The sequence below is a fragment of the Liquorilactobacillus sucicola DSM 21376 = JCM 15457 genome (assembly GCF_000612445.1).
Lineage (GTDB): Bacteria > Bacillota > Bacilli > Lactobacillales > Lactobacillaceae > Liquorilactobacillus > Liquorilactobacillus sucicola.
The window spans coordinates 230,687-288,357 of record NZ_BALC01000001.1; the positions used below are offsets into that span (position 1 = coordinate 230,687).

The following is a 57,671-nucleotide window of genomic DNA, read 5'->3' on the forward strand; positions in this document are numbered from 1 at the left end:
AGATCTGCTCGTAGAATTAATTTTCTTTTTGAGTACAGCATTAGATTTCCGCTTATTATGTTTTTGTTTAGCAACATTAGCAAACTTGGTTTTATTTGCAGAACTGCTCCCAGTACTTGCGGCACTATGATTGCCACAAGCACCTAGCAGAATAGAAGATGCTGTTATTAAACCAAGAAAAAAAGCTTTTTTCATTTAAAAATCCTCCTTGAGTGATGTTGAAATTAAGATATATTAAAAAATACTATATTGTAAAAAATATAATACAGTTTGTGGTTTCGCAATTTAATATAAAAATTCCTGCGGGATAAAAAGTAATTATTACTATTTACAAATTAAAAAAAGAGACTATAATATAACTTGTGGTCTTGGGCTTGGGGACATCTCACAGCTCATAATTACTCCAGGTGACTCATTATCACATTAATTCATTGCAGAGGTTGGGCTAAAAGCTAAATTTTAGCCCAACTTTTTCTATTATTTCAATATAAATGTGTTTCATAGGTCAAAAGCCTCCATTTACCGCTCATGGCACAGTGAAGCACCTGCTATGTCAGTAATTTCGTGTTAGTATTTATATTTACTGCTTTTACACTGCCGAGAATTTAGAAGGTACGACTTGAAGCCTTGAAAATCCACGACCCCAAGTTCGGTCTTGGATAGCTGGAAAAGAACTCCAACTTAACCCAAACACCACTAAGCTTTTCTAGGAACGCCCTCACGTCTAAATGTGTGTAAGCAAACCTGTACTTGTTTTTTTGAGAAGGATTATTTCAGAAAGAGGACGTAGCCCCTCTGAGTTGTGCAATAGGTATGTATAAGCAAGAGATGATTGCTTGAAACCCGATTTATAGCTGTAATACTTGTCCAATTTGTGAAATGGGTGAGTTAATGAAGACGCTTATCGTATTTTAAGGTTAAACGCTGCAGCGTTCGGACAGTGATAGGAGAGTGATGGTCATAAAGAGTTTTATTGATATGGTGAAAAACAGTTTCATCTTTTAAGCTTGTTAATAGATCACAACCGCTAGGTGTTAGTTCACCAATTGAATAATCGACATCACCATTTAAAAGATACTCATTTTCGACTTTGATAAGATTACTTTCATACAACGCCTGAATAGTTTCTGAAATCACTTCCTTAGAATATTTTCCATCAAGTTTAAGATTTCGGCTATTAATATAATGTCCAAAGGGTTTCGCGGCAACAACAAGTAAGATGTCTCGCAAGCAAGCAACATTTAATTCCATGATTAACGCACCTCCCTTTTATATAAATATATAACGAAGTGCACAGTTAGCAAAATATTTAACACTTTTTTATCCATTTTTTTGAGTTAGGTGTTTTTTTGTTTGATATTGGTAAAAAATTTTATTTTTATAACGAAACGAATGAGCAAAACCTTGAACCTAAAAATAGTTAAATTAATCTGAAGTGTTTAAATTATAAAAAAATTTTAAAAGTTGTTGGATTGAAGTCTTTATTTTTAACAAAAACGAGTATATTTGGTAGCATAGTCACTGCTTAAGGATTGTTAATCCTTAAGCAGTATTCAACTGATAGGGGAGGTGGGTCAAAAGACATTTTTGATTCACCTCCTTTTTTAACGCTTTTTATGGAAGTAATGTCTGTTAAAAGACATTTTGTTAATGTTCAGTAAATATTGACCCTAGACCAAACTATGTAGTTAGGGTTCAAGAAAGATTAGTATATCTTTTTGAATGTTAAGAACATTGACAACGAGACCCAAAAAGTGAAGAGTGAGAGAATTCTTGGAGGCCGTGAACTTTATCAAATCATATGCGAAAAGACAGGGGCGAAAAAATGGTGGCCGGCCGATACACATGCTGAGTGGCTTTTTACAGTAGTAAAACCTAAAATATACGTGAAACCTTAAAATGGTTTGTCAATGTAGGTAGGGATACATAAAAATTGCCGCACTCCATTCTGCAGAGCTGCGGCAATTTTTACTGATTATTTAGGATTGAAAAAGTAAAGCGTTTTTGGTGCGTATTTTACTTATGAAGAAGCACAAGGATTTCAGCGCTTGATTGACGAATTTGGAAAAAAGAATCTCAAGAATAGAGTAATTTTTAAGCATAGATTTTTGGGAAAACATGTTGTTTAAGATATAAATAGCACGATTACTATCGATTTGTGTACAGAATAATTTAAATATTCTGTCTGAACATGAACCTAAACCAAAGCACTAAAAACATTGAGATGCTAAGTAATGATAGTAGTGCTGCGGCTTTAAAAGCAGTAGGGACCTGGTAATGAATGGCAACGCTGTTGATATTGGATGGTACGGAAAAAGCAACAGTGCCACGTCGTGAAGTATGACTCGGAAGTTCTACATTTTGGGCCGTTACTACCAAGTTGCCATAATCAAGAAAAGGAACATCTATTTTTTCTTCGTGGTTTGTTGCAGGAAAGTTATAGATAATTCCATCTGGCACTGGTGTTCGCTCCTTAAAAAAATATTTCCGCCCGTTGATTGTTCCTTGATGGCCCTCGATTTGATGCAGATAAGGGTTACTTCTAACAGGCTCATAATCCATATATTTGGTGTGGAGAGTAAGATCTGTGAGTTGATCTTTCGGATATCTTAATGGAGTCTGAGCAGTATAGTTGTAATTGGTAAAAATAGTCACAATGATCATTAGAGCCAAGCAGAATATCTGAAGTTGCCGTTTTTTTAGAAGTGTAAGCCAATCACCTAGACATCCTGCCATAAAAAGATTGACAAAAATAAGTAGACGCCAAGGATGTTGTAGTATTTTGAGTGCAGAATGGTCAAATAGTTGCCATGGGAAAAGAAAAGTACAAAGGAAAAAAGCAATCATTCCACAAACATACATGATTTTTCCAATCTTGCTCAGACTTTTAATGAAGATGGTCCCGATTATAATGGCAGCTAGTATAATAACTCCTAAATTGACCCCATGTGTAGCACTTTTAGGATTGATAACGTTACCTGCACTTAAAGCGATGGCTGCAAACCCTGTCATAGCTTGTTTGCTGAGTGATCCTAGTTTAGGGGAAGTCACACTTATCTTAGCAGCGGTTGTAATCAGCGGCACCAATAGAAAAAGAGTACTTCCTAAAACAACTATGAACACCTTCAGTAAAGCTTTCCAACGCTGTGACCGATGATTCAAGCTAAACGCGCTGCATAAAATGATCAGCAGTGACAAAAAAGCAATAACAACGGTAGATAGAATGTGGCTATAGGCGATTATGATTGCAGACAAGGCAAGCCAATACCAGCGCTGCCAGTCGCCTAGGAGCACTTCATACAATCCAACAGCAAAAAGAGGTAGGCTCATCATAACAAGACATTCACCGAGATCGAAACGAACAACTAAGTTGAAGATAAAGTAACCGCTTAGGCTATATACAATCGCAAAAATAACAGGTCTGCTTAAAGAATTATCATGGTAGGCTATTTCAGAAAAGCGTGCCATTGCAATATGTGCGCAGGTAAAACTTGTAAATAGCAGTATTGTTAAACCTAGATAGACGCTTAAAATCAGATCGGGAATCAAAAGATGCAAAATAGCAAAGGGTAGAAGTGTTAGATAAGGATAAAATGTATTGACTGCCAGACCAATTTGAGAAAAGGCAGTGGTGTTAATAAAAGTAACTGGATGCAGCTGCCGCAAAGTGGCAGTAAGATCTGTTATTCGATTTAAATGGAAGCTTTGATCCCAACCGCCAAAAAATCCGGGAGTTGTGAGTAGTGGGAGCATGATTACGAAACTGAGCAACAGATAAAAAAGGAACAATTTGAAACAGCGAAATTCTCCTTTTTTGAATAATTGTACAAGCATAGTAAACTCCTTTCATAAAAGATCATCTGGTGACTGGAGCAGAATAATTAAAATCAATTCGATGAACATTACGCGTGAAATCAGTGAACAATTGATCGTTTTCGCGGACTTGGTGCTTAACTGATTTTTTCAATTGGTCAAGGTTAGTTATTTTTTTAGATGGGATGCTAGGATTAGCTCTAAAGTTTTCTTGATAGTTGTTTTCGCCAGTGTTCAGCATGAATTGTTCAAATTTATTATTGATCCGTTGCGTTGTAATTACATTTTTGCGCAGAAAATGCCAACGGTCCTCAATTTCCTGTGGGAAGGCTTGTGCGACTAGCTGCAATAAGCGGTTACCCTCACCGCTTTTTAAGTTACCACCGTTAGGATAATTGTGTTGAACTTGTTTTGCAGAAGGATAAAGAAGTTTCCCATTTTCATAAAGACCCCATGTTGCATCCAAGTCATAGGCAACTGGATACCAGTGTTGCTTGTCATCTGTCAGATAGATCATATTACGTCCCGCACCATCCTGATCATGTGTCAAATTAATAAAAATGTAGTAATTGATCAGCATAGGAACGTTCAAGTAATGATGAGCGTTTTCCCTAAAACTGCTGACGGAAGAATCTGAGACAAAACTGACAAAACGATTAACACTCGCTTGTTGTTGGGATGACAAATTGGTGGGGGACAAGGTCTCCCAGTTTTTTTCGTCAAAAATTGGTTTTGACTGATAAAAAAGCGTGTTGCGGTTGTATCCATTAGAACGCACGGCAATGTTTGACGGATCCTTTTTGTCAAGGCCCCAGAGCTTACGTCCCTTATGTGTAGTTAAGGTATACAAGCCGTGATATTCATCATTGATCTTAAGTGTGACTGGGAATCCTTGGATAGCACCATAGTTGTTTTTACTTTGTAACTGATCTGGATGGTGTGGTTCAGTTTTGACGAAATCGGACCAAAGGGCGGAACTGATAATATTGCGTGCACTGGTCGCATCGGTATAATTTGCTTTTAGAACATATTTTGAACTTTTTCTCCAACCATGGTGCAATTTTACGTCCAGCTTATGTTTGCATTTATGCCCAGAATAAAGTGTAATATCATAGTTTTTTTCTGGAAATTTCAAGCTATGCTGTCCTTGAAGTCGGATCTTAGCATAGGCTTTGATTTTCTTTCCATTTGCTGTTTTTAAACGGAATTTGATAACTTTTTTTTGATGTGGTTTAAGCTTAGCCAAGGAACCTTTAAGTTTAACTGCCGGTAAATCAACATTGCTAGAAGCTGATTGTGGTAATTGGCGATTTTGGTGGGTGTATAGCAAACCACCAATTACTAAAAGTGCAAGTGAAGCAAGAATAAAAATAAGCCAATACAGTTTGTTTTTATTTTTCATAGCAGAATAACCTCATTTTGAAATTTTTAGAGTGAAACATGCCGATCAAGATTGTCACTAGTTAAAATAATTTCTAAATTATCGTTGAGTTGACGGAGCTGATCAAGGAATTCTTTTTCGTCAGCTTCTTTTTTTAATTCAATACGGTAACGTGCTTCAAATAATGTTCCTAGATTAACAGTTTTGACAGTTTCAAGTTGGGTATTCTGGGTGTATTTTGCAAAAACATTAGCAAATATGTGCTGATAATCTAGTGTTTCTGGAAATGTGATTTTCAATAATCTCATGTTCTGTTTAGCACTACCGAAATCTATGAAAGTATATAGTAGCATGCTGATAGAAACGACAAAAGTGAAAAAAGCTGCGTAAAGCAAGTAACCGCGTCCGGTTGCTAAGCCGACTGTCATTGCAAAGAAAATAGTTGCCATTTCGCGCGCGTTTCCTGGAGCAGATCTGAAACGAACAAGACTGAACGCACCAGCTACGGTAATTCCAGCTCCAAGGTTTCCATGAACAATCATAATTACCGACTGAACCATTGTTGGAAGTAAGGCGACTGCAAAAATAAAGTTCTTGGAATAGTCGTTTTTATACATGTGAACAATAGCAATCAAAAGTCCTAGAAGAAGAGTCACAATCATAGTGACGACGACTTGCTGGAAAGTTACTAAGTGATGTTTTGTTCCTAAATAGCTAATGAGCATATTGAAATTCCTCCTTAAGTAAGCCATATTTATAGGCCATTCCATATTTCGAAAAGGGGCGTGGACGCAGACCGAGTTCTGAAAATATTTTACTCCAAGAATAAGGTATTGCTTGCAGTACTTTTATTTCCATAACAACGGTGCCTGGTTCAAGTAGCAAATGTTGTTGTTTAGCAGCAGTCACTTTCTGCCAGCGGATGTTTTCATCGAAAGTCACACGAATGGAGTGATCTAGTACACCATAACAAGCAGTCCGTTCGTAACTGATTTCGGTTTGATTGACTAAAGGCCAGTGATCAACAAAAGTCGTTATTTCTGAAAAACCAGACTGATTTTGGCAAAACTGCGGTAAATGTTGCTGTTGTTCCATATAACTGAGTGCAGATAGTTTAGAACTGCTGATACGTCTTTTATAAGTTATGCCACTCAGCTTTTTTTTGAGCTCAAGGTAGGCAGGTGATGTCAATGTTGTTTGACCATAAGTACGCAAACGCAATTTTTCACGAAAACTTTGTTTTGTCAGCTGTTTGCGAGCAAAAAAATAGTCTTGGGTGTCGTAGTAGATGGAACGGATAGTTTGACTGCCGTATTGATCGACTTGCAATGTCGGTCGCAGTTTTTCTTTAAGAAGCTGGTATTGAAACGGTGTCAGAAGATATTTCTGCTCAACGCGTTTAAAAGTTGCCTGGAATGCTCTGCTTTTAGGTAAAGCATTAGATGTAGTCAATTTAATTCTCCCCCTAAATCTAAGTTATGATTTCAATGATTATTAATAGGAATACCGCTGCTCATAGAACAAGGTAGCTATATAAAGCAGCAAGCCAATACCTGAAAGAAAGATTCCACTAATGAAACCAGGTGAGCGGTAGTTTAGTTCAACGTAATTTTTTCCTTTAGCGATCGGCATGACAATAAATCCCCCCAATCCTTTTTGAATTTTAACTGACCGGTGATTGACGTAAGCATGCCAGCCTTTTTCGTATGGAATAGAGAGTAAAAGGCTTTTCTTGCCGGCAGTGCCTGTAACCTTGCCAGATAAAGCATGACTACTAATTTTTTGAAGATGAAAATGCTGCTCATACATTTGGTTCATCGCTTTATCGAATTGAATAGTGTTCAAAACACGTAACTGCTGTGCATTGTCCCAATGTAAGGAATTTGTTGCGACAGAAAGATGAACTATTTGATTCTTATGAAAATTACCAAGTGAACAAATCATGCGTTGACCTCGATTATCAACAGGTGGTTTCTTGGAACTTTTGTTAACTTGAAGAGTATTTAGGTCAGCGGCTGCATCTTGTGAGTAATAATATAAGGGGCCATCCGCCGTTGTCTTCAGTGTGAGTTCATGGCGGTACTTTCCCGCAGAGCTTTTGACCCCATCATGAATTTTTAGTAATTTAACGTGCTTAAAGTAAGGTTCAGATGAAGGTGCAAAATTCTGCAAGATTCTCTCTTGATTCTTTAAAGCTTGGTATTGTGGTAACTTCAGCTTTAAAATACCTGCTGGAACAGCAGCTCCAACACCAAAGAACGTCGGATTTACTTTTAGTTGAGAACTGGTGTTGCTTAGTTTTAGTTCGTTCTGAATACTTAACAGACTGCGTGTTAATTCTGTTCCGCCAACAAAACTTATCCGGCGAGGATTGACACTCAGGTAGCCTAAAGCTTCCAAAGTCTGTCTTTCTTCCTTATTTAATGTTGAACTGTAGAAGCTAATCCCATAGTAATGAAAGAGTAATGCGTCATTATAGTAGTTATATTTTTCATGATAGGCATTCCTAAAAGAGGTATCTCTAACTACTGTTCGACCATAGGAACGTGCACAATTATTATGTTTTAAGTTTGCAAGTTGATGCTGTTTAGCGCAATAATTCGAAACATAGTTATGCTGGTTGCCAAAGGGAGTTCCCACCATACTTAAAGTGAAATTAAGCATAAGTTCAATGCAGGTTAGACCGATTAGCAAGGTGTCCGCTTTTTTCAGAGGTAATTTGAACAGAAAAAACCAGCTGAGAATGTAGAAACCTATACTTAATGAGAAATACAACCAATTTTTACCTGTCAGAATACTTGCATGTGCCAGAATCTTTGAAAATCGTTCATTCAGAATACTCTTCCAGATAAAACCAATGAATAACCCTGTAAGAGGGATGCAAAGAGTTATTCGTTTTTGAAAAACTGTCAGCGAATTACGTGGCACATACTGTACTGAGCGATAGGCAATATAAACGGCAAAGAATGTAAAGAACAAAGCATTACGGAACGGAAAACCAGCAGGATGCTGAAATAAGTGCCATATCGTATTGAAACAATTGACCCACATTCCTAGAAACAAAGTAAGCAATACAGCCGCTGTCCGCTTCTTGTCGGCGATATCCACACGCTTATTAAGAAAAAAAGCGATAATCAGCAAGAAAATACAACTTCCGCTAAAGAGTGCAGGTCCATGGCTTAAGCGTGAGCTGTAATTATTTGCCCCTAAACCTAACTGATTCAGGCTTTCAGGTCCAAAGGTCGGCATCAAATTATAATTAGACCATTTAAAAATTGCTTTATCGGTTGCCAGCATTCCCAGAATTGATGGCAATAAGATGAACATACTTGAAAGAGCTGCTAAAAGGGAAGTCAGAATAAAATGCAATATAAGCTTTTTTTGACGTTTGAGAAAACTGCTACTGCCCTCACTGGTGCAATATTGAAATGAAAGCTGATATACAAAATAAATTACAGCAAAAAGGCAGGCCATGTAGCCCAAGTAGTAATTAGTAATGATTATTGCCAATAAAGAAATGAAGTACAGCTTAGAGGTATGTCTCTGGATCAAACGATCAAGCCCAGCGCAGACTAGCGGCAATAAAAGAAGTGCATCAAGCCACATAAGCGTGTAGTATACCGAAGCTACCCAACTTGAAAGTGCATAGGCAGTTGAGAAAAGCAGAAGTGGTGGATTTTTTTTATATTGCAGAGGTGAAGCAGAAAGAAAATAAGCCATCGTCAGCCCGCTTAAACTGATTTTTAGAACTATGAGCCAAGCAATTGCAGTTGGCATTTGCGAAGGCGGGAAAAAAACAACTAGTATGTTAAGTGGGCTCATCAAATAGTAAGCATACGTAGGCAATGTGTTGCTGCCTAAGCCTAAACTATAAGAATATTGACTGAAGTTATGCTGTAGAATATCGTGCCGCAAACTTGTTAGAAAAACGTTATACTGTGTTCCAACATCGCTAAAAAGCAGATTACGGTTGCCGAAAGGTGTCAGCTGCTGGTCTATAAAGAGAACCAGCATAATTGCAAATGGAATAAAAAATGCTAAGAGCAGTAATTGTTGTTGTCTATGTGAACGAAAATAACTTGGCATAACGATTTAAGTGCTCCTCAAAAAAATTTATGGTAGCTTGGTCTGCAAGATGCTTACCGACAAGAATAGTTTTAAAAGTTTGCAAGACCAAAACTATCAGCAAAATAAAAGAACAGTACTAGCATACACGCTTGCTCCAACTAAAGCAAGTAAGCACTTGAGTGCTATATGTCGAATATAAAGACTATTTCTGGCTACAATACAACAGGTGTCAGTTTCTGAGCATGGGGATAGGCACTTAAATGCTGAAGATGGGCTGTTGAAAGTATTCTTGTATGTAATCTCAAGTCTAGAAACGAAAAGTTGTCCAAGCAACATAAACACGTCAATTCAACAAAAAAGGAACTGGTTCAAAATTAGATATATCTCAAAAGTTGAATTTTGGGGATATTTCTAATTTGAACCAGCTCCTTCCTACGTTTAGTCAAGCCCCTAATCTCTTATTTTTTGAATCTTTGAACTAATGATTGAGGGTTGATTTAATTTATTTGAAGGTTGTAGCTTTTATTATCCTGTATAAGCGTGTTCTGTAGGTTAAAGGTTTGCAAGGCACTTTACTTATGTCACATTATTATTTGAAAATCATGATTTTTTTAGTTGAATTGATAGTTTTGCAACAGCCCAATTTTGCGTTTTAGTTTTAAAAGTTTGTAGACAGAATCATTGATTTGTTTTTCTTTGATATCACCTTTATAGACAGCTTGTTCAATGGCAGGGATTCCTTGTTCATAGTTATTGCTTAGTAATGCATCGTTTCCGGCCTTGACAGCAAGAACATCTGGGATTACGTGATGTTCTTGGCTGTATTTGGTAATTGCCCCCATCCCTAAGTCATCTGTGATGATAACGCCTTTGAAGTTAAGTTTTTTGCGCAAAAGGCGATGAACTTTTGGAGATAGCGAAGCAGGCAGTTGGTCATCGATTCTTTGCATAACGATGTGGGCAATCAGAACGGTGTCAGCCTTACTTTTGATGCCGGATTTAAAGGGAAGAAAGTCGTTTTTTTGGAAATCCTTCAGTGAACGATCTGTACTGCCAAACCCAGTATGGGTGTCAGCAGCAGCACCATAGCCGGGAAAATGTTTCAGACTGGCGACAACATGTTGCCTTTGAATAGCTGGGACAACTTTTGAGATATATTTCGCGGTCGTTTGATAGTTTTGCCCAAGTGTCCGAGCATAAATAAAACTTTGCGGATCATTTGAAACATCGGCGACAGGTGCAAAATTCCAGTTAATACCAAGACTATGCAAAATTTTAGCTGTTTCTGTAGCTTCAGTAATAGTTCCAGCAAGGCCTTTCTTGTTGTATATTTCTTGTGGCGCGGGAAAAACGCGATTCTGAGTCAGTTGTGGATCAGTACTAAGCCGCGAAACTTCTCCACCTTCTTGATCGGTCGCAATAAATAATGGGATTTTGGCGGATGTTTGGAAAGAAGCAAGTTTTTCTTTGAATTGTTCAACATTTTGGTTTTGAAAATCGCTTCCGAAGAGTACGATTCCGCCTAAATGATAGTTGCTGACAGCTGCTTGAGTTTTAGCAGGCTCTGCGGGACTGGGGGTTATATACATTTGACCAATTTTTTCAGTGAGTGGCATTTTTTTAACCATTTGCTTGAGTTGAGTATCAGTAGGATTAATTGTTTTTGCACACACTTGGATAGAGAATGTCATTTCTAGCAGCATTGCTAGGGTTAGCACACATAGAAATATTTTTTTCATTGCAGGTTTTACCTCTTTTGTTAAATCATTTATAGTACAAGTTCCATTATATATTTTTTTAACCAAGACTGATAGGTGGATAAACATAACACTGGTCAAAACAATGTGCAGGTTTTAAACTGACAAAAAGCTTCTGTAGACTCCTTTTTGATAATTAACACTATAATAGTAGTGTAGTGACTTTCCTAAAATTACATAAAGCTCTAAAAATTTCTAGAGGGACTGCGAGTAATTGGCTAGATACTATTAGAATAAATTCATGCAGAAAGATGGTGATCATTGTTTGCTATAAGGGCCTTATGGATGAAGTGACAGGTGAGTTAACGCTGCCGCAATTTTAAGAAGCAAGTCACAAAAATTATGAGGTGAGAGAATTTATGCAGGAACACAGGTTAACGAGAATAGGAGACTCATTTTTAAAATATGCATCTTCTGTGATTGCATTAGGTGGATTTCTTTTCGGGTACGACACGGGTGTAATCAACGGAGCACTCTCTTTTTTGAGTCAGCCGGATCAATTGAATTTGAGTTCAGCACAGCAAGGAATAGTTTCGAGCTCTCTAATTATCGGTTGCTGTATCGGTGCTCTGTTGAGCGGCCGGTTAGCGGATAGAATCGGTAGAAAAGCTACCTTGCAATGGGTAGCGATTATTTTCACTATAGCGACACTTGGCTGCTCCTTTGCTTTAACAAGCGGCATGCTAATAGTTTTCAGGGCTGTTTTAGGAGTGTCAGTTGGTTGTGCTTCTGACCTAGCACCAATGTATTTAGCTGAGATTTCTCCCAGCGAATGGCGCTCACAGAATGTTAATAAAAATGCTGTGGCAATTGTTATCGGGCAATTGAGTGCATTTGCAATTAATGCCGTTTTAGGAAATATCTGGGAAGATTGGGGACCGATTTGGCGTGTGATGATGGGTGTGGCTGCTTTGCCAGCATTCTTGCTATGGCTATTGTCTTTCGATTTGCCCCAAAGTCCGAAGTGGCAATTGTTAAATAATTCATTAACACAAGCAAAGAAAAATTTTAGAAAATTAGGATTTCCTAAGGTTGATATTCAAAAGAACTTGATTCGTGCAAAAGAAATGGTCAAGACTGAACAAGACAACTTGAATATCAAAGAAATCTTCAGTAACAAAGGCTTAGTATACCTTTTGCTTGCTGGTATTACTATCGGGTTTATTCAACAACTTTCTGGCGTCAACGCATTATGTATTATGGGACTGTGTTACTGGAAAAAGTAGGTATGAGCAGAGGAATGTCACTCTATAGTAATATTCTTGTTGGAGTAATATCAACAGTAGCGACGCTTTTAGGAACGCGATTAATAGTTAAGCATAACCACCAGCGAATGCTAGGAGTAGGCTTGCTAGGCAATGCTGTTTGTTTGGGATTGCTGACAGTTGTTTTGCAAGGCAACTTTTTTTCAAACACAGGAACAAATATTGCTGTTTTACTGCTGCTAGCTTTCTTCTTAGCAGTTCAACAAGGAATTGTAAGTCCTGTAACGTGGCTGCTTCTATCTGAAATCTTCCCGCAACAAATCAAAGCTCGTTTTATGGCTATTTCAACGACAGTCATTTGGCTGACCAATTTTACGATTAGTCTACTCTGTCCGATTTTGTTAGGAAGTTTTGGAACGGCTAATTTGTTTCTGACTTTCACTTGCAGCAATATTTTTTGTGTTTGTTTGACATTCCTTATTTTGAAGCCGCACTGGCTGAAAATATCTTTTAAGCGGGTAAAATAGTGTAAAGTTAAATGTTAAGATACCGCATTAAGCAAATTAAGTCCTGCACATAGTGTATACTAAGAAAAGAGCAAAGTTGAGGGGGTTTTATATTTGAAAACAGTTGTTGTCACAGGGGCAGCTTCAGGCATGGGGCTTAGTACCTCCAAGTTGTTTTTGGAGAAGGGCTGGCAGGTTATCCTAGCCGATTTTAATCAGGCGGCCGGTGAAAAGATTGCTTTTGATTTGAGTAAACATTATTCAAATGAACGAGTACTTTTTCATAAAACTAATGTTGCAGAAGCAGCCTCTGTCAAATCTTTAAGAGAAGCTGCCAAGGAAAAATTTGGCACTGTTGATACAGTTGTGAATAATGCTGGTATATTCACCAAAGGAGCGTTGCACGAGGTTTCAGAAAAAGCTTGGGACCGTATTATGGCAGTTGACGTAAAATCCATTTTTTTAATGACAAAATATTTTGTGCCAGACATGATTGCACAGAAATACGGCACGATTGTTAATACAGCTTCCATCTCCGGTTTGACCGGTGATTATAATATGGCAGCATACAATGCCGCTAAGGGTGCGGTTGTTAACTTAGTGCGCGCAATGGCATTGGATTATGGCAAGTACAATATTCGCGTAAATAACGTTGCACCAGGGCCAACTAATACCCCAATGTTTCAAGCTAATCCCCAGTCTGTCATTGATAAATTCAAAAAGGCTAGTCCGCTTGGAAGGCTAGTCGAACCAGATGAAATTGCGGAGACGATTTATTTTTTGGCATCTGAAAATTCTCGTTCGATTACAGGTCAAAACATTTCAGTTTCAACTGGTTATGAAATATATAGTGGGCAACCAGTACAGTAAATTTTAAATGAAGTGATGTGCTGATTATCGGTTGGTACAAAAGTGTGCAGGGTAAGTATGTTAATAGTTGAAGTAAAAAAAGAGGCTGAGTCAATATAATTTTTGACTCAGTCTCTTTCTTGCCCACTAATAATTATTTTACAAGTTTGACAGGAGTGAAACCGTGTAACTAGGGGATGTTACGGGGATTGAAGGATTGTCATCTTGTAAAATAATTAAAACATAGTTTAACGTCATTGCGGACAAGTTAGGAAAGACTTGCAATACTTTATTCATTTTTTGTAATTAATTATGTGCGGTATAGTTTTTTAATAGCATTTCTTAGTCGGTGGGTTTAGGCCCAAACTTTTTATAAGTTTTACACCCGACAACAACCAGATGAGCGGCAATTGCGGCTAAGCCGAGCAGAATCAAAGATAAAATTAATCTGTTATTGCTGGGACCACCATATAGAAGGTTAAAATCAGCTTGAATAGTATAGAAGCACGGGGACACTTTGCTCATAATTTTAAAGAAATTTGGAAGAATTATTTGTGGAATCAGTCCTGCACCGGAAACTACTTGAATCAACATAAAAGGCATGTTAATTAAAATGCCTAGTTGCCCTAGAATGAGGGTGAAAATAAAGTTAACATTTAGTGCAGTAAATAGCTCAACACCATGAACAACCCAGAGGTGTAAGAAAGCTTGTGTATCAAACCCATTCAGGTGTTTAGCTAAACTGAGTACGATTGGTGGCGCAATAACGGCAAGCAAAATGATTGATACCTCTGAAAGTGCGTAAGATTTCCATTTGCCGATAGTCCTTATAAACTCGTTATAAGTCATATAGAGAATCATGCTCCAATCATTGAGCCAATGTAAAAGGCTATTGAAAGGAAGAAGGGCGCCATGCTGTGATTCATACCAGTTGGAACTTTATTGACTTTTTTAATCTTGTAACCAACAGTATTACCGACTTTTTTATACATGCTTGCAGCCGATTTCATAACGGCTTCGCTTTGCTGTTGAGCTTTTCCCTGAATTGCTGCGGAAGCAGCAGGATTGCTTTTTGACTTCTTGCTCAGCTTGTTTTTGCAGAGTCAACAATTGACTCTTAGTAAATAATGCTTGCCCAGAGGCCAAGTTCACTTTATTTTTGATAGATGCACCAACGAGGTTAGCTGTACTTTCCATTGCAGTAACAGCTGTTGCGGGATTTGATTCGTTTATCCAAAACTTTAAATTCGTGTCTTGCCGCTGCTTGACAATATCAGAATGAAAATTTTGGGGTATTTGGATAATCATATAGACATCCCTATTTTTTAGTTTTCTCTGTGCTTGCTTTATACTATATTGCGTTCTGATATGATGAAAGGGCAAATCACTTTTTAGCTGTTTTTTTAGACTGCGGCTTTGAGTGTCCTCATTGACAATTGCGACAGGTAGATCCTTAACCTTATGTGGAATTGCTTTGTAGCCTGAAAAATATGTTCCAATCATTACTAATCCATAAAACAAAATCATAATCAAAGCTCCAAGTGTACCTTTACTTAGCAAAAATTTGCGTGCATTCATTCATTATTCCTCCCTGTTTGCTATGGAGATAAGATAACACTTTCGTTCATTGCATGCAAGTGTTCGCTTGCAATTGTTTTAGAAAAATCTATGTTTTTAAGAAAACATCATCGAATATGACATTTAAGCTAAACAGATTTAAAAAAATACCGACTGACAGAAGTTATTAGGCATGCGGCCTAATTTCTGTCAGTCGGTATAAAAATCGAATAGAGTTTATCTAGGAATAAAACCTCGTCCACGATGAGACGGGAAAGAGTTGTATAATACCTCACTGGACGCATAACATTGTTTAGTTCCTTTTTAAGTAAACGCGTGTTTCATAAGGTTGGAGGACGTTCTCGCTACTGTTATTATAGTTTGAGAGTAGTAATTCATCATATTCAGCTTGATTGTAATCACGCTTGATCTTATGATTAGTAAAATTACTTATGACTAGTAAAGTCTGACCTTTATAATGGCGACGATATGAGAAAGCTTCCTCGTCTTCTGGATCAAGTTCTTCATAAGAGCCGTAAACGATTATATCGTTTTGATGACGAAGTTTAAGCAGCTTTTGATAATAATAGAAAACGGAATTAGGATCCTGCAACTCATCTTTAGCGTTGATTTCGGGATAGTTGCTATTCAAAGCGAACCAAGGTTTTCCAGATGTAAAACCCGCGTTATTTGAATTATCCCACTGCATAGGAGTTCGTGCATTATCGCGTGACATGTGTGCGAGATAACGCAGCATAGTCGCTTGGTCGACAATTTTTTCTTTTTCTACTAGTTCTGTGTATGCATTAATGGACTCAACATCCTCATACTGGGACAATTTTTTATAATGCGCATTAGTCATGCCAAGTTCTTCACCTTCATAGATATAAGGAGTTCCTTGCAGCATGTGCAAAGTTGTTCCTAACATTTTCGCAGCTTTTTCGCGGTACTTAGGATCATCTGTCGCAAAACGCGAAACGGCACGCGGCTGGTCATGATTATTCCAATACAAGCTGTTCCAAGCCTTGCCATCCAGTGCTTTTTGCCAGCGAGACAAAGCGTGTTTCAGTTCAACTAACTTAATAGGTTGGTCGTTCCATTTATTTAAGCGTTTGTCAGGATTGGGTGACAGACTGACATGCTCGAATTGAAAAACCATGTTTAATTCATGAGAATCTAAGCCAGTATAGTCAACGACATCTTCTGGAGTTGATCCCGGCATTTCACCAACAGTCATCACATCGTATTGAGAAAGAACTTTTTTATTCATTTCTTTAAGAAATTCATTCAAACGATGGCCATCTGCAACAACAGATTGAACATCACCGTAAGCTGCGTTATCAGGGGTGGGTGCATCAGGCAGGCCTGAGGGCTTGGAAATCAAATTGATTACATCCATTCTAAAACCATCGACCCCTTTATCCAACCAAAAGCGCATAATATCCCAAACAGATTCACGGACCGCAGGATTTTCCCAGTTTAAGTCGGGTTGACCTTCTTCGAATAAATGCAAATAGTATTGCTGAGTTCTATCATCATATTTCCAAGCCGGACCACTGAAGTAAGAGCCCCAGTTATTTGGTTCTTTTCCATCTTTAGGATCTCGCCAGATGTAATAGTCACGGTATTTATTATCTTTTGATTTACGGCTTTCTTTAAACCATTCAGCTTGATCTGAGGTGTGATTAACAACCAAATCCATTAGAATTTTTAATCCCTTGCTGTGTGCTTCCTCTAAAAGTTTGGTGAAAGAATGCATTGTCCCATAAACTGGATTTATTTTTCGATAATTACTGATATCATAACCATTATCCTTATCTGGTGATTCATAGATCGGATTTAACCAAATCACATCGGCTCCAAGTTTTTTGATATAGGACAGGCGCGACCTTAGACCATCCAAGTCGCCGATCCCATCACCATTGCTGTCCTGATAACTGCGAGGATAAACTTGATAAACGACGGCATGCTGCCACCAATTATTAGTTGCCATAATACAAGACCTCCATTGTGTATAGTATTGTTTCTAATGCAATTGGAGTAAGATAATTTACCCAGATATTGCAAACGTTTACTGTGATAATATAACACCTTTAGCAAACGTTTGCAATAATGCTGTTTAAATTTGAGTACAGCAAAAAAACTCTTTAAAAAGAGCCTAGCAGTTAAAATTAATTTTGAAAAAGGGCAGTACAAAAACCACCAAAAGAGAGCACTGCTATAAGCCAGCTCACTTTTGGTGGTTTTTAATTGCTGCAATTTTCCGACTAAACAAATTTTAAACTATAAACGTATTTGAATGCTTAAGAATCTTCTGAATCCATTTTTTGATTGAGTTCAAGCAAATTGGCGTTTAAAGTCATATGTTGTTTTATTAATTGGTCAATCGGGAGTTCTGTTAATTGACTGAATAAATGCTGTACATAACCGACTTTTTCTCTAATTTCTTCAAGCGTTTTAAGTGAAGCTTTATTTAAGGAAATTACTAAACAACGACTATCTTTAGCCGATCTTTCCTTAATCAGCCATTTCTTAGCGACTAACTTTTTAATAACAGGGGTCAAGGTATTGTTAGCTAAGTCTAGTTTCAAACAAATAGTTGTCAAGGTGGTTTGTTTTTCATTTTTTACAGCAAGTAGAACCATATATTGCAGGTAGGTCAGGTCATATTGCTGAAGTAGCTGACTGTATAAACGATGAAAATAGCGATTAGTAGTGTAGACTGAAAAGCATAGTTCATCGTAGGGTTCATGTGCAGATGTGCTCATAACAAAAAAACTCCTTTTTAAAGCATAAATCGTGTACGATATATGATAACACATAATTATATATGGTCAAGATAATTATCATTTTAATCTTTATTTTAATAAAAAATAATTGCTATTTTGATTTAATTAGAAAAATGAGAAGGGTTATTTAGGCTAAAAAACAAGTTAGTAAACTAAAAAGAAGGGGAGTAAGTCAATGCTCAGTAGACCGTGAGGGTTAGGTAGGTGCGGATTATGAAGACACTCAAGCTCTGATTAGAAGCAACTTACAAGTTGATAGTAAAACTGATAATTGAAATACGTTAATATGCATTCTGCAAGATAAAAATAAGGGGAGCTGAGTCAAAAGTTAGATTTTAACCTAGCTTCCCTATTGTTACGACTGCATGTTCCATAAGTCAAAATTCTCCGTCTAACTTGGGTTGCTCATAGCGAAGTACTTGCTACATTCGCAATTTCGCTTTGGCACTCAAAATTTACCGACTTACATTACACGCACTGATGATTGATCGGAAGAAACTTAGGGTAAGATAAGAGGTTCCCTCGCACTCACATAATCATAGATATGTTGTAGTTTGCTGATGTAGCTTGCAGTATCGAATTTGACTGCAGTTTTTTTGATTTGCCTTCGATCAAGTTCATTACGTAAATAGTAAACTTTTGAGCAAGCTTCGACAAAAGCATCTTCATCATTCATCGGAGTCAAAATACCATTTTGAGCATTAATAATATCTGCTGGGCCAGTTGGACAATTTGTCGAAACAACCGGTAGACCGTGAGCAATAGATTCAATTACGACCATGGGGAATCCCTCATAGGTCGAACACAACAATAGACAGTCCGCTCTGGTTATTTGACTCCACGGATCAGGTATCCAACCTTGCCACTTAATATTCTGGGCGATATTTAATTGTTTAGCCAGCTGTTGTGCGCTTTTTAGATCTTTACCCTGTCCAAAAATATCAATATGCCACTTGAAGGGAAGTTTAGCTAAGACGTGTAGCAGCATACGAACATTTTTTTGATCATCCAACAGGATACGGCCAATAAAAACAGCGTGGAAAGGCGAGCCGGGTTTAGGTGAGGCAACTATTTTAGGTGACGTAGTTTGGACGGGATTGAAAACCAAAAAAACATTCTCCGGGGTGACACCAAAATCAATTAACTGTTGTTTGATACCGGAGCTGATCGCCAAATGATAATCAGCATAGTGAATGTTTTCTTTAAGAAAATTTTTTGAATCGACAATCGAAGTATGACCCCAAGAAATAATTTTAAAATGGCAGTGATAATGTTGTCTGATGTTAGCGACCATTTTGTTGGCTTTCCCTTCCAGACAAAGAACAATATCAGGCTTTTGGGCTAAAATATGCCGCATTACGAAATTGTGCCTTTCTTTTTCCGAGGTGTGAGGGCAAATCTTAACAGAAAAACCGGTTTGCCGTGTAAACCATTGCAACCATTCAGGTTTTCCGCTTGCAGGTACCAGTACTTGATAATTGTTCTTCAAATCATGATTTACCAGTTCTGCAATTACACGTTCAGTTCCCCCATGTCCTTCTAAATATTGTGTTACTAATGTTATTTTCATCGTGAGTCATCCTTCAAATATGAACCTAACATTAAAAACAATGATGATGTAATTTATGCGGGTTGTTTAGCTCATAAAAGTCTAAAACAACTATTTATAATGTAAATCACACCTAGAGTATAGTACAAATCTAATTATATGTTAATTATACTGTTATGAGTTTGGCTTTAAAGCAGTGAATATGATAGAAGCTAGCATTAAAAAGTTGAATAATTAATGAAATTATTGGGAGGTAGACGGTTGTTTTAAAGGCAGCTGTCGCCACAAAGTTAACCTAGTTTGAATATTTGGTTAACAAATAATATAATAATATAACGAAGAGTGGATACTAACAAGCATGGGGTGAAACCAGTGAGTGAATATTTTAATTTTGAAACAATAGCCGTGAAATACGCTGATAAAACAGCGTTTAGGGATGGAAAGGAAAAAATAACCTACCGTGAATTAGCGAAAAGAGCACGGATTAAAGCACTAGAGGCACACTGGTCTTGCCCTTATATTGTTTTAAAAGCCCGACAAGAAGCGGATTTTATCGAACAATTTCTGGCGGTTCATTATGCGCATCGAGTTCCGATCGTTGTTAACGATTTTATGTTGCAGCGTTTGCAGGAAGTTCTCAAGCACTTGAAAGGAAAGTGGCAGTTTGTCGATGAAGAAAAAGAACCGGTTATGCAGGAAGAGCCAAATGACCTGTTGTTTTTGGGATTGACATCTGGAACCACAGGAACACCAAAGGTATATTGCCGTAATTGGTCTTCGTGGCGCAGCGGTTTTGATATCTGCGATACCTGCTTTGAACTGCAGAAATGTGAGAATATTGCCACACCCAGTCCATTTGCCACTTCGTTAGGATTACATACGTTGATGTTGAGCCTGTATTTGGGTAAAACAATATGTCTTGTGAAGGATCAAAAATGCTTGGTTCAAAATGAAAAAGCAGTAGTATTCGCAGTACCATCTTTTTTAGAGCAAAAAAGTACCTTAATCAACTGGAAAAATGTTGTAAAGCTTGTACTGTGCGGCGGAAGTTTACAACAGCATTTGTTAAAAAAGTTGTGCGTGCAAGCTCCTGAAACGGATATTTTTGAAATATACGGAACATCAGAAACAAGCTTGATTTCTTGGCATAAACTTAATCGGGGGAAGGCGGCTGACTGTGTGGGCAAACCTTTTCCAAAAGTGGAGCTTATACCTAGTAAGAATTCACTGATAACGGTTAAAAGCCCTTATCTATTTTCAGGTTATTTGGGTAGCAATTCTAAAAAGACTGTTGTTACTAGTGATGTCGGTGAAGTGAAAGATGGCAAGATATTTATCTATTCTCGTCAAAGTGAGGTAATAGATCATGGAGGCAACAAAATCTTTCCTAGCGAAATCGAAGAACAATTAACGCGCTTTGCATCTGCAGCTGTTGCTTTTGGAGTTCCAGATAAGGTATATGGCGAGCGCGTTGTTGCTCTAGTTGTTTGTAAGACTGCACATGCAGAATTTGAAAGAAAAGTGGGTCGCTGTCTTGAAAGATTCAAGTGTCCGCAAGAATATATTTACGTGTCGCAGATTCCTGTGGAACCAAATCAAAAAATTTCGCGCTTGCGGCTTGTAAAAAGGTACGAAAGAGGGGACTTTGATGATATTCGATAAAAAAGTAAGTCTTGTCGATGCTAAAAGACTGCCCATTGGAAAAGTTAATGGTATTTTGCGATCTGCTGCACCCGAAGAGCTGTATGCGGAATTGATTGCTAATCAATTTGAAAAACTATCATCAGTTCGGATTGATGATGGCGAGCAAGTTTTCTTAGGCAATGTGATGAATCTTGGGGGGAATCTTGCCAGACGTTGCATGTTAGCTGCCGGAATCAAACCATCTATTCCAGCCCAGACAATCGACTGTCAATGCGCTTCAGGGCTAGCAGCAGTGATCGATGGGGCTGCCGCGATCCTAGCTGGAAATGCAACAACAGTTTTTACTGGCGGAATAGAAAGTAATTCACAGGCTAACTTGATAGTTGATCGAGTAACGAAGATTCCTAAAATGCGTTATCCGATGACCGCAGGGGATTTTGTAGACCAAGATGTTGGAGTTCTGGCAGACCAAATGGCAGAGCGATTTGGTCTAAGTCGCCAAGAAGTGGATGAATTTGCATTTAAAAGTCAAAAAAAAGCGTCTGTGGCATTTTCGCAGGGATTGTTAAAACAAGAAATAATTCCATACCATGGAGTAACACAGGACGAATGTCCACGGTTTGATACAAATATGGGAAAATTGTCTAAGTTAAAACCAGCCTTTACGAGTTCAGGGATCTGTACAGCGGGAAATAGCTGTCCGATCAATGATGGGGCCTCTTCTGTTATTTTGAGAAAGTTTCGTAAAAATGATAATGCAGCGGGATATTTGCTGGGTTCGCAGTTAGTTGGCTGCCAGCCAGAAGAATTTGTTTTGGGACCAATTTATGCGACTAGAAAACTGTTACAGCGTTTCAACCTGACACTTGAACAGGTTGATGCTGTTGAAATGAATGAAGCCTTCGCAGTACAGGCACTCATTTGTCAGAGAAAACTGAAGATTCCAGATGAAAAACTGAATATTTTGGGGGGCGCACTTGCCTATGGTCATCCATATGGTGCGACAGGTGGGATTCTTATAACGCATTTGTTGAATGTTTTGAATAGATTTGAACGACCAGCGATCGGTATCGTTACACTTTGTGTTGCGGGTGGCTTAGGGGTTAGCATGCTAATAGGCAACAATGTCTGGAGTGAAAAATGAAAATTAAGCTGTGCAAACAACGAATTTCTGTGTGTCAGATAAGAAGCCCGCACATTTTTAACAGCATGGCAGCAATGTGGCAGTTACTGCCGCTGCCGCCTGAGTATAAAAATGGCAGCAATATTTTGTTAGCGGAGGACTTCTACCTCCTATCACCAGCTCCTTTTCTGGTGAATTCAATCAGTTTATACTTTGAAAATAGTTGCTGTACATCAAAGGGGCAAAAAATCGCAGAATTGAGTCTTGAATTAGGTTATCAAGATAGGGTGGTCGCAAGACTGGAATTAACATTAATGACAGAGGTTGATTGGAATGAAGAGCTACTTAAAAATTACAAATAAAATGGTTGAAAATTATGTCCACCAATATGGTGATCGTAATCCGCTGCATGAGGGTGCGGTCAAAATTGTACCAGGGAATCTGATTACTGATTTCATTGAGAAATGTTGTATAAACATTACAGAGGCAAATCCGCAGCATTTTAGTATTAAATTTATTAAGCCAATGTATGCGAATGAAAAAGTAATGATTGAAATTCATGCGGCAAAATTCTATGTTAAACGAGTGTGTCAAGAAAAAACACTGTTGTTGGCATGCGGGAGTTGGAGATAGATGGGTAAGAAGATACTGATTACCGGCGCGACGCGTGGAATAGGCTGGGCACTAGCTAGGAAAGCTGCTGCTGCTGGCTTAGAAGTGGTGCTTCAAGGTCGCAATGCGCAGATATTAGCTGAAAAAAAGCAGCTTTTGGATAAAAAAGGGACTGAAGTACAAATAAGTTGTTTCGATGTGCAAAATCGTTCAGCAGCAAAAAAGCAGCTTGCAAAAATTGGTGATATCGATTACATTATTAACAATGCAGGCATTATCGCTGATAATTGGTGGAATAAAATGACTGCTGAGCAGTGGGATGAAGTGCTTGCAACCAATTTGACGGGAGCCTTTAATGTCACAAGTTTGCTGACACCTAAGCTGAATAAAAATGGTCAGATTATATTCTTGACATCACAAGCGGGGATCTTGGGTAATGCTGGGCAGGCTAACTACAGCGCTGCGAAGGCAGGTCTGATTGGTCTGACGTATACTTTAGCTGAAGAGCTGCGGCGGGATTCAATCAGAGTAAATGCTGTCTCGCCAGGGGCAGTAACTGAAATGACTTTGCCTGTCTTGAATAAGTTGAGAGCTAAGTACAAAGAGCTCCCGCCTGAATGGCATTTAGGTTCGGCTGATGCAGTCGCGGCTTTTATCATTGACGAAGTTCTTCCAACGTGCAAGACTGGAACCGTGTTTGCAGTAAATGGTAGTAAAAAAGGTTATTGGAGTAGACCGCAATATAATCAGTTGTAGTGACGAAAGCAGGTGGTAAGCAATGTGGTATCAAGATTTAGGTTTGAAATATCCCATTTTTCAGGGGGCGATGTCATGGATTGCAACCCCAAAATTAACAGCTGCTGTTTCAAATTTAGGTGGTTTGGGCATACTGGCGGCAGGCGGTCGAACTGCTCCAGAATTGCGGCAGATGATCCGCCAGACTAAGAAGCTGACCAGGAATCTTCGGGGTAAATGTGGTTTTGTTTGAGTCTAATGCTGCTGCTTTAATCAGAGTGATCTGTGAGGAAAAGGTTATGGCTGTTACAACCGGAGCAGGGACCCCCAAACAATATATTGCGCAACTTCAGGCAGCAGGGATAAAGATCTATCCGGTTGTACCAACGCTTAAAATAGCGAAGAAGATGCTGACACTCCCGATTGACGGTCTCATTGTTGAAGGAATGGAAGCGGGAGGACATATTGGTACTGAAACATTGTTGACTCTATTACCGCAAGTGACAGCCAGCACTGAACTGCCGGTAATTGCTGCTGGAGGAATATATGACAGTAATTCGATTGCCGCGGTCCGCTGTTTGGGAGCACAGGGTGTACAGGCCGGCACCATTTTTTTGGCAACTGAAGAGTGTGAAGTGGTTCCTAGGTACAAAAAATTCATAGTTGCTGCTAGTAATCCGGGAACAACTATTAAAAAATCAAATGCTGGTCTTTCTGCGAGAGTACTTGACTTGGGCGAAAACAATCAAGCATTGTCATTGCGGGACGCCGTAGTTAAAGGAAATGTTGTGACGGGAGCTTTTATGGCGGGACAGGTAGCTGATCGAATTAAACGAATAGAGCCCTTACACAAAGTATTTGAGCGGCTGCTCTGAAGGAACAGTCGCGCGCTGAAAAAGTAAAACTACAGCTCCTTGAATTATAACGAGATATATGTGGAGCTAAAGTCTGTCCACACTCGTTAGGGTTGCAGGTCCGCAATCATAAAATCGATCACCGTCATTGTTCTCAGTAATTCGTATGTTGGTTTTCGAGTACATGTCTAGAATATTAGAATAATCAAGGATGATTTTAGAATAGTTCCGCTAGTTAACTTAGGGATGATAGTTTGAAAAAACATGACATTATTAGAATTGATGTCTCAATGGCAAAAACGGTTGTATCGTTTATCATCAAAACTTAATTATCAATTTATGGCATTCAGTCTGAGGGATTACTTGAACTCTTAAATGATAGGAAATTAGTAAAAGAGGTGAGATTTTGCGGCTGCAAAATCTCACCTGAACTAAAGTAAAATTGCTATTCAGTGTAATCCATTCGAAGAATAACGGGCGGCTTAGTGACATAATCTTCGATATGTGCTAGAAATTTTTGAAAGTGGGCTGTTTCGTTATGGTTTGCGACAGCTTGCTGATCCTTCCAATGTTCAATGATCTCATATTCGTGAGCAGCATTTAGCTTTTTGAAGTGATCGTAGGAGATATTCCCTTCTTCCTCAGCCGAGTGTTCAACCAATTCAGACACAAACTGTTCATAGTCATCTTCCAAGGCAGGTTTCACTGTCAATTCAACATTAATAATTTTCATTAGTATTCTCCTCACATATAATTCAGCAATCAAAACAGCTAGACATACCTAACTGCTGTCCCATAAGCAGCAACAGACTGCATATCGTTTCCAATTGATCCGGAGTCAAAACACATCATGACCACCGCATCAGCGCCCCTTGAACGGGCATTTTTTCTGAGGCGTTCAATTGATACTAAGCGTGACTCCTCCAGCATCTTAGACTAATCCTTTATTTCACCGCCGACAACATTCTTAAGTGAGGCACCGATGTTCCTAAAAATGTTTTTAGATTGTGTTGTAAGGCCGAAAACCTCACCAATAACTTCATATCTTTTGCCAGGAATGTTTTCAGTGGTGACAATTAAAATATCAGACATACAAACTCCTCCTTTACCGCTTATTGTACCTCAGTTGAAAGTTAAACTGTACTAAAAAGTGAAGTAATACTCTGGAAGAAGCCAATACTAAAAAATCCTAAAAGAAGTTAATAAATAATTAAAAAGAGTATAAACATGTCAATTAATAGGAGATTAAAGTTACACTGTATACTACAGATACATGGATTAAGGTACCAGCACCTCATTGGAGATGAAAGTATGAATTTTTTTAAAGGTTTGTTCAATGGCATGTTTATGAGTATCTTTTTGTGGGCGTTGGTTTTCTTGATAATAAAAATTATATAAGTAACAGATAAGTTAAAGTTTCTAAGATGGTATTGGCCTCTAGAAGCTTTTTTCGTGTATGATATAGTTATAAAAAAGATTGAGGAGTGAAAGTTTTATGAAGATTGGGATCGATAAGCTGGGCTTTTTCACCCCTGATTTGTACGTGGACATGACTGAGTTGGCACATGCAAGGAATGAAGATCCAAATAAGTATCTAATTGGGATCGGTCAAGAAAAAATGGCTGTTATTCCGCCAACGCAAGATGTTGTGACAATGGCAGCTAATGCCGCTAAAACTATCTTAACTGATAAGGATAAAGAACAGATTGATTTGGTTATTTTCGCTACTGAGTCGGGAATCGATAATTCTAAAGCGTCAGCTGTCTACCTAGCACGTCTATTGGGATTGAACGCTGATATTCGTGCTATTGAACTTAAACAGGCGTGTTATGGAGCAACAGCGGGGATACAACTTGCACAGGAACACGTGGCTCTTTTTCCCGAGCACAAGGTTTTGGTCATCGGAGCTGATATCGCACGCTATGGGTTAAGAACTCCTGGAGAACCGACTCAAGGCGGCGGTGCAGTAGCTGTTTTGATCGGTGCTGATCCTAAGATGTTGGCTCTTGATCGCAAAAGCGCTTATTATACGCGTGACATTATGGATTTTTGGCGGCCTCTAGGCAAAACGGAGGCAATGGTTGATGGTAAGTATTCTTCTAACATCTATCTGGAATTTCTTGAACATGTATGGACGAGCTACACGCAGAAAACTGGGCTCAAGATTAAAGATTTCGATGCAGTGTTGTTTCATTTGCCATACACGAAGATGGGGTTGAAGGGGCTGCGGCAACTAATTGCTGATGCTGACCCCGTTTCGGCGGTGCGGCTTGCACAAGAGTTTGAGCACGCACGAAAGTTTAATCGACTTGTTGGTAATCTATATACGGGGTCTCTTTACTTAAGTCTGCTTTCATTGCTGCAAAATAGTGAACAGCTAAGCGCGGGAGCACGAATAGGCTTGTTCAGTTATGGTTCGGGAGCAGAAGCAGAATTTTATGCAGGCGTTCTTCAAGCTAGTTTTAAAGAAGGTCTGATGGGTATGGATTATGAACAGGTATTGCAGCAGCGTAGAAAAGTCAGTGTTGCTGAGTATGAGGAACTATTCAACAAGCAGCTTTATAATACAGAAACCAAGTTACTGGATTATCATGCCGATGCAGCCAGTTTTGTTTTGGCAGGGGTCAAGGGGTATCAGCGGCAATATCTTGAACATTGATCCTTGATAGACATTTTTAATAAAATGGCAGTAGTTTGAGGGGATTGTACTTATATTATTGAGTTGTTTTATTAGAGAATGGTATAATAACGGTATACATTAGCACAATGATTTTAGAATTATAAATAACCTTTGCTGTTTTTTTGAGCATAAAGTGAGCCGTCTTTTGCTTATTTCGGTATTAGACGAACTTGAAACAGGTAGTTGTTGATAAGGGGAGATAGATTTGGCGAATATACAGGATGGTGTACTACAGCAAGAACACAGACTTGCAACAACTGAATTGACAAAAGCTGTTGCAAACAAGGCGAGGTATTTGCAGACCTTAGCGGGCGCAATTCAAGATCAGGATGATCGTTTAGTCTATCAACTGATAGATGGTGAACGCTACTCTAAGGAAGTTCAGCAAGCCAAGCATGGTTCCTCAGATGAAAGAAATGAACAGCTTATTCTAGATATTTCAGATAAACTAAGTCAGTATCTTAGTGGTAATTTAATTGCATATCTCCGTGAAACCTATCCTTTTTTTTATTTTGAACAGACAAGTTTGGGTCATTTCCGGTTCTATTTTGGGAATTGGTGGGATCGCCGCCTTTTCGGTACTTTGGATGTTCTTAAGGTCAGATTTGATTTTGACCAGACAGAATATAAAAAACTGGAACTGGCTTTTAAGTTGGAAAAGCAAAAAAAGAGACTGAACAGCGACCAGATTGCGGCGATTTCGCAGCAAACTGATCAGTTGCAGTCTTTGATAGATTCGCAGGACACGCGCGATCAGGAAAAAGAGAAGGTCAGATTACAGCTTAAAAAATTAGCACAGGATAAGGTGTTGCCATGGGAAGCTTCCAAAGCGAAGGAAGCTAAGCAGCAGTTGGTTGAACGACTATCATTTTTGACCGATCAGGATGAAAAAGCACAGCAGGCATATAAAATCATTCGCGAGAGTGAGGAAAAGGTGCTGGCATTATCGAAGGAAGATACATTAGTCGGATATGAAAAACAAAGTATTGTTGCTAAGTTCGGCAGCTTTGAGAACTTCGTTGCGCGCAATGAGTCACTTTATCGTGATTATATTGCTGATTTGATCGCCACAAAAGGGCGGGTGAAGATCAATGAGTGAAAGTTATGAGAAAAAGACGGTAACTTTTAAACCGCGGGCAAAAGAAGTTGTGAAAACTGCTGAGGAAGAAAGCATTCGTGAAAGTGCAGCAACATTAAGTACAACCGGCCGGCTGATCGCCTACAATCAGGAGCTAAAAGACAGCTTGAACAACGGAATTCGGTTTACACAGTTATTGGATCAGCTTGTCCAGACCGATGATCCTAAGACCTTATTTGAAGCGGCACAGAAACTTGTTAATTATCACTTGGACAACTCTTATCTTGTTTTTCCGCAGCAATACAGCCGCGCTGACTTTTATCTGATCTTTTTGAATCGTTTGTTGGAACTACATAATAGTGAGAAGGTCATTTTACAGTCATCCGATAGAAACCACGAATTGTACCATGAATTTCCGGGAATTAATACGCATGGTTATTTCGTATTTCAGCTTGAGAAAGGAACGACTGATGGTGCTTATTATACGGAGAAAAATTCTGGCGAGATTTTATTTTACCTGAACTTCCATAAAAACATTGTTCGATTCAACAGTCGCTCCCTTGTTCAACTGCTGCTTGTAGATTATTCAGCAGAGATTCCTTCTGAGGCAATCAAAAACTTTGAAAATTATCTCTTGAATTTAGGCCGTTATTTAAAGGAAGACTACGGGTTTGATGTTGACTTCAATTTGCTGGATCCCTCGAACAGCGCAGTTTATGAGTTATCGAATCCGCAGATCCCGCATAGTGTGCTTGACCAGTTGTTTGTGATAGCAGCTGATGGTGGTCGGATGCTGAAGGTTGGAGCACAGAATGAGGCTATTTTGAACCTGAATGATCGGACGGTCGTTACTTTGTGCGACAGAGGGAATGAAGATAACGCTGGTGTCCCTGAATGGGTGCTTAAAGTAAATGATCAGGAGAACGAAGTGGCTTGGTTTGATATTTTGCTCCAGTATCAATTCATTAGAGAATGGTACCTTACCAATCTGTCCGACTTAGAGATAAGGTCCGACTCATTGTATTTCAACTAAGAAGTGAAGGGAAGAAGTCCGACTTGCAGATAAAAGAAATGATTGATGCTGCACGCCATTTTGAAGGTGGAGTACTAGTAGAAGGGCTTGCGGGCGAAGAAAAAACGGCGGCTTTGTATCTAGAGTTAAACAATAGGCTGGCAATTCTTTTTTCAAGAGCAGCAGCGGAAAAGGAAACAGCAGCGTTGCTTGAGAGTTATTGTGATGTTTTGTGTGCCTTTTTCAGAGTAGGCAATCATCAAAAATGGACTTACTTGATGCTGCTTTCGGATGAACAGATAGAGCAACTGCAACATAAATGGGTAAGCCGTTCATTGGCAAAATTATTCATGATTCTGCAGCAGCAGCTGAATAAAAGCTTCTTTGAGCGGCAGAATAGGCCTTTTCAGCATGCTTGGCATCTTCTGCTTAAGTTTGGTTTGGTCGAACTCGGGTTTACACCCGCACAGATTGAAGAAGAATATTTTGATAAGTTTAGAAATGAGTTCAACCAGCCAAAGTATTGAATTGTGTGAGAGTAATCGTCTGTTGGAACACGATAATTTCGTATATTGCAGCTTAACAAAGAGACTGAGCTAAAAAATTTTTAGCTCAGCCTCTTTGTGTATTTTGTAGAAGTGAGACAGCAAACGCTGACCCATAAAATGAACGGAGTAGTAGATGATGTGTGACTTAATTATACCTTTTTAAAATAACGTACATATCTTTAACTTAATTATGCTAGCATTATTAATCCTAAAAAATGATAAACAGTAGTTAACTCTGCTAAAGAAGGATTTATAAGGGTCTTTTTGTTAAAAAGACCCTTATAATCATGTAGCTGAATAAAAATTGATTATGCTTTAAATCAGACATTACTGTGTTTATTCACGCAAGCAACACATATTCAGTTTGCAGCTTTAAGCGGGTGTGGTTAAAAAGGGTGCAAAACTAAAGGTTTATGGGGGAAATGTTTATGAAAAGAACTACTGGTTTGAAAGGTTTCAAATATACGAGTTTGGTTGCTATTACATTATTAGGTGCTGGTACTGTAACGCCACTTATTGCAAACGCTGCTACAATTGAAGCACCTCAAAATGGTGAAATTACTGATGCAAATGGTGTAAAACATGAAATTCCTACTGATGGAAGTAAATTATTTGTTGACAATATTGTTTATTATTATAGTGGTTCTAAACTTATTGCTGAACTTAACAATGGTCAATATGATGGAATTACTGACCCTGATGTAAATCCTGCTGATTCATCCTCTGCGGCTTCATCAAGTTCTACACAAGCTGCTTCAAGTTCCGAAATACCTGCAGCTTCGTCAAGTTCTACGAAGGCCGATTCAAGTTCCGCAACACCTGCGGCTTCATCAAGTTCTACGAAGGCTGCTTCAAGTTCCGCAACGCCTGCAGCTTCATCAAGTTCTACGAAGGCTGCTTCAAGTTCCGAAACATCTGCGGCTTCATCAAGTTCTACGAAGGCTGCTTCAAGTTCTGAAGCACCTGCAGCTTCGTCAAGTTCTACAGAACCAGTAAACATTTACGAACCAACAGGTTCCGGTGTCACAAACAACACAGTTTCTTGGATCCCAGGTGTTGGACATGAAAACCAAGATAAAGTAACTATTCATGTTTGGAATGTTAAAACAGATAAGGATGCTGAAAATTATATTGCTTGGCAGCGTGCCTTCGCGGCTGATTATATTGACCCAACTGACCAAATGTATTCATTGTTTTATGGTTTAGGCTTTATTGACACACCCAACCAAAATGGATGGAGATTGCCTGATGGCGTTAAATTGAACTCAGCGCTCATTAAAGCGATTATAGGTACTTATGGCGCTGATGTAACTGATGGTTATGGTATGACCTCTAATAATGGTACGGTAATTAATACACAATATAATACGTTTAATGACCCTGAGGGTGGCTCATACGTTAATTATTCATCAAATAATGGTGGTTCAACAAACACTGACACAAACAACGGTGGCTCAACAAATGCTGGCTCAAACACTGATGTTGATGATAATACTGGTAGTTCATCAAGTGATACTACAAACAATTCCTCAAGCAATGCTCCGAGTGATGCAGCAAAAGGCGCAGCAACTGCTTCAAATAAGGGCACGCACATTGTAGCACCGACTAACACGGCAACACCCAAGTATAATAGCGATGATGATGCTGCAGCAGCGGGCAACACACAGAATGCAGCCACAAAGAGCATTGCTAAGGACTGGAGCAAGCCTTGGATCGGAGACGATGGTAATGTGTGGTATCCAGATGGAACGATCAAGGAAGTTGCATCAAGCAAAGTTGTTGGACACTATACTCCATTGACCGCCACAAAGTCAGAGGTCAGAGCAGCTGCGACAGCAAAAGACGTAGATAAAACAAACAGTCAGATTGCAAGCAGCAGTACACGGACGACTGCTCCCGCTCCCACTAAAGCTGTGGCTGCAGCTAAAAAGACATCTGCAAACTTGCCGCAGACCGGTGATGATCAGCAAAGCAGTGCAAAACTCTCAGTTCTGGGGGGCCTAGCGGTTACTGCTTCAACACTTATCTTTGGTTTTGGCTTCATGCGTAAGTACAAACATTTTGGAAAATAAAAGGATCATTAATGGTACAAATGTGCACCGGATTAAAGTAGTTAATCGGACATGTGGACTTAGCTCTTGATATACTTTCAACAGACAATGTTGAAGAGTGTAACATGAGTCGATAAAAATATATTCATTCAAAGTCACGAACATGGAGTCTTTTTTAGCATGATCGGGTAAGGATAGACGTAGACCGAAATATGTGATGTGTCTATATGAAAAAAGAACTGGATCAAACTTGAGGTGCCCTCCAATTATTAGACTCATCTGTCTAACGATTAGAGGGCACTTCACGATCTAGTTCTTTCTTTATTTATAAGGAATACATAAATTTGGAACTTATCATTAATTAGGCAAGCGAAACATATGCAGCGCAAGGGCCGAATAGTAAATATTATTTGCCTAAAAGTTTATCCTGCTGAACGGCATTCTTGAAATGCTTATAATTGCTGCGAGTTTTGCGCTGGTTGTCATAAAGCTGAATAATACCAGCAAGAAACAAAATACCAATGAGTGCTAAAAATTGTATCATTCAAACCATCCCTTTTTATATTACATTTTATTTACATTATTATCACACGGTTACAAAAACATTTCAATTATAATGCTCAAGCTTAACTTTATCTTTAATGTAAAAAATATGCAAAAAAAGTTTTGACAATAGAACGGATGCATTCTATAATAGTTGATGTTGTTTATGGCTCGGTAGCTCAGCTGGATAGAGCATCCGCCTTCTAAGCGGACGGTCGAGAGTTCGAATCTCTCCCGCGCCATTACGGCATTTGCAGCTGGGATGTTTTCCAACATCTTGGCTTTTTTTGTTTAGCAAATTAAGGGACTGGTCAAATGAAGCAGCGAAAAGGATTGACGATTTGATTTTTTTTTGCTATCATTTGAGTGTTGTATTTGTGCAAGCCACAACTGCAACCGCACGTTTTAAGTTTAAGTGCATGAGATCAGAGTGATCATCAGCCACTACATTACGGCGAGTCTAAGAATTATTAAGGAGGTGCACAAATGTACGCAATTATTGAAACAGGTGGCAAACAATTGAAGGTAGAAGCTGGACAAGCTATCTACGTTGAGAAGCTTGCTGCTGACGCAGGTGAAAAGGTTACTTTTGACCATATTGTTTTAGTAGGTGGAGATAAGACTGTTGTTGGCAAACCATTTATTGATGGTGCTAGTGTTACAGGAACAGTTGAAAAACAAGGCCGCGCTAAGAAAGTTGTTACTTTCAAGTACAAGGCTAAAAAACATTCACATACAAAGCAGGGTCATCGTCAACCATATACAAAGGTTGTCATTGACGCTATTAACGCTTAGTCAGTGATGAAAGTGAGGCCTTGGAGATGATAAAAGTCCGGTTCTTTAAGAGCAGACAGAGTAGATATGGCTTTGAAATAACAGGTCATGCTGATTCTGGCGTGTATGGACAGGATATCGTTTGCGCAGCTGTTTCAGCACTAGCGATCAGTACGATCAATGGGCTGGAAAAACTTGCGCATACCGATCCCAAGGTTGATGCAAATGAAGAAGAAGGGGGCTATCTGAGGGTTGAACTAAACTCGCAGGAGTTGAGTAACAGTGATGCCCAATTATTGCTAGCCAACCTTGAACTTGGTTTGCAGGATATAGAAAAAAATTACGCTAATTACATTAGGATAACCGAATGAATACAGGGAGGTGCACTTAACTATGTTAATGAACTTACAATTCTTTGCTCATAAAAAGGGTGGTGGTTCCACAGCCAACGGTCGTGATTCAGAATCTAAGCGTTTAGGCGCAAAGAGTGCTGATGGACAAGTTGTTACAGGTGGTTCTATCCTTTACCGTCAACGCGGAACACGTATCTATCCAGGTGTGAACGTTGGTTTGGGCGGTGACGATACATTGTTTGCTAAAGTTAACGGCGTTGTTCGTTTTGAACGTAAAGGTCGTGACAAGAAACAAGTATCAGTTTACCCAGTAGCTGAATAAGATAATTATGTTTCATTATAAGACCAATGCGAGACAGACCGTTTTGTGTTGGTCTTTTTTGTTTTTTCATGACTGCTTTTTGGAGATGAGCAAATGAGGCTGAAAGAATTACGAAATTATTGGCTCTGTTGGAACAAATGAGCCTCGATTCTTTTTTAGTAACGAATCCGATAAACATCTTTTATTTAAGTGGATTCACTGGCGATGCAGGAGTTCTACTACTCACAAATGAAGAACGGTATCTGATAACAGACAGCCGCTTTGAACAGCAGGTTCAGGAAGAGCTGACGGGGTGGAAGATAAAAATCAGTCGTGACTATATTGGAACAGCTTGTAAGTTGGCTGAACAGTTGGGCTTAGTTGCACTGGGGTTTGAAGATACATTGACTTACCGACAGTACGATTATTTGGATGAAACTGCAGTTTGCGACATTGTTCCATTGGAAAATGTGATTGAAAGTCTGCGTTCGGTTAAGGAACCTGCTGAAATTCAAATTATCAGAGAAGCAGCGGCACTAGCAGGCAGATGCTATCGTTCATTTTTAGAAGTTATTAAACCTGGTTGTACCGAGATAGAGTTGGCAAATTGGGTCGATAATTATATGAAGAAAAACGGAGCTAGCGAAAGCTCATTTGCGACAATAGTTGCTGCTGGTGAAAGAACTGCTTGGCCACATGCTGTTGCATCTTCGCAGCGAGTCAACCAAAACGATCTGGTGACTTTGGATTTTGGTTATTATTACCAAGGCTACACTTCAGATGTAACACGAACTTTTGCTCTTGGTGCTCAGTCAGATGATGTTAAAAAAATGTATGATGTTGTTTTGCAGGCGCAGCAGCGTACGATTGCAGCAGTTCGCGCGGGCGCTACAGGACAAGAGTTGGACGAAATCGGGCGTTCATATATCGAAAGCAAAGGTTTTGGCGCTTTTTTCAACCATGGAATGGGCCACGGAATTGGTTTAGATATACACGAATTGCCTAATATCGGGCAAGGATTTGCGACTGAATTGCAGGCAGGGCAGGTCATTACGATCGAACCAGGGATCTATGTTCCTGGTACTGGCGGTGTCAGAATAGAAGATGATATCCTAGTTACAGAAAACGGTTTTGAGATCTTAACGGATTTTCAACGCAGCTATAGAGAGATCAGAGGATAGACTTGCATTTTATGGGTTTTTATTGATATTATTAACTGTAATCAATTGAATCTGAAAAAGCATGCTTAAGTCTTTCCGGCTGTAAAGAGTGTTAAAAGGGCATATAATTCAGAGATTTGTAGGAGGAACATTATGATTTCAGTAAACGAATTCAAAAACGGATTGACCATCGAGGTGAATGGTGAACTCTGGCGTGTGGTGGAGTTTCAGCATGTTAAACCTGGAAAGGGCAGTGCGTTTGTGCGTTCAAAACTCAAGAATTTAAGAACTGGTGCTGTTCAAGAAAAAACTTTCCGTGCAGGTGAAAAAGTTGAGCGGGCTCAAATTGATAACCGTAAAATGCAGTACTTATATGCAGATGGCACGAGCTATGTTTTTATGGATACAGAGACATATGAACAATTGGAGCTGCCAGAAGAAAAAATCAAAAATGAATTGAACTATTTGAAGGAAAACATGCAAGTCAGCATTATTATGTATGGCAATGAAACCTTAGGGGTGGATCTTCCTAATACAGTTGATTTGAAAGTAACTTCAACAGAACCAGGTATTAAGGGTGATACGGCTTCGGGCGGATCAAAACCTGCTACAATGGAAACCGGTCTGATCGTACAAGTACCGTTTTTCGTCAATGAAGACGATGTTTTGACGATCAATACGCAGGATGGAAGTTACGTTTCCCGTGCCTAAAGTTTAAAGGAGGTACTGTCGATGGCTGAAAGTAAAAGTATTGTTTTGGCGAGTCAAAACCCACGTTGGGTCAAATAGAAGTTGCACCTGAGGTTATTGAAATTATAGCAGGGATCGCAGCTAATCAAGTCGAAGGTGTTTATTCGATGCGGGGCTCGTTGGCAAACAGTCTGAATGAATTGTTTGGACGCAAGAGCCGTGGCAAGGGTATAAAGCTTGAGCAAGACGGTGACAAGTTGGGTGTTGAGATTTATGTTTTTCTTAACTATGGTGTGTCTGTTCCTAAAGTTGCACTGGAAATTCAAGAAAAAGTCAAACAGCAATTATTGTTTATGACGGGATTGAATCTTGAAACGGTTGATGTATATGTTCAAGGGGTAGTCCCTGAAAAGCAGGCCCAAGGTGTGGATCCGGATGACTTGTTTGGTGAGGAAAATGGTGACAGTAAGTGAGCATGACAAGACATACTATTCGCCGGGTTGTTTTTCAAATACTTTTTGCGCTTGAAAGCAACTCTGAAACTAATATAAAAGAACTATATACAGAGATTCAAAGTGAAGATGAGACGAGAGTGGATTCAGAAATGCCTTCTTATTTAGAAACGCTGGTGAATGGTGTTTCGACTCAAAAAGAAGAGCTCGATCAAGTTATTGCCTCTCATCTGAGCAATAAGTGGAGTATTTCGCGTCTGAATAAAACTGACCTGCTTATTTTGCGTATCGCAATTTATGAAGCAAAATTTGCGGATGGAGTACCTGCCAGAGTAGCGATCAATGAAGCATTGCAGTTGTCAAAGGAGTTCAGCGACGAAAAATCGCGACGCTTTATAAATGGAGTGCTGTCGAACTTGGTAACTGAGACAAACAATGATGCAGAACAATCTAATTAAAACCATCCAAAGATTCAGTATAGGAATGAGCGATTGGGGCTAGTGTGTGTGTTAGCCCTGACCGCTTATTTATTTGTAATTCTAAACGAGTTGGATTGGTCTATAGAAAAAAAAGAAGATATGCTAAAATATACCTTAAGCAAACAATGATGAGGATGAGAAGAATGGTCGCAAAACTGTTAGATGGAAAAAAAGTAGCTAAAGAAATTCGTGATGCTTTAAAAAAAAGAGTAGAAGAACTACATAAAAAAGGTATCAGGCCTAAACTAGTGGTAATCCTAGTGGGTGAAGATGGTGCAAGTAAGGTGTACGTTCGTAATAAACATCGTGCAGCTGAAAAAATTGGAATTGAAACAGCTGATGTTAAATTACCACAAGACATTACAGAAAAAGAATTGCTTTCAATTGTAAAAAAATATAATGAAGACGATTCAGTCCATGGAATACTTGTCCAACTGCCTTTGCCTGCACAAATAAATGAGGAAAAGGTAACGTGTGCAATCGCGCCTGAAAAAGATGTTGATGGGTTTCACCCCATCAACATTGGTCACTTATTCATGAATGCTCCGCGTTCGCTGCCGTGCACACCGCATGGAATTATGAAGTTTTTCGAGAAATACGATTTGCCGCTGGCAGGGCAGAATGTTGTCATTGTTGGTCGCAGCAATATCGTTGGACGGCCGCTGGCAGCGTTGATGCTCAACCATGATGCCACAGTGACAGTTACGCACAGCAAGACTAAAAATCTTGCACAATTTACACGACAAGCTGATATTTTGATTGCAGCGGTTGGGCGTGCGGATTTTATTAAAAGAGAAGATGTCAAACCTGGAGCAGTTGTAATCGATGTTGGCATGAACAGAAATGCTGATGGAAAACTAGTTGGTGATGTTGCACAGCAGGGAGTGAGTGAAGTGGCTTCTTATATCACTCCGGTTCCTGGGGGAGTGGGGCCGATGACAATAGCGATGTTAATGGAACAAACAGTCGAATTTGCAGAACGAGGTGTTCAGATTGCCAACAGAAAAGTATCTCACGGTTAGCGCTTTAACAAAATATTTAAAGCGCAAGTTTGATGCAGATCCTACCTGGGACGCGTTTATCTTACAGGCGAGATCTCAAATTTCCGCATGCGTCCTAATGCCCATCAATACTTCAGCTTGAAAGATGAGCGTGCGAAGATCAGTGCCATTATGTTTCGTTCGTCTTTTGCAAAAGTGAAATTTCAACGAAGAAGGGATGAAGGTTTTGGTGGTCGGACGCATTTCACTTTATGAAGCAACTGGAAATTATCAAATTTATGTTGAAAAAATGGAACCAGATGGAGTTGGTGCGCTGTATCAAGCATATGAGCAATTGAAGAAAAAGCTTGCTGCTGAAGGCCTTTTCTCGGCTCCTAAACGAGCGTTGCCGCTTTTTCCACAGAGAATAGCTGTGATTACAAGCCGTTCGGGTGCAGTGATCAAGGATATCATGACAACGGTCCGACGGCGGTACCCAATTGCACAGTTGGTATTGTTTCCTGCCCTTGTTCAGGGTGAGAGTGCGGCCACCGACATTGTGGAAAAAATTCATAGTGTTGAGCGCACTGGTAATTTCGATACTCTAATAATTGGTCGCGGGGGCGGATCGATTGAAGATTTATGGCCCTTCAATGAAGAGATGGTTGCACGAGCCATCTTTGATTGCCCAATCCCCATTATTTCATCTGTGGGTCATGAAACAGATACAACCATTGCTGATTTGGTGGCAGATGTCAGAGCGGCGACTCCCACAGCAGCAGCTGAACTGGCTGTACCGGTGTTGAGTGATGAGTTGTTAAAAATCAACCAAATCAAGCTAAGACTTTATCAGGCATTCAAGTCTGAATTAAAAATAAAAAGACAACAATTAGCTAAGTTGCAGTCTTCTTATGTTTTTCAACAGCCTGAGCGGTTATACGAAGGTTATTTGCAAAAACTCGATTATTTTGATAAACGAGCAGAACAAGCGGTACAGGCAATATTCACCCAAAATGAACGGCAGCTGACCCGAATCCTAGCTCGTTTGCGCAATGTTGCCCCCATCGAAAGTGTTCGTTTGAATGAAAAAAGAGTCGAATATTTGCAAGAAAGGCTATGCAAGGCTGGAACAGCGGTTCTTGAGCAGAAGCAGCAGCATGTTAAAACAGCAATTGTTAGTTTAGACATGTTGAGCCCTTTGAAAATCATGGCCCGTGGGTTCAGCTATGTTTCACAGGACAAACAAGTTATTAAGTCGGTCAAACAAATAGCTCCAAAACAAGAGATTGATATTCATTTTGCAGATGGAACAGCCTCTGCGGAAATAAAAAAAATTAAGGAGGAACAAAATAATGGCTGATAAACCAACATTTGAGGAAAACTTGAGTGAACTCGAAGAAATCGTACAAAAATTAGAACAAGGCGATATTCCACTTGAAAAATCACTTGAGAAATTTCAACGCGGAATGGAACTGAGTAAGCAATTGCAAGCAAAACTTGAAAATGCAGAGAAAACTCTGACCAAAGTGATGGATCAGAACGGCAACGAAGAAAAATTTGAACGGGATGACAACGATGAAGACTGAGTTGGAAAATTTTCAAGCACAGCAACTACCGCAACTCAACCACTATCTTGAAAGTTATTTAGCAAATCTGCGCGGTGAGCAGACGCTTAAGGATGCGATGAGTTATTCAGTTTCTGCTGGCGGAAAAAGGATCAGGCCGCTGCTCATCCTAGCTGTTTGCAGTGAAGCAGGCAGAGACCTAGATGAGGGTGTCTATGCTGTCGCCAGCAGCCTTGAGTTATTGCATACTTATTCTTTGATCCATGATGACCTGCCTGAGATGGATAACGACGATCTGCGGCGCGGTCGTTTGACGAATCATAAAAAGTTTGGACAAGCGATGGCTGTATTGGCGGGAGACGGTTTGTTAACGACCGCTTTTGAATGTATCGGTAAAGCCGATTTGAATGGTGATACTAAGTCCAAATTAATGACAGCATTAGCAGTCGCAGCTGGACCACAGGGCATGGTAAGTGGACAGGTTGCGGATATTGAGGGAGAGAAGAAGCACCTCACACTTAGACAGCTCCAACAGCTTCACCAGCGTAAAACAGGGGCACTAATTGATTATGCATGTTACGCGGGCTGCGTTTTAAGCGGTTTACCGGCAGATCAGCAAGAGCAGCTGCATCGATTTGCGGCGGCTTTTGGCCTTGCTTTTCAGATTTATGATGATATTTTGGATGTTGTAGCAACAAAAGAGCAGCTGGGTAAGGCTGTGCACAAAGATCAGTCAGAGAATAAAAATACATATCCGGGCTTAGTTGGGCTTGAGGGTGCTTATCAGCAGCTTGAAGAGGCCATATCCCAAGCTAAGGATAGTTTGGCTGCTGTGAGAGAATTAGGCTTAAAGACAGAATTGTTAAGCGGGTTTTTAGATTACTTTGTAAGAAGGAAGAATGAATGAAAAAGGAACGAGTTGATGTTTTACTTGTTAAGCAAGGATTGTTTGCCACACGTGAACAAGCCAAAAGGGCAGTCATGGCTGGCGAGATCTTAGGCAAGAATGAAGAACGGCTTGATAAGCCAGGCATGAAAATCGATGATTCTACAGAATTGCATTTTAAGGGCGTTAAAATGCCCTTTGTCAGCCGTGGTGGTTTTAAGTTGGATAAGGCATTAAAAGTTTTTAATTTGACAGTTCAAGATAAGATCGTCTTGGACATCGGTTCATCAACTGGCGGTTTTACGGATGTTGCACTGCAGAATGGTGCAAGATTGAGTTATGCATTGGATGTTGGCACTAACCAGCTGGCATGGAAAATACGCCAGGATCCACGTGTAATTGTCATGGAAAACACCAATTTTCGTTACAGCAAGTTGGCAGATTTTACACATGGACAACCTAGTTTTGCGACTATAGATGTCTCCTTTATCTCACTTGAACTAATATTGCCGCCCTTGCACCAGATACTGCTTCCTGGCGGAGATGTGGTAGCCTTGATCAAGCCGCAATTCGAAGCGGGCAAGGAGAACGTGGGTAAGCATGGTATCGTGCGAGACGAAAATGTGCATAAAAAGGTCCTGCAAAAAATTATTGTTTTTGCGGTCGCAGCAGGCTATGATGTCTGCGGACTTGATTTTTCACCTATCACAGGCGGAGAAGGCAATATTGAATTTTTAATTCATTTGCGTAGTACCGCCCAAGATGCACACTTGTCTGAAGAGGTTGATGTTGAAACTGTGCTTGAAGCAGCGTATGCATCTTTGAAGTAAGTCTGTTTCTGTTTTTAAATACAGTTATTCTTTAATATTTATGCAATATAGGCTATTATTAGAAATAAATGCGAATCTTATTATAGAGGTTGGTGACTGTGATGCGCAAGCAAGATAGACAAAAAGCAATAAAGACGCTAATACAACAAAATAGTATCGAGCGACAAGAGGATATTGTCAAGCTTTTGAGAGAACAGGGGATTGAGGTAACGCAGGCAACTATTTCTCGCGATATTAAAGAGATGCAACTGATTAAATTGCCATCACCTGAAGGAAATTATCACTACAGCATGCCGACTGAAAAAAAGATGGATGCCGAGAAGAAATTGCAGCATACACTGCATGACGCATATGTTTCTTCCAAAGTGCAGGGTGAGTTTTTCCTAATTAAAGTGTTGCCTGGAAATGGCCCGGCAGTAGCTAGCTTGATAGATCAGCTTAAACTGGAACAGATTTTTGGAACTATCGGAGATGATGACACTGTGCTGGTGATATCAACATCAACGGAGAAAACACTCGAAACACAGAAATTACTGTTGGATATGACGGAGTAAGGACTTTTTAAAATCAAATGATTATGATTGTTATCCAGTTGGAGATAATCAAAGGGATGGTTCAATGTTACAGGAACTTACAATTAGAGATTTCGCGATTATTGAAAAAATGGACATCGATTTTCAACCAGGGATGACCGTTTTAACAGGTGAAACTGGTGCCGGCAAATCAATTGTTATTGATGCACTGGGACTTTTAGCTGGGGGACGCGGATCGCAAGAGTTTATTCGCAAGGGAGCAAATAAATCAATGCTGCAAGGTTTGTTTACACTTACTCCAGATCACAAGTTGGATGCGATGCTGAATGAACTAGGTATTGAGCATGAAGAGGATGGATTAATCTTACAGCGCGACCTCTATCGCAGCGGACGGAGTGTCTGTCGGGTAAATGGTATTCTTGTTAACTTAGCGGTGCTCAGGCAAATTGGTGAAAAACTAATTGATATTCATGGGCAAAATGAACATCAGGAACTGATGAAAGCAGACCGGCACATCGTTCTTTTAGACGAGTACATTCCCTCTTTTGGTTCATTGAAGAAGCGCTACTTGGAGGCTTTTAAAGAATACAATTCTTTAAAAAATGCATTAAAAAAACGTGAGGCCAATGAAAAGGAATGGGCTCAAAGATTGGATATGCTTAAGTTTCAGGTTAATGAGATCGATGAAGCACATCTAAAAAACGGTGAAGAGGAAAAGCTAAGTACTGAAAAAAATAAATTAGAGAATTACCAAACTATTCGCAGTGCACTGATGAAAAGTTATCAGCTTTTATCCGGTGAAACGACGGACACATTAGGTCAAATCGGAGGAGCGATGGAGGAACTTAATAATATCGCATCTTATTCGGATAAATTGCAGACAATCAGTGAAGGATTTGCTGATGCTTTTTATGCACTGCAGGATGCTGCCCATGAGATTTCTGGGGAGCTTGATATGATGGAATGGGATGAAGATCGCTTAAACGCAATTGTCCAGCGACTTGAGCTTATTCATCAATTGGAACACAAATATGGTGATTCGATCAGTCAGATTATTAATTATCAGCAAAAAATCAGCAAGGAATTAGCTGAGATGCAAAAAACAGAGGATAATGGAGAACAGCAAAAAGCTGCGGTTCAACAAGCGTTAAGTAAAGCCAAATTGCTTGCAAACGAACTATCTGTTAAACGGCACAAAGCCGCTAAGAAGCTGCAAAAAGATGTTCATCAGCAGTTAAAAGAACTTTTTATGGACAAAGCGTTGTTTGAAGTTAAATTCAAACGGATAAAAACAGAACTCGGACAAAACGGGATAGATGAGGTTGAATTCTATATTCAGACTAACCCTGGTGAAGCAATGGGACCATTAGCAAAAATTGCCTCAGGTGGTGAGTTATCCCGAATAATGCTTGCTTTGAAGACGATTTTTGCGCAAACGCAAGGTGTGACCAGCATTATTTTTGATGAAGTAGATACAGGTGTCAGCGGACGTGTTGCGCAAGCAATAGCTGAAAAAATAAGTCAGATTGCGGCCCACTCGCAGGTGTTGTGTATTACCCATCTTCCACAGGTAGCGGCCATCAGTGATCAACATTACTTTCTCGCCAAGCATACTGTGAAGGGCAGGACCGAAACATCCATCCAAAAGCTTAATACGTCAGCACGTGTAGACGAATTGGCACGCATGTTGGCAGGAACAACAATTACCAAGCTGACACTAGAACATGCGCAGGAATTATTACAGATGTCCGCGGAACTGAAGACTAAACGAATAAATGGTAGATAAAAAAACTAGAACTACACGCGTGTCGCCATTGCAGTTCTAGTTTTTTGTTATAAAAATTTGGTTAGATAAAATTACGGTACAGACCGATAACTTTGCCGAGAATTAAGACCGAATCTAAAATGATCGGAGCCATTGTGTCATTTTCAGGCTGCAATCGAATGTGGTCATCTTCCTTGAAGAAACGCTTGCATGTTGCTTCGTTTTCTTCAGTCATTGCGATTACAATCTCACCATTATCAGCAGAGCGTTGTTTTCTGACAATCACTTTGTCGCCATTTAAGATGCCAGCATTTATCATGCTTTTCCCACGAATTGTCAGCATGAAGAGATCTGCGGCAGATTCAATATTCGGTGGTAATGGAAAATATTCGGTAGCCTCCTCAACAGCAAGGATCGGAGCTCCTGCAGTTACGGTTCCTAAAACGGGTATTGAATCTGCATGCTCTTCAATACCGAGTGCTTCTAAACCAGCTGCAGTCAGTTCAATAGCCCGCGGCTTAGTTGGATCTTTTTGGAGAAGACCTTTCTTCTCCAGCCGTGCAAGGTGCCCGTGGACTGTTGAAGTTGAAGAAAGATCTACTGCTTGGCAGATTTCACGAACTGTCGGCGGATATCCTTTCTCATTGACTCGTTCATGTATGAAACGCAGAACGGCCATTTGCCTTTTTTCAGAAGCCTTTGTCATTTATGACACCTCAATTACTAATTTAATAGTTAAATTTTAGCACAAAAAGCCAGTGTTTACAAACAAATGTTCGTATTAATTATTTGAACAACACTGCTTTTTCTTGTATGATAAGTTTTGATTGATTTGAATATGGCTAGGAGTGAATGTAATGACGAAAAAGATCCCGCAAAAGTTGATTGATCGAATTAATGAATTAGCTAAAAAGAAAAAGGAGAGTGGCCTTTCGCCAGCAGAGTTAGAAGAACAGAAAAGTCTGCGTGAAACTTACCTGTCTCTATTTCGTGAAACTTTTAGAAGCAACATTGAAATGATGCAAGTTTTTGACAAAAAAGGTAACGAAGTAACGCCTGAAAAGGTTAAAAAGATCCAGCGTAAAAAAGGACTGCGTGATGATTAGTTTGTTTTATTTAAGATATATCCTTTATTTTTGGGGAGCAGTTGTGTAAAATTGAAGAGTGAAGTGACTTGAAGGGAGCAATTGTTGATGTCAACAACGATCTGGGTTCTTATTGCAGTTCTTGCATTGATCGTAGGGTTTGCTGGCGGCTTTTTTGCAGCGCGCAAGTATATGGAAAATTACTTGAAAAATAATCCTCCAATCGACGAGAATATGTTAAAAACAATGATGTTGCAAATGGGTCAAAAACCATCAGAGAAAAAGCTGCATCAGATGATGAATGCAATGAAGGCACAAAACAAGAAAAAGAAATAAAAAAGAAGCTCCGTTGCGGAGCTCCTTTTTTATTTCTTCAAAGCTTTTGGGTCCACATACTTGTATGTTGGATCAATTTCTTGGTCTAATTCATCAAAGACATTGTGCAAATTTTTGAGAATTTTCTGTTGCTCTTCGTCATTTAGTCTCTTTTTGCGATCAATGTATATTGGTTCGCCAAAAGAAATCGTTACGCGTTTTCGTAATAAAAGTCGTTTGAATGTTGGCGGACCCTGGTAGACTGCTGGGACAAGCGGAACTCCCGCTAGTTTAGCAATAAGAAGTGCGCCTCCTTTTAATTTTTGCGAATGGCGTGTGCCTGAAGGAAACATGATCAACGAAAGATCTCGTTTCCTGAGCCATTTAACAGGGGTCTTAACTGCGGACGGCCCAGGGTTCTTGCGGTCCACAGGAAAGGCGTTGGCGTGTACCAAAATAAAGCGCAAAATGGGATTTTTGAAAAGTTCTGATTTTGCCATAAAGGAAAACTTTTTAGGTGAGGCGGCAAGCGCAAAATAAATCATATCAAACCAGGCGCGATGGGGGCCAACTAGGATATAATTACCAGACGGAAGTTTTTCTTTGTTCCGATAATGAGCATTACCATTAACTAAAAAAAGAAAAAAACGTGCAATAACACGAACAAATGAATAGAACATCACGGTGACATTCCTTTCTGAATTAGAATATTTCAGTGATTAGTATTGCATATGTTTTGAGTTAGTTGCAAGTCCAAATAAGGTTGGGGAAAAAATGTGTTTAAATAAAAATGAAAGAATTGATATGCTGTACTCAAACGACATTAAAATAATCCAAAGTCCAGAAGTTTTTTCCTTTTCACTGGATGCTGTTTTGCTAGCAAATTTTGTGCAGCCGATTAAGAAAAAAAGTGGAAAAATAGTGGACCTTTGTGCGGGCAATGGTGCAGTCGGTCTTTTTTTAAGTTCTAAAACACAAGCACAAATAGTTGAAGTTGAGATTCAAGAACGTTTGGCTGACATGGCCCAACGAAGTATAGAGTTAAATCGACTCGGTAATCAGATGGATGTTTTGAACATTGATTTGGCGAATGCGTATGAGTATCTACAAAAGGATTCGTTCGACACAGTGACATGCAACCCGCCATACTTTGCTAATTTAAATGACAGCAAAAAAAATGGAAATCCTTATTTTGCGATCGCACGACATGAGATTACGGTCAATCTGAAAAAAATCATCGAAATTACAAGCGGCTTGTTGAAGATGAATGGGAAAGCTTATTTTGTTCATCGCCCAGAGCGTTCTTTAGAGCTGCTGACACTTCTTCAAAATAATAGATTAGCTCCCAAAAGAGTTCAATTGGTGTATCCTAAAAGAAAACGTGAAGCCAATATGATTTTGGTAGAAGCTATAAAAGACGGCCACCAGCAAGGAATTCGATTTTTACCGCCAATAACGGTTTTTAAGGATGATGACCAGTATGGGCCGTTTGTACAGGAGATTTTATATGGCGGGAAAAAGGCAAAATAAAAAATATTATTTTTATGTTCTCTTATGCGCAGATGGCAGCCTGTATGGAGGGTTTACCACGGATCTTAACAAAAGACTCACTGCACATAATAGCGGTCATGGAGCAAAGTACACGCGCGTAAAAAGTCGTCGACCAGTTCAAATGATCCATTACGAGGTATTTGAGGAAAAAGGACAGGCTTTGCAAGCTGAATACGCTTTTAAGCATCAGCCGCGTGCGAAAAAAATAGCTTATCTTAATCGCTGTGGTGTGGCAGACCTTATTCCAGAACACTTGACGAGGCACGAAAAAGGATGAAAAGGGCAGCAAGCTTAAATTTTAAAAGAATACGAAGTTCGTGGTACAATTAAGACCGTGCGGTTGCCGTTAAATTCAATTTAGCGTGCCAGTGCATCGCCGTATATAGAGACATTACTTATATAATTGGAGGTTCACAATGAAGTTTATTGCATTTAACGTTCGTGAGGATGAGTTAAAGTATTTTGAGGCTTGGAAAAAGAAAAATGGTGTTCAAGTTGATGTGGTAAAAGAAGCGCTCAGTACTGAATCCTTAAGCAAGGTTGCAGGTTACGATGGTGTTCTTGCGTTACAGACAGGTACTTTTCCGAAGGAAATGTTTGCCAAATTAAACGAAAAGGGAGTCACAGTTTTCTCTATCCGCAATGTTGGTGTTGATAACCTTGATTTGGATGAAGCAAAGAAGAATGCAATCAAAGTTACCAATGTGCCAGCTTATTCACCAAATGCAATCGCCGAATTTTCGGTTACACAGCTGTTGCAGCTTTTACGCAACACAACTGTTTTCAGACGCAAGGTTGCGGAACATGACTTTCGCTGGGCACCTTACGTGGGAAAAGAATTGCGCTCATTGACTGTTGGTGTTGTCGGAACTGGTCGGATCGGGCGCGCAGCAATTGATATTTATCGCGGCTTTGGCGCAAAAGTTATTGCGTATGATGTTTATCCTAATCCTGCTTTGAAAGAGGAAGGAATATATGTTTCATCATATGATGAATTATTTGAACAGGCTGATGTGATCACACTGCATATGCCAGCCACACCGGAAGATCATCATCTTATAAATGCTGAAACGATTTCTAAGATGAAAAAGGGCGTCTACATTGTCAATACAGCACGCGGCTCATTGATTAATACGGCTGATTTGGTGACTGCGCTAAAAAATGGTCATGTTGCTGGAGCTGCATTGGACACTTATGAGAATGAAAGCCCATTGTTTAATCATGATTTACGTAACCAAGACTTGAAGGACAGCACTTTTAGCGAGCTGCTCAAGCTTGACAACGCACTTGTTACGCCGCATGTGGCCTTTTATACTGAAACAGCGGTTAAAAATATGGTTTATATTGCTTTAAATAGTGCGAAAGCTGTGTGTGAGACGGGAACTGCTGACACTTTAGTTGTCTAAATTAGTCAAGCGGGCTTATTCTTGCATTAAAATGTTGCTTTTTAAACAATAATAAGGTAGAATATTCAAGGTTGCTATGTGAGCAACAAATCACACTCCATGAGATGGTAAGAAGGGTGCTCAGAACGAGTCTTCTGCCAGATGAACATGGAGGAGGAAAAAACAATATCGGAGGTAACAAGTTATGGCAGTAATTACCATGAAACAATTGCTCGAAGCAGGTGTTCATTTTGGACATCAAACACGTCGTTGGAATCCTAAGATGAAGAAATATATCTTCACGGAACGTAATGGAATCTACATTATCGATTTGCAAAAAACAGTTAAGCTGATTGATAGTGCTTATAACTTCGTGAAGGATGCTGCAGAAGATGATGGCGTTATTTTGTTTGTAGGAACAAAAAAACAAGCTCAGGATGCAATTGAAGAAGAAGCAAAGCGCGCAGGCCAATATTTCGTTAACCATCGTTGGTTAGGCGGAACCTTGACTAACTGGGATACGATCCAAAAACGGATCAAACGTTTGAAGGAAATCAAGGCAATGGCTGAAGATGGCACGTTTGATGTCTTACCCAAGAAAGAAGTTGCTTTGTTGATCAAACAAAGAGAACGTCTTGAAAAATTCCTTGGTGGTATTGAAGATATGCCGCGCATTCCGGATGTACTGTTCATTGTTGATCCTCGCAAAGAAAGAATTGCTGTTAAGGAAGCACGTAAACTTAACATTCCGATCGTTGCGATGGTTGATACAAATGCTGACCCAGATGAAATTGATGTTAAGATTCCATCGAATGATGATGCTATTCGTGCCGTTCGCTTGATCACTTCTAAGATGGCAGACGCAGTTATCGAAGCTCATCAGGGTGAAGATCAAGAAAAAATCACAGAAAAGTCATTTGGTGAAACTGAAAAAACTGATTCAATTGAAGACATCGTAGAAGCTGTTGAAGGCAAAAACGATACTAAAGATGCTGAATAGTTAAAACATAGGCTGTCTCAAACGTTAGGCACGTTAAGGGCCTTAGGGTTTGGGACAGTTTTTATTAAAAAATTTAAGGAGGCCATTGATATGGCAAAGATTTCTGCTTCTCAGGTTAAAGAACTACGTGACAAAACAGGCGTTGGAATGATGGCTGCAAAAAAAGCTCTTGTTGCTGTGGATGGAGATATGTCCAAAGCAGTTGATCACCTGCGTGAAAAGGGAATTGCTAAGGCTGCCAAGAAAAGCGATCGCGTCGCTGCTGAAGGTTTGGCTGATGTTGAAGTTGTTGGGAATACAGCCGCAATCGTTGAGGTTAATGCGGAAACAGACTTTGTTGCACAGAATGCACAGTTCAAAGAATTGGTTAAGAAGATTGCAAATGTAATTGCAAAGGAAAAACCTGCAAATGTTGAAGATGCTTTGAAGGTGAAAACGGCTAACGGAACTGTCAATGATGAAATCATTGAAGCAACACAGGTTATCGGTGAAAAGATTACTTTGCGTCGCTTTGCTCTTGCTGAAAAAGATGACAGCCAAAACTTCGGTGCTTATCTCCATATGGGTGGTAAGATAGCTACGCTTGTAGTGCTTGATGGTGCAGATGAAGCAACTGCCAAAGATGTTGCAATGCATGTAGCTGCTATCAATCCAAAATATGTCAACCGTGATCAAGTACCTGCTGCAGAATTGAATCACGAAAAAGAAGTTCTGACACAGGAAGCTTTAAATGAAGGTAAACCAGAGAAGATTGTTGAAAAAATGGTTGCAGGACGTTTAAACAAATTTTTGGCTGAAATCAGCTTAGATGATCAGGAATTTGTTAAAGATCCAGATCAAACTGTCGGTAAGTATGTTTCTTCTAAAAAGGGTAAAGTTCGCTCATTTGTTCGCTATGAAGTTGGCGAAGGAATTGAAAAGAAAGAAGACAACTTTGTTGACGAAGTAATGAGTCAAATTAAAGATTAATTTAAACTTTTAACGTCTTAAACTGTAGTGTTGTTTTTTAATAATGTGTAACATAGGATGGTTTAGAGCGTTGTAAATAGAAGCTGAGTCGAAATTAAGAAATTCGACTCAGCTTTTTTATACGCTCTTGTGGTTGGAAACAAACCATCATAGAAGAGAGAATGGTAAAATATATTTTTATGATATTCAAGTCAATAAAAGTATGTTAAAATAAATAAGAATGTGTTCGTAGAATATTGATTGAAATTTAACAGTGAATGAGGAGGGCCATAATGGCAAACGTTAAGTATAAACGTGTGGTATTGAAATTAAGTGGTGAGGCGTTAGCGGGTGATTTAGGCACCGGAATCAACCCTCCAGAAATTCGAAAAGTTGCGGAAGAGATCAAAGAAGTACATAATTTGGGTGTTCAGATTACAATCGTTGTCGGAGGTGGCAACATGTGGCGGGGCGAGTCTGGAGCCAGATGGGTATGGAACGTTCCCAAGCTGATTATATTGGAATGCTTGCAACGGTTATGAATGCCTTAGCTTTGCAAGATAACTTGGAGTCAATCGGTGTTCCAACTCGAGTTCAGACTTCAATTGAAATGCGGCAAATTGCGGAACCCTACATTCGCCGCAAGGCTATTCGTCATTTGGAAAAGGGGCGGATCGTTATTTTTGCAGGCGGAACTGGTTCACCATACTTTTCAACGGATACGACTGCTGCTTTACGTGCATCTGAAGTTAATGCCGACGTTATTTTGATGGCTAAAAATGGTGTGGACGGAATTTATTCTGCGGACCCGCTAAAAGATTCGAATGCAGTAAAATATGAAAAGTTGACCCATTTGGATATTATTAAAAAAGGACTGCAGGTTATGGATACAACTGCATCCTCTCTGTCAATGGACAATGATATTCCACTTGTTGTATTCAATATGAACAAGAGCGGGAATATTAAGCGTGTTGTGGAAGGCGAGACGATCGGAACAACAGTGAAAGGAAAATAATATATGCAAATCAATGACCCGATAATCAAACAAGCAAAAGAAAAAATGACTAAAGCAGAAGAAGCTTTTCAACGCGAATTGGGCAATGTTCGGGCTGGGCGCGCTAATGCTAGTCTGTTAAATCGAATTAATGTCGATTATTATGGTGTGTCGACACCGTTGAATCAGATTGCACAAATTTCAGTTCCTGAGGCACGTGTATTGTTGGTTACTCCGTATGATAAGTCCTCTTTAAAAGATATTGAGCATGCAATTTTGGCTTCCGATTTAGGAATTTCTCCTGCAAATGATGGCTCCGCTATTCGATTGGTAATTCCGCAATTAACTGAAGAGAGACGTAAAGAGCTCGCGAAGGAGGTTAAGGCACAAGCTGAGAATGCTAAGGTTGCAGTTAGGAATATACGTCGCGATATGATGGATGAACTGAAAAAAGCTGAAAAAAAGGGTGATCTTACTGAGGATGATCTCCATACCTTAGAAGAACAGGCACAGAAAGTAACGGATAATTCAGTCAAGAATGTTGAAACGATACAGGCTGAAAAAGAAAAAGAAATTCTTGATGTTTAAAGCAAACAGCCATCTGTCAAGGGTGGTCATGGACAACGGGTAGCATTGCTGGATCTTTTGATTGGTTGAATCAACGGAATCATTTTTAAGATTTCTTTGTTGATTATAACAATTGGCGGTCTGTCTTTGCCCCGTTGTTCATTTTTTGCTAAAATGTGTTTTGACTTTTAATTGGGGGTGTATTTTTGTTCTCGAAATTAATTAAAAATAATTCTCGTCCAGAAGATGAGCAAGAAGAACTTGACTTGAATAGGATTCCCGCTCATATTGCTATTATTATGGACGGAAACGGACGCTGGGCGCAAAAACGGCACCTACCTCGTGTTGCCGGACATAAAACGGCTTTGGAAACTGTTAAGGAAGTTACGAGAGAGGCAAGCAGACTAGGAGTCAAGGTTCTGACGCTGTACACTTTCTCAACTGAAAACTGGAAGAGACCTCAAAAAGAAGTCGATTTCCTAATGGGCTTGCCGGTGACTTTCTTTGATACTTTTGTTCCAGAACTGATTGAAAAGAACATCCGAGTGAATGCAATTGGTTACCTTGAGGAGCTTCCTGCTAAAACAAAGGACGCAGTTGCACGTGCTATTAAACAGACTGCTGCAAATGATGGAATGATTCTGAACTTCGCGATTAATTATGGTGGCCGAGCAGAGATAAATACTATGGTCAGAGAGATTGCCAGACAGGTCAAAACTGGTCAAATAGATGTTGATGATATTGACAATGATAAGATAGCGGAAACGCTTATGACTAATTCATTAAAACCTTACAATGATCCAGACCTGTTGATCAGGACAAGCGGTGAATTAAGATTATCTAATTTTTTGTTATGGCAAATAGCATACAGTGAATTTGTGTTTTCGGACGTTTTATGGCCGGACTATACTGCAGCAACATTAAGAGAAAACATTTACGAATATCAGAGCCGTGATCGGCGCTTCGGTGGTTTAAAGAAGGGGTAGTTTAGAATGAAACAACGTGTAGTAACAGCTGTTGTAGCTTTATTGATTTTTATCCCACTGGTTATTTATGGGAGAATTCCGTTCGAAATATTATGTGTGTTGTTAGGGCTGATTGGTCTATCTGAAATATATATAATGCGAAAAAAGCTGCTGGTATCGCCTGAAGCAACTATAGGCTTTTTAGCGGCACTAATGATTATCGTGCCAGAAAAATGGCTGGCTTTCTTGCCAAATTCTGAGTGGCGTTTTAGTGCTTTTTATTTCTTTGTGCTACTATACCTGTTGTATACAGTGGTAACACGTAATCGTTTTTCATTCGACGATGCAGGTGTTTTAGTTTTGGGGGTTCTATATACTTCTGTCGGTTTTCATTATCTGATCACAGCACGTCAAGCAGGGCTAGATGTCCTTTTTCTGATTTTGTTCACTGTTTGGGCAACTGACAGCGGAGCTTATATGGTTGGCCGCAGATTTGGTAAGAATAAACTTGCTCCCCATATCAGTCCAAACAAAACATGGGAAGGCACTATCGGCGGATCAGTGATTGCTTTGATAATTGGAGGGGTATATACGTACTTTTTCCCACAGGTATATAATTGGGGTACGATGCTGCTGGTAATACTTTTGGCTTCTGTTGTTGGTCAACTGGGTGATCTTGTTGAATCTGCATTAAAACGGTACTATGGTGTTAAAGACTCAGGTCGGATTCTGCCGGGACATGGTGGAATTCTTGATCGCTTTGATTCGCTGCTTTTCGTATTACCAGTCATGCACTTTGTCGGATTAATTTGACGATTTGACTTTTTGCTCATAATGAAAGGAATATTGTATGATTACAACTATCATCACTTTTATTATTATATTTGGAATTCTTGTACTTGTGCATGAATTTGGCCATTTTTATTTTGCTAAAAGGGCAAATATACTTGTCCGCGAGTTTTCGATTGGGATGGGCCCTAAGATTTTTTCCTACCATAAGAACGCAACAACTTATACGATTCGGATACTCCCTTTAGGCGGTTATGTCAGAATGGCTGGTCTAGAAGATGATGACGACTCCTTAAAAGCAGGAAAAATCGTCACACTGATTCTGGATAGCCAAGGAAAAGTTGATAAAATCAATACAAGCCAAAAGAAAATGCTTTTAAATGGAATTCCGTTGCAAGTAGTGAAGTGGGATCTGGAAAAAGAATTGTGGATTGAAGGGTATGAAAATGGCGATGAGGATAAGTATCATCGTTATACGGTTGCACATGATGCCTCTGTTATTGAAGAAGATGGAACAGAGGTCAGAATTGCTCCATTAGATGTCCAATTTCAATCTGCCAAGTTGTACCAAAGAATGCTGACTAATTTTGCGGGACCGCTTAACAATTTTATCTTAGCGATTGTTGCGTTTACCCTCGTAGCTGTAATGCAAGGAGGAGTTCTTAGTTCAACCAACGGAATCGGGAAAATTGTAGATGGTTCAGCTGCCGATAGAGCTGGCTTGAAAGTGAATGATAAAATTGTCGCAGTCAATAATAAAAAAACCGCTACTTGGGAAGAACTAGTTGCTCAGATTAGTAAGCAAGGTGGCAAAAAGACGGACCTGTTGATAGAAAGAGACGGAAAAAAGCATAAAGTTGAGCTGACACCGAAATCAAGGGAAAGTAACGGTCAAAAGATTGGACAAATCGGTATTGAATCGAAGATGAATAAGAACAGCTCCCCATTGGCGATAATCACCTATGGTTTTACTGAAACATGGGGAATGATTGTGGCAATTTTCAGTGCGCTGGTCGGAATGTTTACTAAAGGGTTCAGTTTGAATGACCTTGGCGGTCCTGTTGCGATGTATTCATATACCTCACAAGCAGCAAAATATGGTGTTGTCAATGTTATTCGCCTGCTGGCTTTTCTCTCAGTCAATTTGGGTGTTGTTAATTTATTACCAATACCAGCGTTGGATGGTGGAAAACTGTTACTGAATGTTGTTGAAGGTATCAGGCGCAAGCCAATTTCACCTGAGAAGGAAGGAATCATTACTTTAATTGGATTTGGTTTCTTGATGTTGTTGATGGTGCTTGTTACATGGAATGATATCCAGCGTTATTTCTTCAATTAAATTTGTAAGGAATACAACTAAGTTATCAGTGCTAGATTAAAAAGGAGATTTTTTGTATGAAACAGTCAAAAATATTGATTCCGACGATCAAAGAGGTGCCAAGTGACGCCGAAGCAGTCAGTCATAAGATGATGCTGCGAGCAGGCTATGTCAAACAAATTACTGCGGGGATGTATGCTTACTTGCCATTGGCACACAAAGTGCTGCGCAAAATCGAGCAGATAATCCGTGAAGAAATGGACAAGATCGATGGAGTAGAGATGCTGGTTCCGGCCATTATTCCTGCAGAGCTTTGGAAAGAATCTGGGCGTTACGACACTTATGGACCAACAATGTTTAAATTAAAAGATCGTCATAAACGTGATTTTATCATGGGACCCACACACGAAGAAACCTTTACTTCAATATTACGGGATGCTGTTAAATCATATAAAAAACTACCTTTGACGCTTTATCAGATTCAAATGAAATATCGTGATGAAAATCGCCCACGTTTCGGTTTGCTGCGTGGACGCGAATTCTTAATGTTTGATGCTTATTCATTTCATGCTGATCAAGGGAGTTTGGACAAAGTATATCATCAATTTGAGATAGCTTATCAAAATATCTTCGAGCGTTGTGGCCTGGACTTTAGAGGCATTATTGGAGATGCTGGAGCAATGGGTGGACGTGATTCAAAGGAATTCATGGCGATTGCGGACATTGGCGAAGACACTGTTGTCTACTCGGATCAGAGTGATTATGCGGCCAACCTTGAGATGGCGACAAATGAAAGGAATGTTCAGAGCAAGCATGAGTCCTTGCTTAATTTAGAAAAAGTTTCGACTAAAACAGCAAAAACGATTGAAGAAGTTGCGGAACTGCTTGATGTTGAGCGAAGCAAGATAATCAAGACTCTGCTTGTTATTGCTGATGAGAAACCAGTTGCAGTCTTGCTGCGCGGAACAGATGAGCTTAATGAAGTTAAACTCAAAAACTATTTGAATGCAAATGTAATGCGTATGGCAAGTGATGCAGAAGCCAAGCAATATCTTGGTGCAGATTTTGGGGCATTAGGTCCGGTCGGGATCAGCTCCGAGATTCAAGTTTTGGCTGATTTAGATATCAGGGAAATGGATAACAGTGTCGTTGGAGCTAACGAAGATGGTTACCATCTACTAAATGCTAATGCACAACGTGATTTTGAAGTTAATGACTATCTTGACTTACGACTTGTTAAGGAAGGAGAAACAGCTCCTGACGGAAAGGGAAAGCTGCGTTTTACGCGAGGAATTGAGATTGGACATATTTTCAAACTTGGTACTCGCTATTCCGAAACACTTGGTGCCAACGTGTTGGATGAAAATGGGCGGCAGAAACCTGTTATTATGGGTAGCTATGGCATTGGAATCTCACGCTTGCTCTCGGCAATCGTTGAACAGCATTGTGACGAAAATGGAATTATTTGGCCACAGAGCATTGCACCGTTCGATGTGCATGTTATTCCGGTAAATTCTAAGAACAAGGAGCAAACGTCCTTGGCAGAAGAAGTTGCGGCTCTTTTAGAGGATGCTGGCTATAATGTTCTGATGGATGATCGCAAAGCTAGAGCCGGTGTCAAGTTTGCTGATTCAGATTTAATGGGCCTGCCTGTAAGAATCACGATTGGCAAGAAGGCTGAAGAAGGAATTGTTGAGATCAAACTCAGAAAAAATGGCGAAACATTGGAAGTTAGGAAAGATGAATTACTTAATTCCGTTACCATCTTACTGAGCGAAGAGAAAAAAGCTCAATAATCTGCCAACCAGCGGCTAATTTAATAATAACAATTAGGCTGGAATAAATGATGAATTTGTTCCAGCTTTTTATGAATTGTAAAGGAAGGATAATCACTTTGGAACTTGATAAACAATCGTTGTTCCGTAAATTACTTGAGCAAATCAAGTGGGAACCTTCTCCAGAACAGGAAGAAACTTTAGCTGGAACAGAGATAAAAAAAGTTGAAGTCCATCGAAAATCCCAAAAATGGGGTTTTGTGATTCAAACAAACGATGTCTGGCCTTTTTCAACCTTCTTGGAGTTCTGGCAGCATCTTAAAGTAGGCTTCAAGGAGATTGCAGAAACTGATATTATTATTAAAACTGTTTCACCACATCTAAGTGATAAAAATCTTGGAGAGTACTGGGAATGGGTCGTGAAAAATTGTGAAATAAAATCATCCCTTGTCCAAGAACTGTGCAACAGCAATGTTCCATATCTTGATGGTAATCGTGTGATGTTTATTGCTGATAACGAAGTTGTTAAGAATTTTTTGACAACGCAGGCTTTAGGTCCAATTGAACAGGAGTACCAAAAACTTGGATTTCCTAGTTTCTCCATTCAAACTTTGATTGATGCATCGAAATCACAAAAAAAGATCAATGAGTTCAAAGAAAGAAAGGCCAAATCGGATGCCGAACTTGCTCAGAAGGCGGTTGAGGCAATTAAGAAACAGAACAAACAAAAGAAAGAAAACAAAGATGCACTGCCTGTTATCGAAGGACCAGTTATGTTGGGTAAAAAGATTGATAACAGAGAACAGCCGCAGCAAATGGTCGACATCACTGAAGAAGAAAGATCAGTCATCGTCCAAGGATATATTTTTGACAAGGAGGTTCGCAAACTGCGTTCGTCGCGTGAATTGTTGATCATCAAAATAACTGATTACAGTTCATCGATCGTTGTTAAGAAATTCTCGCGGACAGATGAAGACGAAGCATGTTTCAATGCGATTCAAGAAGGACAATGGGTCAAAGTTCGAGGAAGCGTGCAAGAAGACAACTTTATGCATGATCTTGTTATCAATGCATATGATATCAATCAGATCCCGCACAGTTCACGACAAGATACAGCGCCGCAAAATGAGAAAAGGGCAGAACTTCATCTTCACACAAACATGAGTATGATGGATGCAACGAATAGTATTACAAGTTATGTTGAACAGGCAGCTAAATGGGGTCAAAAGGCAATTGCAGTAACGGATCATAGCACATTACAAGCTTTTCCAGAAGCACATATAGCTGGTCAGAAGAATAATATCAAGATTCTGTACGGAGTTGAGGCGAATGTGGTAGATGACGGCACTCCGATCGGATATAATAGTGCACACATCCCGCTAAGAGATGCTACTTATGTTGTTTTTGATACCGAAACTACGGGGCTGTCTGCACGTTATGATAAAGTGATTGAATTATCAGCCGTGAAAATGAATAAAGGAAATGTAATTGCTCAGTTTGAAGAATTCATCGATCCAGGACATCCTCTTTCACAAACAACGATCAATTTGACAAGTATTACGGATGATATGGTTCGTGGTTCTAAGAGTGAAGCAGAAGTTTTTAAGCTTTTTCAGGATTTTTGCAAGGATTGTATTATTGTTGGACATAACGCGACCTTTGATGTTGACTTCATGAATACTGGTTATGCACGGCATGACCTGCCGCTTATCACGGAACCATGGATCGACACACTGACTTTAGCACGTCTGCTATACCCACAGTTGAAAAGTTTTCGGTTGAATAAACTGACAAAAATGCTAAATGTTAACTTGGAACATCATCATCGTGCTATTTACGATGCGGAAGCGACAGGAC

56 protein-coding genes, 1 tRNA gene, 5 pseudogenes and 1 other annotated feature (2 of these 63 running past the window's edge) are annotated in these 57,671 nt (G+C 39.5%); of the genes and pseudogenes, 44 read left to right on the forward strand and 18 right to left on the reverse strand.

Going from position 1 to position 57,671, the window contains the following annotated elements; all coding sequences use genetic code 11:
• Both JCM15457_RS01190 and JCM15457_RS01195 read right to left on the reverse strand, forming a co-directional pair.
• A protein-coding gene (locus tag JCM15457_RS01190) for a hypothetical protein (protein WP_152537251.1) crosses the window boundary here: on the reverse strand, positions 1-195 show its start. 444 nt of this gene lie to the left of the window's left edge; only the first 195 of its 639 coding nucleotides appear in the window; its start codon is at positions 193-195; its stop codon lies beyond the left edge, outside the window.
• A gap of 693 nt (positions 196-888) precedes the next feature.
• Positions 889-1,251, reverse strand: a complete 363-nt coding sequence (locus JCM15457_RS01195) for a DUF2513 domain-containing protein (protein WP_034986748.1) — start codon at positions 1,249-1,251, stop codon at positions 889-891.
• Between the two features lie 503 nt (positions 1,252-1,754).
• On the opposite strand from JCM15457_RS01195, the gene JCM15457_RS12095 reads away from it, so the two are divergent.
• Complete coding sequence (locus tag JCM15457_RS12095; RefSeq protein WP_156406584.1) at positions 1,755-1,898, forward strand: hypothetical protein; 144 nt, start codon at positions 1,755-1,757, stop codon at positions 1,896-1,898.
• Between the two features lie 274 nt (positions 1,899-2,172).
• Here the strand turns inward: JCM15457_RS12095 and JCM15457_RS01205 are convergent, their stop codons facing one another.
• The 6 genes from JCM15457_RS01205 to JCM15457_RS01230 all read right to left on the reverse strand — a co-directional run bounded on the left by JCM15457_RS01205 (position 2,173) and on the right by JCM15457_RS01230 (position 11,001).
• Complete coding sequence (locus JCM15457_RS01205; protein ID WP_034986750.1) at positions 2,173-3,834, reverse strand: putative glycosyltransferase family protein; 1,662 nt, start codon at positions 3,832-3,834, stop codon at positions 2,173-2,175.
• Positions 3,835-3,856: 22 nt separating this feature from the next.
• Positions 3,857-5,215, reverse strand: a complete 1,359-nt coding sequence (locus JCM15457_RS01210; RefSeq protein ID WP_034986751.1) for a CotH kinase family protein — start codon at positions 5,213-5,215, stop codon at positions 3,857-3,859.
• A gap of 26 nt (positions 5,216-5,241) precedes the next feature.
• Positions 5,242-5,919 (reverse strand): DUF4956 domain-containing protein, encoded by a 678-nt coding sequence (locus tag JCM15457_RS01215; RefSeq protein WP_034986752.1) that lies wholly within the window; start codon positions 5,917-5,919, stop codon positions 5,242-5,244.
• Positions 5,909-6,646, reverse strand: a complete 738-nt coding sequence (locus tag JCM15457_RS01220) for a polyphosphate polymerase domain-containing protein (RefSeq protein WP_051993212.1) — start codon at positions 6,644-6,646, stop codon at positions 5,909-5,911. The genes JCM15457_RS01215 and JCM15457_RS01220 overlap by 11 nt, the downstream gene beginning before the upstream one ends.
• 42 nt (positions 6,647-6,688) lie before the next feature.
• The gene (locus JCM15457_RS01225; RefSeq protein WP_034986753.1) at positions 6,689-9,280 is read right to left on the reverse strand and encodes a YfhO family protein; all 2,592 of its coding nucleotides are present in this window, start codon (positions 9,278-9,280) and stop codon (positions 6,689-6,691) included.
• Between the two features lie 593 nt (positions 9,281-9,873).
• A complete protein-coding gene (locus JCM15457_RS01230) occupies positions 9,874-11,001 on the reverse strand; it encodes a glycoside hydrolase family 3 N-terminal domain-containing protein (protein ID WP_034986755.1) in 1,128 nt (375 codons plus the stop codon).
• 377 nt (positions 11,002-11,378) lie between these two features.
• On the opposite strand from JCM15457_RS01230, the pseudogene JCM15457_RS01235 reads away from it, so the two are divergent.
• Both JCM15457_RS01235 and JCM15457_RS01240 read left to right on the forward strand, forming a co-directional pair.
• Positions 11,379-12,751: pseudogene (locus tag JCM15457_RS01235) on the forward strand (sugar porter family MFS transporter).
• Positions 12,752-12,844: 93 nt separating this feature from the next.
• The gene (locus JCM15457_RS01240; protein WP_034986756.1) at positions 12,845-13,600 is read left to right on the forward strand and encodes an SDR family NAD(P)-dependent oxidoreductase; all 756 of its coding nucleotides are present in this window, start codon (positions 12,845-12,847) and stop codon (positions 13,598-13,600) included.
• Between the two features lie 321 nt (positions 13,601-13,921).
• Here the strand turns inward: JCM15457_RS01240 and JCM15457_RS12260 are convergent, their stop codons facing one another.
• The 5 genes from JCM15457_RS12260 to JCM15457_RS01260 all read right to left on the reverse strand — a co-directional run bounded on the left by JCM15457_RS12260 (position 13,922) and on the right by JCM15457_RS01260 (position 19,495).
• Positions 13,922-14,428 (reverse strand): hypothetical protein, encoded by a 507-nt coding sequence (locus JCM15457_RS12260; RefSeq protein WP_235725499.1) that lies wholly within the window; start codon positions 14,426-14,428, stop codon positions 13,922-13,924.
• A gap of 135 nt (positions 14,429-14,563) precedes the next feature.
• Positions 14,564-15,157: a YhgE/Pip domain-containing protein gene (locus JCM15457_RS12265; RefSeq protein WP_235725501.1), complete on the reverse strand. Its 594-nt coding sequence runs from the start codon at positions 15,155-15,157 to the stop codon at positions 14,564-14,566.
• A 292-nt stretch (positions 15,158-15,449) separates the two neighbouring features.
• Positions 15,450-17,129: a glycoside hydrolase family 13 protein gene (locus JCM15457_RS01250; RefSeq protein WP_034986757.1), complete on the reverse strand. Its 1,680-nt coding sequence runs from the start codon at positions 17,127-17,129 to the stop codon at positions 15,450-15,452.
• A 310-nt stretch (positions 17,130-17,439) separates the two neighbouring features.
• Positions 17,440-17,904: a MarR family winged helix-turn-helix transcriptional regulator gene (locus tag JCM15457_RS01255; protein ID WP_034986760.1), complete on the reverse strand. Its 465-nt coding sequence runs from the start codon at positions 17,902-17,904 to the stop codon at positions 17,440-17,442.
• A 520-nt stretch (positions 17,905-18,424) separates the two neighbouring features.
• Positions 18,425-19,495, reverse strand: a complete 1,071-nt coding sequence (locus JCM15457_RS01260; protein WP_034987449.1) for a glycosyltransferase — start codon at positions 19,493-19,495, stop codon at positions 18,425-18,427.
• Between the two features lie 351 nt (positions 19,496-19,846).
• On the opposite strand from JCM15457_RS01260, the gene JCM15457_RS01265 reads away from it, so the two are divergent.
• From JCM15457_RS01265 to JCM15457_RS01290, 7 genes are read left to right on the forward strand one after another with little or no spacing between them, the layout of a single operon-like run.
• Complete coding sequence (locus JCM15457_RS01265; RefSeq protein ID WP_034986761.1) at positions 19,847-21,136, forward strand: AMP-binding protein; 1,290 nt, start codon at positions 19,847-19,849, stop codon at positions 21,134-21,136.
• Entirely contained in the window at positions 21,123-22,262 is a 1,140-nt protein-coding gene (locus tag JCM15457_RS01270; protein ID WP_034986763.1) for a thiolase family protein, read from the forward strand. The genes JCM15457_RS01265 and JCM15457_RS01270 overlap by 14 nt, the downstream gene beginning before the upstream one ends.
• On the forward strand, positions 22,259-22,603 hold the full coding sequence (locus JCM15457_RS01275; RefSeq protein WP_034986766.1) for a hypothetical protein: 345 nt from the start codon (positions 22,259-22,261) through the stop codon (positions 22,601-22,603). The genes JCM15457_RS01270 and JCM15457_RS01275 overlap by 4 nt, the downstream gene beginning before the upstream one ends.
• Positions 22,575-22,874, forward strand: coding sequence for a hotdog family protein (locus JCM15457_RS01280; protein WP_034986768.1), 300 nt, complete (start codon positions 22,575-22,577; stop codon positions 22,872-22,874). Before JCM15457_RS01275 ends, JCM15457_RS01280 begins: the two co-directional genes overlap by 29 nt.
• Positions 22,875-23,609 (forward strand): SDR family NAD(P)-dependent oxidoreductase, encoded by a 735-nt coding sequence (locus tag JCM15457_RS01285; protein ID WP_034986770.1) that lies wholly within the window; start codon positions 22,875-22,877, stop codon positions 23,607-23,609.
• A 22-nt stretch (positions 23,610-23,631) separates the two neighbouring features.
• A complete protein-coding gene (locus JCM15457_RS12485) occupies positions 23,632-23,841 on the forward strand; it encodes a nitronate monooxygenase (protein ID WP_152537252.1) in 210 nt (69 codons plus the stop codon).
• Entirely contained in the window at positions 23,834-24,463 is a 630-nt protein-coding gene (locus tag JCM15457_RS01290) for an NAD(P)H-dependent flavin oxidoreductase (protein WP_152537253.1), read from the forward strand. The genes JCM15457_RS12485 and JCM15457_RS01290 overlap by 8 nt, the downstream gene beginning before the upstream one ends.
• A 424-nt stretch (positions 24,464-24,887) precedes the next feature.
• On the opposite strand, the gene JCM15457_RS01295 is transcribed toward JCM15457_RS01290, so the two are convergent.
• Both JCM15457_RS01295 and JCM15457_RS01300 read right to left on the reverse strand, forming a co-directional pair.
• Complete coding sequence (locus JCM15457_RS01295) at positions 24,888-25,175, reverse strand: putative quinol monooxygenase (protein ID WP_034986772.1); 288 nt, start codon at positions 25,173-25,175, stop codon at positions 24,888-24,890.
• Between the two features lie 38 nt (positions 25,176-25,213).
• Positions 25,214-25,534: pseudogene (locus JCM15457_RS01300) on the reverse strand (heavy metal-binding domain-containing protein).
• A 403-nt stretch (positions 25,535-25,937) separates the two neighbouring features.
• Between JCM15457_RS01300 and JCM15457_RS01305 the strand changes: the two are divergent.
• From JCM15457_RS01305 to JCM15457_RS01325, 5 genes are all read left to right on the forward strand, one after another.
• The gene (locus tag JCM15457_RS01305) at positions 25,938-27,101 is read left to right on the forward strand and encodes a hydroxymethylglutaryl-CoA synthase (RefSeq protein ID WP_034986774.1); all 1,164 of its coding nucleotides are present in this window, start codon (positions 25,938-25,940) and stop codon (positions 27,099-27,101) included.
• Positions 27,102-27,327: 226 nt separating this feature from the next.
• Entirely contained in the window at positions 27,328-28,221 is an 894-nt protein-coding gene (locus JCM15457_RS01310; RefSeq protein WP_034986775.1) for a hypothetical protein, read from the forward strand.
• A complete protein-coding gene (locus tag JCM15457_RS01315; protein ID WP_034986777.1) occupies positions 28,214-29,233 on the forward strand; it encodes a hypothetical protein in 1,020 nt (339 codons plus the stop codon). The genes JCM15457_RS01310 and JCM15457_RS01315 overlap by 8 nt, the downstream gene beginning before the upstream one ends.
• A gap of 23 nt (positions 29,234-29,256) precedes the next feature.
• The gene (locus JCM15457_RS01320; protein WP_051993213.1) at positions 29,257-29,739 is read left to right on the forward strand and encodes a hypothetical protein; all 483 of its coding nucleotides are present in this window, start codon (positions 29,257-29,259) and stop codon (positions 29,737-29,739) included.
• 449 nt (positions 29,740-30,188) lie between these two features.
• Complete coding sequence (locus tag JCM15457_RS01325) at positions 30,189-31,832, forward strand: hypothetical protein (RefSeq protein WP_034986779.1); 1,644 nt, start codon at positions 30,189-30,191, stop codon at positions 31,830-31,832.
• Between the two features lie 385 nt (positions 31,833-32,217).
• Here the strand turns inward: JCM15457_RS01325 and JCM15457_RS12100 are convergent, their stop codons facing one another.
• Positions 32,218-32,355 (reverse strand): hypothetical protein, encoded by a 138-nt coding sequence (locus tag JCM15457_RS12100; RefSeq protein ID WP_156406585.1) that lies wholly within the window; start codon positions 32,353-32,355, stop codon positions 32,218-32,220.
• A 167-nt stretch (positions 32,356-32,522) separates the two neighbouring features.
• Here JCM15457_RS12100 and JCM15457_RS01330 point away from each other — a divergent pair.
• From JCM15457_RS01330 to recN, 15 genes and pseudogenes are all read left to right on the forward strand, one after another.
• Positions 32,523-32,596, forward strand: a tRNA-Arg gene (locus tag JCM15457_RS01330).
• Positions 32,597-32,738: 142 nt separating this feature from the next.
• Positions 32,739-32,826 (forward strand) — a sequence feature (ribosomal protein L21 leader region).
• 14 nt (positions 32,827-32,840) lie between these two features.
• Positions 32,841-33,149 (forward strand): 50S ribosomal protein L21, encoded by a 309-nt coding sequence (rplU, locus tag JCM15457_RS01335; protein WP_034986782.1) that lies wholly within the window; start codon positions 32,841-32,843, stop codon positions 33,147-33,149.
• A 26-nt stretch (positions 33,150-33,175) separates the two neighbouring features.
• On the forward strand, positions 33,176-33,499 hold the full coding sequence (locus tag JCM15457_RS01340) for a ribosomal-processing cysteine protease Prp (RefSeq protein WP_034986784.1): 324 nt from the start codon (positions 33,176-33,178) through the stop codon (positions 33,497-33,499).
• A gap of 28 nt (positions 33,500-33,527) precedes the next feature.
• The gene (rpmA, locus tag JCM15457_RS01345) at positions 33,528-33,803 is read left to right on the forward strand and encodes a 50S ribosomal protein L27 (protein ID WP_446197897.1); all 276 of its coding nucleotides are present in this window, start codon (positions 33,528-33,530) and stop codon (positions 33,801-33,803) included.
• 107 nt (positions 33,804-33,910) lie between these two features.
• A complete protein-coding gene (locus JCM15457_RS01350; protein ID WP_034986788.1) occupies positions 33,911-34,963 on the forward strand; it encodes a M24 family metallopeptidase in 1,053 nt (350 codons plus the stop codon).
• A gap of 132 nt (positions 34,964-35,095) precedes the next feature.
• Positions 35,096-35,653, forward strand: a complete 558-nt coding sequence (gene efp, locus JCM15457_RS01355; protein WP_034986790.1) for an elongation factor P — start codon at positions 35,096-35,098, stop codon at positions 35,651-35,653.
• 21 nt (positions 35,654-35,674) lie between these two features.
• A pseudogene (locus tag JCM15457_RS01360) lies at positions 35,675-36,105 on the forward strand (Asp23/Gls24 family envelope stress response protein).
• Between the two features lie 2 nt (positions 36,106-36,107).
• Positions 36,108-36,542: a transcription antitermination factor NusB gene (gene nusB, locus JCM15457_RS01365; protein WP_034986792.1), complete on the forward strand. Its 435-nt coding sequence runs from the start codon at positions 36,108-36,110 to the stop codon at positions 36,540-36,542.
• Positions 36,543-36,706: 164 nt separating this feature from the next.
• Complete coding sequence (gene folD, locus JCM15457_RS01370) at positions 36,707-37,585, forward strand: bifunctional methylenetetrahydrofolate dehydrogenase/methenyltetrahydrofolate cyclohydrolase FolD (protein WP_034986793.1); 879 nt, start codon at positions 36,707-36,709, stop codon at positions 37,583-37,585.
• Positions 37,557-38,903: pseudogene (xseA, locus tag JCM15457_RS01375) on the forward strand (exodeoxyribonuclease VII large subunit). Before folD ends, xseA begins: the two are co-directional and overlap by 29 nt.
• Positions 38,896-39,129, forward strand: a complete 234-nt coding sequence (locus tag JCM15457_RS01380; protein ID WP_034986795.1) for an exodeoxyribonuclease VII small subunit — start codon at positions 38,896-38,898, stop codon at positions 39,127-39,129. Before xseA ends, JCM15457_RS01380 begins: the two are co-directional and overlap by 8 nt.
• Positions 39,119-40,015 carry a polyprenyl synthetase family protein gene (locus JCM15457_RS01385; protein WP_034986797.1) on the forward strand — a complete coding sequence of 299 codons (897 nt, stop codon included), beginning with the start codon at positions 39,119-39,121 and terminating at the stop codon, positions 40,013-40,015. The genes JCM15457_RS01380 and JCM15457_RS01385 overlap by 11 nt, the downstream gene beginning before the upstream one ends.
• Positions 40,012-40,824: a TlyA family RNA methyltransferase gene (locus JCM15457_RS01390; protein WP_034986799.1), complete on the forward strand. Its 813-nt coding sequence runs from the start codon at positions 40,012-40,014 to the stop codon at positions 40,822-40,824. Before JCM15457_RS01385 ends, JCM15457_RS01390 begins: the two co-directional genes overlap by 4 nt.
• A 101-nt stretch (positions 40,825-40,925) precedes the next feature.
• On the forward strand, positions 40,926-41,378 hold the full coding sequence (gene argR, locus JCM15457_RS01395) for an arginine repressor (RefSeq protein ID WP_034987455.1): 453 nt from the start codon (positions 40,926-40,928) through the stop codon (positions 41,376-41,378).
• 64 nt (positions 41,379-41,442) lie between these two features.
• On the forward strand, positions 41,443-43,143 hold the full coding sequence (gene recN, locus JCM15457_RS01400; RefSeq protein WP_034986801.1) for a DNA repair protein RecN: 1,701 nt from the start codon (positions 41,443-41,445) through the stop codon (positions 43,141-43,143).
• A gap of 61 nt (positions 43,144-43,204) precedes the next feature.
• Here the strand turns inward: recN and lexA are convergent, their stop codons facing one another.
• Positions 43,205-43,828: a transcriptional repressor LexA gene (gene lexA / locus JCM15457_RS01405; RefSeq protein ID WP_034986803.1), complete on the reverse strand. Its 624-nt coding sequence runs from the start codon at positions 43,826-43,828 to the stop codon at positions 43,205-43,207.
• A 151-nt stretch (positions 43,829-43,979) separates the two neighbouring features.
• On the opposite strand from lexA, the gene JCM15457_RS01410 reads away from it, so the two are divergent.
• Both JCM15457_RS01410 and JCM15457_RS01415 read left to right on the forward strand, forming a co-directional pair.
• Entirely contained in the window at positions 43,980-44,228 is a 249-nt protein-coding gene (locus JCM15457_RS01410) for a DUF896 domain-containing protein (RefSeq protein ID WP_034986805.1), read from the forward strand.
• 87 nt (positions 44,229-44,315) lie between these two features.
• Positions 44,316-44,543, forward strand: coding sequence for a YneF family protein (locus tag JCM15457_RS01415; RefSeq protein ID WP_034986807.1), 228 nt, complete (start codon positions 44,316-44,318; stop codon positions 44,541-44,543).
• A gap of 29 nt (positions 44,544-44,572) precedes the next feature.
• Here the strand turns inward: JCM15457_RS01415 and JCM15457_RS01420 are convergent, their stop codons facing one another.
• Positions 44,573-45,202 carry a lysophospholipid acyltransferase family protein gene (locus tag JCM15457_RS01420; protein ID WP_034986808.1) on the reverse strand — a complete coding sequence of 210 codons (630 nt, stop codon included), beginning with the start codon at positions 45,200-45,202 and terminating at the stop codon, positions 44,573-44,575.
• 94 nt (positions 45,203-45,296) lie between these two features.
• Here JCM15457_RS01420 and JCM15457_RS01425 point away from each other — a divergent pair, with 94 nt between their 5' ends.
• The 12 genes and pseudogenes from JCM15457_RS01425 to JCM15457_RS01480 form a co-directional block, all read left to right on the forward strand.
• Positions 45,297-46,052 carry a tRNA1(Val) (adenine(37)-N6)-methyltransferase gene (locus JCM15457_RS01425; protein WP_034986810.1) on the forward strand — a complete coding sequence of 252 codons (756 nt, stop codon included), beginning with the start codon at positions 45,297-45,299 and terminating at the stop codon, positions 46,050-46,052.
• Positions 46,030-46,350 (forward strand): GIY-YIG nuclease family protein, encoded by a 321-nt coding sequence (locus JCM15457_RS01430; protein ID WP_034986812.1) that lies wholly within the window; start codon positions 46,030-46,032, stop codon positions 46,348-46,350. The genes JCM15457_RS01425 and JCM15457_RS01430 overlap by 23 nt, the downstream gene beginning before the upstream one ends.
• A 139-nt stretch (positions 46,351-46,489) precedes the next feature.
• Positions 46,490-47,479, forward strand: coding sequence for a D-2-hydroxyacid dehydrogenase (locus JCM15457_RS01435; protein ID WP_034986814.1), 990 nt, complete (start codon positions 46,490-46,492; stop codon positions 47,477-47,479).
• A 184-nt stretch (positions 47,480-47,663) separates the two neighbouring features.
• Entirely contained in the window at positions 47,664-48,458 is a 795-nt protein-coding gene (gene rpsB, locus JCM15457_RS01440) for a 30S ribosomal protein S2 (protein WP_034986817.1), read from the forward strand.
• 90 nt (positions 48,459-48,548) lie between these two features.
• A complete protein-coding gene (gene tsf / locus JCM15457_RS01445; protein ID WP_034986819.1) occupies positions 48,549-49,427 on the forward strand; it encodes a translation elongation factor Ts in 879 nt (292 codons plus the stop codon).
• A 272-nt stretch (positions 49,428-49,699) separates the two neighbouring features.
• Positions 49,700-50,421: pseudogene (gene pyrH, locus JCM15457_RS01450) on the forward strand (UMP kinase).
• A gap of 3 nt (positions 50,422-50,424) precedes the next feature.
• Positions 50,425-50,988, forward strand: a complete 564-nt coding sequence (gene frr / locus JCM15457_RS01455; protein WP_034986821.1) for a ribosome recycling factor — start codon at positions 50,425-50,427, stop codon at positions 50,986-50,988.
• Between the two features lie 185 nt (positions 50,989-51,173).
• On the forward strand, positions 51,174-51,953 hold the full coding sequence (gene uppS / locus JCM15457_RS01460; RefSeq protein WP_034986823.1) for an undecaprenyl pyrophosphate synthase: 780 nt from the start codon (positions 51,174-51,176) through the stop codon (positions 51,951-51,953).
• A gap of 6 nt (positions 51,954-51,959) precedes the next feature.
• Positions 51,960-52,745, forward strand: coding sequence for a phosphatidate cytidylyltransferase (locus tag JCM15457_RS01465; RefSeq protein ID WP_034986825.1), 786 nt, complete (start codon positions 51,960-51,962; stop codon positions 52,743-52,745).
• A gap of 37 nt (positions 52,746-52,782) precedes the next feature.
• Positions 52,783-54,060 (forward strand): RIP metalloprotease RseP, encoded by a 1,278-nt coding sequence (gene rseP, locus JCM15457_RS01470; protein ID WP_034986827.1) that lies wholly within the window; start codon positions 52,783-52,785, stop codon positions 54,058-54,060.
• 56 nt (positions 54,061-54,116) lie between these two features.
• Positions 54,117-55,835 (forward strand): proline--tRNA ligase, encoded by a 1,719-nt coding sequence (locus tag JCM15457_RS01475; RefSeq protein ID WP_034986830.1) that lies wholly within the window; start codon positions 54,117-54,119, stop codon positions 55,833-55,835.
• 98 nt (positions 55,836-55,933) lie between these two features.
• Positions 55,934-57,671, forward strand: partial view of a PolC-type DNA polymerase III gene (locus JCM15457_RS01480; protein ID WP_034986833.1) — the 5' end (the start) only. The gene runs 2,606 nt beyond the window's last position; the window shows 1,738 of its 4,344 coding nt (coding positions 1-1,738); its start codon is at positions 55,934-55,936; its stop codon lies beyond the right edge, outside the window.

Bases quoted from the DNA above. Each gene is read 5' to 3' on its own strand.
- JCM15457_RS01195 (WP_034986748.1), bottom strand. From the start codon at position 1,251: ATGGAATTAAATGTTGCTTGCTTGCGAGACATCTTACTTGTTGTTGCC.
- JCM15457_RS01205 (WP_034986750.1), bottom strand. From the start codon at position 3,834: ATGCTTGTACAATTATTCAAAAAAGGAGAATTTCGCTGTTTCAAATTG.
- JCM15457_RS01210 (WP_034986751.1), bottom strand. From the start codon at position 5,215: ATGAAAAATAAAAACAAACTGTATTGGCTTATTTTTATTCTTGCTTCA.
- JCM15457_RS01215 (WP_034986752.1), bottom strand. From the start codon at position 5,919: ATGCTCATTAGCTATTTAGGAACAAAACATCACTTAGTAACTTTCCAG.
- JCM15457_RS01225 (WP_034986753.1), bottom strand. From the start codon at position 9,280: ATGCCAAGTTATTTTCGTTCACATAGACAACAACAATTACTGCTCTTA.
- JCM15457_RS01230 (WP_034986755.1), bottom strand. From the start codon at position 11,001: ATGAAAAAAATATTTCTATGTGTGCTAACCCTAGCAATGCTGCTAGAA.
- JCM15457_RS12260 (WP_235725499.1), bottom strand. From the start codon at position 14,428: ATGACTTATAACGAGTTTATAAGGACTATCGGCAAATGGAAATCTTAC.
- JCM15457_RS12265 (WP_235725501.1), bottom strand. From the start codon at position 15,157: ATGAATGCACGCAAATTTTTGCTAAGTAAAGGTACACTTGGAGCTTTG.
- JCM15457_RS01250 (WP_034986757.1), bottom strand. From the start codon at position 17,129: ATGGCAACTAATAATTGGTGGCAGCATGCCGTCGTTTATCAAGTTTAT.
- JCM15457_RS01255 (WP_034986760.1), bottom strand. From the start codon at position 17,904: ATGAGCACATCTGCACATGAACCCTACGATGAACTATGCTTTTCAGTC.
- JCM15457_RS01260 (WP_034987449.1), bottom strand. From the start codon at position 19,495: ATGAAAATAACATTAGTAACACAATATTTAGAAGGACATGGGGGAACT.
- JCM15457_RS01270 (WP_034986763.1), top strand. From the start codon at position 21,123: ATGATATTCGATAAAAAAGTAAGTCTTGTCGATGCTAAAAGACTGCCC.
- JCM15457_RS01275 (WP_034986766.1), top strand. From the start codon at position 22,259: ATGAAAATTAAGCTGTGCAAACAACGAATTTCTGTGTGTCAGATAAGA.
- JCM15457_RS01280 (WP_034986768.1), top strand. From the start codon at position 22,575: ATGAAGAGCTACTTAAAAATTACAAATAAAATGGTTGAAAATTATGTC.
- JCM15457_RS01285 (WP_034986770.1), top strand. From the start codon at position 22,875: ATGGGTAAGAAGATACTGATTACCGGCGCGACGCGTGGAATAGGCTGG.
- JCM15457_RS12485 (WP_152537252.1), top strand. From the start codon at position 23,632: ATGTGGTATCAAGATTTAGGTTTGAAATATCCCATTTTTCAGGGGGCG.
- JCM15457_RS01295 (WP_034986772.1), bottom strand. From the start codon at position 25,175: ATGAAAATTATTAATGTTGAATTGACAGTGAAACCTGCCTTGGAAGAT.
- JCM15457_RS01305 (WP_034986774.1), top strand. From the start codon at position 25,938: ATGAAGATTGGGATCGATAAGCTGGGCTTTTTCACCCCTGATTTGTAC.
- JCM15457_RS01315 (WP_034986777.1), top strand. From the start codon at position 28,214: ATGAGTGAAAGTTATGAGAAAAAGACGGTAACTTTTAAACCGCGGGCA.
- JCM15457_RS01325 (WP_034986779.1), top strand. From the start codon at position 30,189: ATGAAAAGAACTACTGGTTTGAAAGGTTTCAAATATACGAGTTTGGTT.
- JCM15457_RS12100 (WP_156406585.1), bottom strand. From the start codon at position 32,355: ATGATACAATTTTTAGCACTCATTGGTATTTTGTTTCTTGCTGGTATT.
- rplU (WP_034986782.1), top strand. From the start codon at position 32,841: ATGTACGCAATTATTGAAACAGGTGGCAAACAATTGAAGGTAGAAGCT.
- JCM15457_RS01340 (WP_034986784.1), top strand. From the start codon at position 33,176: ATGATAAAAGTCCGGTTCTTTAAGAGCAGACAGAGTAGATATGGCTTT.
- rpmA (WP_446197897.1), top strand. From the start codon at position 33,528: ATGAACTTACAATTCTTTGCTCATAAAAAGGGTGGTGGTTCCACAGCC.
- efp (WP_034986790.1), top strand. From the start codon at position 35,096: ATGATTTCAGTAAACGAATTCAAAAACGGATTGACCATCGAGGTGAAT.
- nusB (WP_034986792.1), top strand. From the start codon at position 36,108: ATGACAAGACATACTATTCGCCGGGTTGTTTTTCAAATACTTTTTGCG.
- folD (WP_034986793.1), top strand. From the start codon at position 36,707: ATGGTCGCAAAACTGTTAGATGGAAAAAAAGTAGCTAAAGAAATTCGT.
- JCM15457_RS01380 (WP_034986795.1), top strand. From the start codon at position 38,896: ATGGCTGATAAACCAACATTTGAGGAAAACTTGAGTGAACTCGAAGAA.
- JCM15457_RS01385 (WP_034986797.1), top strand. From the start codon at position 39,119: ATGAAGACTGAGTTGGAAAATTTTCAAGCACAGCAACTACCGCAACTC.
- JCM15457_RS01390 (WP_034986799.1), top strand. From the start codon at position 40,012: ATGAAAAAGGAACGAGTTGATGTTTTACTTGTTAAGCAAGGATTGTTT.
- argR (WP_034987455.1), top strand. From the start codon at position 40,926: ATGCGCAAGCAAGATAGACAAAAAGCAATAAAGACGCTAATACAACAA.
- recN (WP_034986801.1), top strand. From the start codon at position 41,443: ATGTTACAGGAACTTACAATTAGAGATTTCGCGATTATTGAAAAAATG.
- lexA (WP_034986803.1), bottom strand. From the start codon at position 43,828: ATGACAAAGGCTTCTGAAAAAAGGCAAATGGCCGTTCTGCGTTTCATA.
- JCM15457_RS01410 (WP_034986805.1), top strand. From the start codon at position 43,980: ATGACGAAAAAGATCCCGCAAAAGTTGATTGATCGAATTAATGAATTA.
- JCM15457_RS01415 (WP_034986807.1), top strand. From the start codon at position 44,316: ATGTCAACAACGATCTGGGTTCTTATTGCAGTTCTTGCATTGATCGTA.
- JCM15457_RS01420 (WP_034986808.1), bottom strand. From the start codon at position 45,202: ATGTTCTATTCATTTGTTCGTGTTATTGCACGTTTTTTTCTTTTTTTA.
- JCM15457_RS01425 (WP_034986810.1), top strand. From the start codon at position 45,297: ATGTGTTTAAATAAAAATGAAAGAATTGATATGCTGTACTCAAACGAC.
- JCM15457_RS01430 (WP_034986812.1), top strand. From the start codon at position 46,030: ATGGCGGGAAAAAGGCAAAATAAAAAATATTATTTTTATGTTCTCTTA.
- JCM15457_RS01435 (WP_034986814.1), top strand. From the start codon at position 46,490: ATGAAGTTTATTGCATTTAACGTTCGTGAGGATGAGTTAAAGTATTTT.
- rpsB (WP_034986817.1), top strand. From the start codon at position 47,664: ATGGCAGTAATTACCATGAAACAATTGCTCGAAGCAGGTGTTCATTTT.
- tsf (WP_034986819.1), top strand. From the start codon at position 48,549: ATGGCAAAGATTTCTGCTTCTCAGGTTAAAGAACTACGTGACAAAACA.
- frr (WP_034986821.1), top strand. From the start codon at position 50,425: ATGCAAATCAATGACCCGATAATCAAACAAGCAAAAGAAAAAATGACT.
- JCM15457_RS01465 (WP_034986825.1), top strand. From the start codon at position 51,960: ATGAAACAACGTGTAGTAACAGCTGTTGTAGCTTTATTGATTTTTATC.
- rseP (WP_034986827.1), top strand. From the start codon at position 52,783: ATGATTACAACTATCATCACTTTTATTATTATATTTGGAATTCTTGTA.
- JCM15457_RS01475 (WP_034986830.1), top strand. From the start codon at position 54,117: ATGAAACAGTCAAAAATATTGATTCCGACGATCAAAGAGGTGCCAAGT.